Below are 45,344 nucleotides of genomic sequence, written 5' to 3'. Positions count from 1 at the left end.
GAGCCGACCTGGCCGTCGCCGCCTCTACCGCCTTCGCCGCCGCGGCCTGCGAACCCCGCGCCGCTGGCATCGCCGCCGTTGCCCCCTCGACCGCCGGCCCCGCCGTTGCCTGAGGCGCCGGCGACACCGAACAACGACGCGCCGCCGGCCCCGCCGTTTCCACCCCATCCGCCCCATAAGCCGTCGTCCCCGGCATAACCATTGGCACCTGCGCCGCCTTTCCCGCCGGCGCCACCGATGCCGCCGTCACCGAAGATCGCAGTCGTGCTGCCGCCATGGCCGCCCCAGCCGCCGTCGCCCCCACCGTCCGCGCCGGCTCCGCCAGCCCCGCCGGCCCCGCCGTTGCCGAACAACCAGCTGGACGCGTTCCCTCCGCTTCCGCCATGTCCCAACCAGGAGCTGCCGCCGATTCCGCCGGTACCGCCGTTGCCCATGAAGATGCCGCCGTCCCCACCGTTACCACCGACATGGCTGTCCCACGCGACACCTCCGGTTCCGCCGTCGCCGAAGTACCCGGCGCTCCCGCCGTTGCCGCCGTTGCCGTCGAGATCGGTGCCGCCGTCGCCGCCGTCGCCGAACCACAGTCCGCCGTTGCCGCCCATGGCCTGTTCGTTGGTGCCGCCGTCGATGCCGTCGGCGCCGTTGCCGATCAGAAGCTGGCCGTTGCCGAAGGTGTCGTTGATCCAGGTGCTGATCGCGATGCCGGTTGTGGTGGCCAGCACGTCCTGGCCGGCGTCGTGGATCGGGGTGTAGATCCAGGTGTCGAATAATTCGGCCAGGGTGGGGTTGGGGTCGGCGGCAGCCGGCGAGAGCGCGAGGTCCGTCGGATCGCCGAGTCGGGACAGCCAACTGGTCCAGTCGGCGAGGTCGAGGTCAGTGGTGTTCTCGACGTTCAGCCATGACCAGCTGGCCGGATCGAACAGGTCGACGATCCAGTCGAACGGATCGGCTTGGGCCGGTGCGCTGCCTACCGGTCCCAGGCCGAATGCCAGGACCGCGCCGGCTGCGCTACCCAGCCCGGTCAGCCGGATGCCGCGGTGTTGTTTGCTGTTGCGTCGACCGGACATGATTGCTCCTTCGAGATGGGGAAGTTGTTGTCGGATTGGGCGGTTCATGTCAGTGCGTCATCCGGGTGCCCCGGATGTGCCGGGTGTGCCGTCGAGACCGCCGTCGCCGCCGTCGCCGCCGCTGTACGCATAGCTGCCCGTGGTGTCCGCTCCCTTGCCGCCGACCCCGCCGCTGCCGTCGCCGTTGGGACCGGGAGATCCGCCGTTCCCGCCGTTGCCTCCGATGCCGCCCTGGCCAAGCTGGGAGGAGCTGCTGTAGGTCGCGTGGGCGTAGCCCCCGGCGCCTCCGTCGCCGCCCGGGCTGCCGGTGCCGCCGGCGGGGCTGGTTCCGCCGTCGCCGCCGTTACCGCCGATACCCCCGACCATGTAGTTCCCCGAGGTGTCGTCGAATGCGTCGCCGCCCCGGCCGCCGTTACCGCCTTTGCCGCCTATTCCGCCGTCCACGCCAGTCCCACCGTCGCCGCCGTCGCCGCCGGTTCCGCCTATCGCCTGTTCCAGTCCGTCACCGCCGGCGCCGCCATTGCCGCCGTCGCCGCCGGTGCTTCCGATGCCCACACCGGTTCCGCCGGTGCCACCGGTGCCTCCGCGTCCGCCGGTGCCGGTACCGGTAGCGGTACCGGTTGCGCCGCCGTTACCGCCGGCACCGCCGGTCCCGCCGAGGTGGCCGACACCGCCGCCGCCACCACCGCCCGCCCCCATGCGGGAATCGGCACCGGCGGGTGCGCCGATACCGCCGGCACCGCCGATACCGCCGCCGTCGGAGCCTCCGGCGCCGCCGTTGCCGCCCGCGCCCCCGCCGAGGGTTCCTTCGCCGCCGGTCCCACCGCTGCCGCCGGCGTTGCCGCTGGCACCGTTGATGCCGTTCCCGCCGGCACCGCCGTCGCCGCCCGTGCCGCCGAGGGTTCCTGCGTTGAAGGAGGAGCCCCAGCCACCCTGGCCGCCGGACCCGCCGCGACCGGCGGTGTGGCCGGCTCCGTTACCGTCGCCGCCGTTGCCGCCGCGCCCGCCCGCCCCGGCTCTGGAGGACGGCAGACCGGACCCCATCGGACCGCCGTCGCCGCCGCGGCCGCCGGTGCCGCCGTCCCCGGAGGTGGGGCCGCCGGCACCGCCGTTGCCGCCGTCGCCGCCGTCGCCACCGCGCCCTGCCACGCCGAACACCGAATTGCCGCCGTACCCGCCGCGGCCGCCTTCTCCGCCTTCGCCGCCATCGCCGGTGCCTTCGCCGGCCCAGCCGTCGCCACCGTTCCCGCCGCGACCGCCGACTCCACCATCGCCGATCAACGCGGTGCTGTTGCCACCGTTACCGCCCATCGGGCCGTGGTAGCCCGCGGGGCCGTCTCCGTAGGTCCAGGCGTCGCCGCCGCCGCCGCCTGCTCCGCCATTGCCGAACAACCAAGTCACGGCGTCGCCGCCGTTGCCGCCTGGCCCGCCGAGACCACCGTCCCCACCGTCACCGCCATTACCCAGGAAGGCGCCGCCGGCACCCCCGTCGCCGCCGCTGTTCCCAATGCCCCCGTCGCCGCCGTCGCCGCCGTCGCCGAAGAGTCCGGCGTTACCGCCGTTTCCGCCCCAGCCGCCGGCAGCGGTGCCGCCGTCGCCGCCGTCGCCGAACCACAGTCCGCCGTTGCCGCCCATGGCCTGTTCGTTGGTGCCGCCGTCGATGCCGTCGGCGCCGTTGCCGATCAGCAGTTGGCCGTTGCCGAAGCTGTCATTGATCCGGGTGCTGATCGCGATGCCGGACGGGGTGGCCAGCCAGTCCTGGCCGGCGTCGTGGATCGGGGTGTAGATCCAGGTGTCGAACAGTTCGGCCAGGGTGGGATCGGGGTCGGCGGCGGCCGGCGAGAGCCCGAGATCCGTCGGGCCGAGGTCGGTGGGGTTCTCGACGTTCAGCCATAACCAGCTGGCCGGATCGAACAGGTCGACGATCCAGTCGAACGGATCGGCTTGGGCCGGTGCGCTGCCCACCGGTCCCAGGCCGAATGCCAGGACCGCCCCTGCTGCGCTGCCCAGCCCGGTCAGTCGGATGACGTGGCGCTGTTGTTTGCTGTTGCGCTGACCAGACATCACTGCTCCTTCGAGACGGGGCCGTTGCGGCAGATCATGTCGATGCGTCATCCGGGCGCCCCGGGTGTGCCGGGGGTGCCGTCGAAACCGCCGTCGCCGCCGTCGCCGGCGCGGGGCCCGTCGCCGTTCACCGACCCCTTGCCTCCGACCCCACCGTGACCGTCGCCGTTGGGGCCGGGAGATCCACCGTCGCCGCCGTGGCCGCCGGTGCCGCCTACGGCCCCCCCGCCGGAGTCGGTGGCGGGGTCGGCGGGACCTCCAGCGCCGCCGTCGCCGCCCCGGCTGCCGGTGCCACCAGCGGGGCTGGTTCCGCCATTGCCGCCGTCGCCACCGCGGCCGCCGGTTGGCCTGTCCCAGCCAGCGCCGGAGCTGCTGGCTCGACCGCCGCTTCCGCCCGTCCCGCCCGTGCCGCCTGTTCCGCCGTCCACGCCGGTCCCGCCGTTCCCGCCGTTGCCGCCGTTTCCGCCGACCCCGCGACGCAGTCCTTCACCGCCGGCGCCGCCGTTGCCGCCGTCGCCGCCGGTGCTTCCGATGCCCACACCGGTTCCGCCGGTGCCACCGGTGCCTCCGCGTCCGCCGTAGCCGGAACCGCTTGCACCGCCGTTGCCGCCGGCGCCGCCGGTACCGCCGAGGTGGCCCACACCGCCGCCGCCACCACCGCCCGCGCCCCAGAGCTCGCTTTCGGCGGCGGCAGGGGCGCCGATGCCGCCGGCGCCTCCGATGCCGCCGCCGTCGGCCCCGCCGTGACCGCCGTTGCCTCCCGCACCGCTACCGAGGGATCCCTGGCCGCCGGTCCCACCGATGCCACCGGGGCTGCCGCTCGCACCGTTGATGCCGTTCCCCCCGGCGCCGCCGTTGCCGCCGTCGCCACCGGTTCCTCGGGAGTAAGCCGTGCCGCCCTGGCCACCGGACCCGCCGAGGCCGGCGGTATGGCCCGCCCCGTTCCCGTCGCCGCCGTCGCCGCCGCGACCGCCCGCGCCGGCGCTGCTGGAGGGCAGCAGGCCGTACCCCATATCACCACCGGGGCCGCCGCGGCCGCCGTTGCCGCCATCCTCGGAGGTGGCACCGCCGTTCCGGCCCTTCCCGCCGTCACCGCCGTCGCCGCCGCGGCCGGCCACTCCGAACCACGAGCCGCCGCCCCATCCTCCGGCGCCGCCTTCTCCGCCGTGGCCGCCGTAGCCGGTGCCTTCGCCGTCGGGGCCGTTCCCGCCGCGACCGCCGGGTCCGCCATCGCCCAACAATGCAGTGGTGTCGCCACCATCACCGCCGGCCCGCACCCAGGTGCCCGCCGCCCAGCCATCGGAGGTCCAGGCATCGCCGCCGCGACCGCCGGCTCCGCCATTGCCAAACAACCAGCTCACCGCGTCGCCGCCGTTGCCGCCATGACCGCCGATTCCGCCGTCCCCGCCGTCCCCGCCGTCGCCGCCCGTGCCCAGGAAGACGCCGCCGAGGCCGCCGTCGCCGCCGCTGTTGCCGTCCCCGCCGTCCCCGCCGTCCCCGCCGTCTCCGCCATTACCGAAGAATCCGGCGTTGCCGCCGTTGCCGGCGAGACCGTCCATGCTGGTTCCGCCGTCGCCTCCGTCGCCGAACAACAGTCCGCCGACGCCGCCCATAGCCTGCTCGTAGGTGCCGCCGTCGATGCCGTCGGCGCCGTTGCCGATCAGCAGGTGGCCGTTGGCGAAGGTGTCGTTGATCCAGGCGCTGATCGCGATGCCGGATGGGGTGGCCAGCCAGTCCTGGCCGGCGTCGTGGATCGGGGTGTAGATCCAGGTGTCGAATAACTGGGCCAAGCTGGGGGTGGCGTCAGCGGCGGCCGGCAACAGCGCATCAGGGTCGGCTGGAACGCCCAGTCGGGACAGCCAACCGCTCCAGTCGGCCAGGTCGAGGTCGGTGGGGTTCTCGACGTTCAGCCATGACCAGCCGGCCGGATCGAACAGGTCGACGATCCAGTCGAACGGATCGGCTTGGGCCGGTGCGCTGCCTACCGGTCCCAGGCCGAATGTCAGGACCGCGCCGGCTGCGCTGCCCAGCCCCGCCAGCCGGATGCCGTGGCGTTGTTTGCGGTTGCGCTGACCAGACATGATGCATTCCCTTTGCGAAGCCTGTTGATCCGATAAGCGCAGACGCTAAGACGGCGGACAGGCAGCGCATGCAGTAGTCGACTACTGCATTTTTGGGACACGGGCAGGCGGCGGGCGCAGTGCTACGTGCCGGGGGAGGAGTCAGGCCCCTGGGTTGGACGGAAATTCGGCGTCGGCAAGTGACCAATCCCGGCCAGGCGATCACCCCGTGCGGCGTAGTCGTCGTCAAGGTCGTCGTCAACGGCGTCCCAGCGCATCGCCTTGCGTGACTCCCGACTCCGTTTGCTGTAGCTGTGATGGCGCGTCATCGAGATTTCCCCACGTATCACGATATTAATGACCATCTGATTTTTTACAAGTATTTTTTGGGTATAACGCCGCGTCGCTGAACCGCTCCGAAGAAGGCGCAGTCATCCAGTGGCCAGCGCGGCGAGCCCTATCGCGACAAGCGTTGTCGTCCACTCGATGACGGCCCCGAGCACATCACCGGTGATGCCACCGAGGCGTCGCACACAGCGATGTACCAGCGCAGCGCCGCAAGCCAGGGCCAAGGCGACGGCCACCGGACCCTGCCACGGCGCCGAGCCGGCGGGAACCGCCGCGGCGACCAGTGCCAGCACCCAGGCGACCGCGACCGGCAGCGGCTGACTCCCGGCCACCGTGGCGCCCAGCATGCTTCCGGCTGCCGCCGGCACCGAGCGACGGCAGGCCCACACCGCCGCGACCCGCCCCGCGCAGACCGCGAGCACGATCTGCCCGGCGCCCAGCAGCGGGAAGGTCGTCGCCTGCAGGCCGATCACCAGCACCACCGCGACCACCCCGAACGGGCCGGTCGATCCCTCGCGCATCACCTGCAGTGCCTGGGGGGCGGGCCGGGAGCACCCCAAGCCGTCAGCGGTGTCGGCGACCCCATCGATGTGCAGTCCACGGGTGGCGGCCAGCAACACCGCCACGGCCAGTAGCCCGGACACCGGGCTGCCCGGGCCGAAGGCGTATCCGGCCGCCCACACCACGGCGGCCGCCAGCGCGCCCAGCGCGGCGCCGACCACCGGCAGCGCGGTCATTGCCCCGCGACCTGGCGGGTGGGCGACAGCTCCGGGCAGGCGCACGGCCGTTGCGAACCCCACCGCCGCGGCCAGAGAACGGATCACCCCGGGATCCCCTCGGCCGGCCCGGAAACCCCGGCATCGGCGAAAGTCGACATCGATGACAACGCCGCGACCGCTGCGCGCAGCACGGGCAGCGCAACCGCAGCGCCGGTACCCTCGCCCAACCGCATCTGCAGGTCCAGGATCGGCTCGAGGCCCAGCGCCGCGCAGGCCAGCGCGTGCGCCGGTTCCGGCGAGCGATGACCGGCCTGCCACCAGGCCCGGGCCCCCGGTGCCAGGCGGTCGGCCACCAGCGCGGCAGCCGTCGAGGCCAGGCCGTCGAGCAGCACCGGCGTGCGCCGCACAGCGGCCTGGGCGCAGAACCCCGCCAGCGCCGCGAAGTCGGCACCACCGCAGCAGCGCAGCAGCGCAACAGGATCGGCACGGTGTGGCCGGGAGCGGAACAGGGCGTCGCGCACCGCCGCGGTCTTGCGGGCCCAGCCGGCGTCATCGATGCCCGTCCCGTGGCCCACCACGTCGGCGGGCTCGGCGCCGGTGAGCGCGGCGATCAAAGTCGTTGCGACCGTGGTGTTCCCAATCCCCATATCGCCGGGAATAAGCAGATCTGCGCCGCTGTCGACCTCCTCGTCGGCGATGCGCCGACCTGCCTCGAGCGCGGCCACCGTCTCCTCAGCGGTCAGCGCGTCCTCGCTCGTGATGTCCCCGCTGCCGCGGCGCACCTTGTAGGCGCCCTTCGCGGACAGATCCGAGTCGACGGCGATGTCCACGACCCGCACCCCGGCCCCGCCGATCGCGGCCAGCGCGTTGATGGCCGCCCCGCCGCGGTCGATGTTGGCGACCATCTGCGCGGTCACCTCCGCGGGGTAGGCAGACACCCGGCTCCGGGTCACGCCGTGATCGCCGGCGAACACCACAATGCGGACGCGCTCGAATTGTCTTGGCGGACACTGTCCTTGGCAGGCCGCCGCCCACACCGACAGGGCTTCCAGGCGGCCCAGCGAACCCGCGGGTTTGGTCAGCGAGTCCTGCCGGGCCCGGGCCGCGGCGGCCACCGCGGCATCGGGCGGGCTGACCGGTGGGAATTCCATCGCTGGGCCGAGTGGGAACTCAGTCGAGGCGTTCACCGCGCCGCACCTGCGGCCGCGGGGCCCGCATGCGGCGCAGCGTGGACGCGCGGCTGGCGGCGTACAGCCCCAGCTTCCAACGGCTTTCGACATTGTTCGGGAATTTGGCGTCGACCATCCGGGTGGCCTTGCGGGCCACCAGCACCCCGTCGACGCCCATCGAGACCATCAGCAGCATCATCGCCGGCGAAATGTAGAACTGGACCTGCGGGGCGGCCATCATGAGGAGCATCAGACCCAGCGCCACCGGCATGAACAGGCCTAGCAGGTTGTACCGGGCATCGACGATGTCGCGGACGTAACGGCGCACCGGCCCGCGATCGCGTTCCAGCAGCGCTGACTCGTCGCCGGCCAGCATTCGTTCGCGGCGGTCGGCCATCCGCTCACGGCGCTCCGCCTTCGCGATGCGGCGTTCCTCCTTGGACAGCTTCTGCCCGGCCAGCGCCTTACGGCGGGCCCGCGCCTCCGCCGCGGTCATCGGAGCCGGCGCCACCGGGCCGCGCCGCTTGGCCGCGGCGCTGCGCTTCGGGGTGGGCCGTCCTTTGGGAGCGGTTCCGCGGGCGGCGGCACCCTCCGACTGGTCGCCGTCGACAGAGACGGCGGAGACCACGGACTCAGCGGACTGAGTCTCGTCTTTTCTGCGCCCCGGCAACTTCACGCCCGCCAGATTACTTGCCCGGTCCGCCCGGTCTGCTTCGCCGTCCGCGCGGCTCTATACCCTGCAGAGATGGCGGATAATCCGTTTGTCGGCAGCTCGGCCGGTTCACGGGTGCGGCCGCTTCGGGTCCTGATCGCGCCGGACTGTTTCGGCGAAACGCTGACCGCGGTGCAGGCCGCCACCGCCATCTCGACGGGCTGGCATCGCAGCCGCCCCCATGACCGCCTGACCATCGCGCCGCAGTCCGACGGCGGCCCGGGCTTTGCTGCAGTGCTGGCCAGCACGCTGGGTACGCTGCGGCGGGCGCGGGTCAGCGGGCCGCTGGACGACCCGGTGGACGCCGAATGGGTCTTCGACGCCGCGGCCGAGACGGCCTATCTGGAATGCGCCCAGGCGTGCGGGTTGGGGGTGCTCGGCGAACCGCCGTCGCCGCGGACGGCGCTGCTCGCCCACAGCATGGGGGTGGGCCACCTCGTCGCCGCGGCGCTGGACGCCGGGGCGCAGCGGATCGTCATCGGGCTCGGCGGCAGTGCCTGCACCGACGGTGGCCGCGGCATGGTCAATGAGCTGGGCGGCCTGGCCGCCGCACGCCGGCGGCTCGCGGACGTCGAATTGATCGCAGCCTGCGACGTCGAATACCCGTTGCTGGGCCCCTGGGGTTCGGCTCGCGTGTTCGGACCGCAGAAGGGCGCCGACCCGGCCACGGTCGCGGTGCTCGAGAGCCGGCTGGCCGCCTGGGCGGTGGATCTGGACGCCGCCGCCGGCTGGCAGGCCAGCGCCGCGTCGGGCGCCGGGGCGGCCGGGGGAATCGGGGCAGCTGTGCTGGCGCTGGGCGGCACCGTCGAATCCGGGTCCGAGATCGTGGCCCGCCACACCGGTCTGGAGGCCGCCCTGGCAGACGCCGACGTCCTGGTCACCGGCGAGGGTCACTTCGATCAGCAGTCACTGCACGGAAAAGTGATCGGCTCACTGGCAGCGCAGGCCCGGGCGCGGGAGATACCGGTGCTGGTACTGGCCGGGCAGGTCAGCCTGGACGAACCCGCATTGCGCTCGGCCGGCGTGCTGGCCGCCCGGGCGATGGCCGACTACGCCGGCTCGGTGCGGCTGGCCATGATCGATGCCGCCAACCAGCTGATCGGGCTCAGCACCATCCTGGCGGCGCAGATCAAGGGCACTCCCACCGCGGATCCGCCCGATTCGCCGCGTCGGTAGGGAACACGTTGGCGCAGGGTATCGTTGTTGTCGTGGGTTCGAACGCCTCCAGTTGAGGCCGGACCCGCCCCATGATCAACCGCAATAGGGAGACGCAATGACTGTTCAGGATCAGTCGACCACCGAGTCTCACGGCGTGGTCTTGACCGACGAGGCTGCGGCCAAGGTGAAGGCGCTGCTGGAACAGGAGGGTCGTGACGACCTGACCCTGCGGATCTCGGTCCAGCCGGGTGGCTGCGCGGGCCTGCGCTACAACCTGTTCTTCGACGACCGCAGCCTCGACGGTGACATGGTCGCGGAGTTCAACGGTGTGACGCTGACCGTCGACCGGATGAGCGCGCCGTACCTGCAGGGCGCCGAGATCGGCTACGCCGACCAGATCGACAAGCAGGGTTTCACCATCGAGAACCCCAACGCCGGCGGCTCGTGCTCGTGCGGCGACTCGTTCAACTGAGCGCCTGACATCACCTCGCGGCCGGGATTATTGTGCTGCCCGGCGGCGGACCGCTGGTAGCGGGCCGCTACCGTGGGTACCCACATCAAGGCCCATGGTGACGTACGAGGGGATTTTTCAGTGACGATTGCGGTGACCGGTTCGATCGCGACCGACCATCTGATGCGCTTTCCGGGTCGGTTCTCCGAACAACTGCTGGCCGATCACCTGCAGAAGGTTTCGCTGAGCTTCCTGGTCGATGACCTGGTGGTGCACCGCGGTGGCGTGGCGGGCAACATCGCCTTCGCCATCGGTGTGCTCGGCGGTGACGCCGCCCTGGTGGGTGCCGCCGGTGCTGACTTCGCCGACTACCGGCAGTGGCTGGTCTCCCACGGCGTCAACTGCGACCACGTGCTCACGTCGACGACCTCGCACACGGCCCGGTTCGTCTGCACCACCGACCAGGACATGGCCCAGATCGCGTCGTTCTACCCGGGCGCGATGTCGGAGGCCCGCAACATCTCGCTGGCCAAGCTGGTCGAGGGCGTCGGGAAGCCGGAACTGGTGATCGTCGGTGCCAACGACCCCGAGGCGATGTTCCTGCACACCGAGGAGTGCCGCAAGCTGGGGCTGGCGTTCGCCGCCGACCCCTCGCAGCAGCTGGCCCGGCTCACCGGTGAGGAGATCCGCAAGCTCATCGACGGTGCCACCTACCTGTTCACCAACGACTACGAGTGGGACCTGCTGCTGTCCAAGACCGGCTGGACCGAGGCCGACGTGGCGAAGCAGGTCGGGCTGCGGGTGACCACCTTGGGCGGCGACGGCGTCGACATCGTCTCTCCGGACGGTTCCCGCATCCACGTCGGCGTGGTTCCGGAGAAGTCTCAAACCGACCCGACCGGGGTCGGCGACGCCTTCCGCGCCGGCTTCCTCACCGGTCGCAGCGCCGGATTGGGCTTGGAGCGCTCCGCGCAGCTCGGCTCGCTGGTGGCGGTGCTGGTGCTGGAGTCCACCGGCACCCAGGAATGGGTGTGGGACCGTGCCACCGCGGTGAGCCGCCTGGCGGACGCCTACGGCGACGCCGCTGCGGCCCAGATCGACGCTGCGCTCGCCTGATTTTTTCGCTGGTTTTCTCTCCGGCGAGCAGACGCGAAAGCCCCCTTGTAACGGCGTTACAGGGGGCTTTCGCGTCTGCTCGCGGGGGTAGGGGCGCGCCGGGAAAGAACTAGAGCCGCACGGGGTAGTCGGGTTCCCGGATGGTCGGCACCACGCTGTGCTCGACGAAGATCGCGTGCCACAGCATGAAGATCAGCACGGTCCAGAGCCGACGGCTGTGATCGGCGGTGCCGAGGCGGTGCTCGTCGAGCATGGTGCGCACCGCGGCCACATCGACCAGGTGACCGGCGCCGGTGGCGTCCACCGTCGCATACGCCCACTCCAGCAGCTCACCGGCGCGCAGCCAGTGCCGCAACGGCACCGGGAAGCCGAGCTTGGGGCGGTGCAGCACGTGCGCGGGGATGATCGGCTCCAGTGCACGGCGCAGCGCGTACTTGGTGGTGGTGCGGGTGATCTTGGCCGACACCGGCAGGCGCGATGCCACCGCGAACACCTCGGGGTCCAGGAACGGCACCCGCAGCTCGAGCGAGTTGGCCATGGTCATCTTGTCGGCTTTGACCAGGATGTCGCCGCGCAGCCAGGTGAACAGGTCGATGTGCTGCATCCGGGCCACCGGATCCCAGCCGACGGATTCGGCGTAGATCGGGGCGGTGACGTCGGTGTGGGTCCAGTCGGGGGAGAAGCCGGGCAGCACCGCACGCAGTTGTTCGTCGGAGAAGCTGCGGGCGTTGCCGTAGTAGCGCTCCTCCAGGCGAAGCGACCCGCGGTGCAGCAGGCTCTTGCCGCGCATGCCCTCGGGCAACGGCCGCGACACCTTGCCCAGGGATCGGCGCACCGGGGACGGCAGGTAGTCGAAGGGCCGCAGCGACAGCGGCTCACGGTAGATGGTGTAGCCGCCGAACAGCTCGTCGGCGCCCTCGCCGGAGAGCACCACCTTGACGTGCTTGCGGGCTTCGGCGGCGATGAAGTACAGCGGCACCAGGGCCGGGTCGGCGACCGGGTCGTCGAGGTACCAGACGATCTCGGGCAGGGCGGCGACGAACTCGGCCGGGCTGACGACCTTGACCACGTGCCGGGCACCGATCGCCTCGGCCGACGCAGCGGCGACGTCGATCTCGGAGAAGCCCTCCCGCTCGAACCCGGTGGTGAAGGTGATCAGCTTGGGGTTGTGGCGCATCGCCAGCGCGGCGATCGCGGTGGAGTCGATCCCTCCGGACAGGAACGCGCCGACGGTGACATCGGCCCGCATGTGCTTGGCGACGGAGTCCTCGAGGACCGCGGTGATCTCGTCGTAGCGCGCCTGCTCGGTGTCGCGGGTGATCGGGGTGGCGTCGAAGCGCGGCCGGAAGTAGCGGGTGGTCTCCGGCGCCTGGCCGGGCCGGATCCGGGCGTAACAGCCCGACTCCAACCGCCGTATGCCCCGATGCAGCGTCTCCGGTTCCGGCACGTACTGCAGCACCGTGTAGTGCTGGACGGCGCGGGTGTCGATGGCCGTGTCGAAGCCCACCACGTCGGCCAGATCCAGCAGGCATTTCTTCTCGCTGCCCACCACCGTGCCGCCCGGTCCCGACGCCATGAACAGCGGCTTGATCCCGAACGGGTCGCGTGCGCAGAACAGCTCGCCGGACACGGTGTCCCACACCGCGAAGGCGAACATGCCGCGCAGCCGCGACAGCACATCGGTGCCCCAGTAGTGGTAGCCCGCGACGATCGCCTCGCCGTCGCCGTCGGTGGCGAACACCGCGCCGTGCTCGGCGGCCAGCTCTGCGCGCAGTTCCAGGTAGTTGTAGATCTCGCCGTTGAACACCAGCTCATAGCGCTCCGGAGCCTCCGGTGGGCCCCAGCGCATGGGCTGGTGGGAATGGGCGATGTCGATGAACGACAGCCGGTTGAACCCGAACACCACTTGGTCGCCGGCCCAGATGCCTCCTGGCTCGTCCGGGCCGCGGTGACGCATCAGGTGGGTCGCCCGCGACACCGCGCCGGCGACTTCGGCCACATCAGCGCCCGGTGTCGTGCCGGCCGGGGCACACACGAAGGCCAGCAGTCCACACATCGGGTCCCAGTATGCCGCACCGGTATCGGCGTCGAACTGCGAAGGCCCATGTCGGCCTGCGCAGAAGCTGGGAGGCGGATGAGGCGGTCAACACACTGAGACGGCCAACCGGCAGGTACATCAAACCTCGGTGATCCGGGTGGTCTACGCTGCGTAGTATTCGACTGCTCCGCCGGGTCAGTCGGCCTGTTCTGTGACTCGAGGAGGCACCAACGTGACACGTCGCGGGCAGGGCGTTGCACATCGCCGTCTGCGTCGACCGCTGACCGCGGTCAGCGTGCTCGGACTGCTGGCGGTGACGCTCAGCGGTTGCAGCGTCGACTGGACCGATGTGGTCGGCTTCGGCTGGCCCAAGGGCATCACGCCTGAGGCTGAGGCCAACTACCAGCTGTGGATCGGCATGGTCATCGCTTCGGTGGTGATCGGTGGACTCGTCTGGGGAATGATCTTCTGGTCGATGTTCTTCCACCGCAAGAAGGCGACCGACACCGAGTTGCCGCGCCAGTTCGGCTACAACATGCCGCTGGAGCTGGGGCTCACCGTCCTGCCGTTCCTGGCCGTCGCGGTGATCTTCTACTTCACCGTCGTGGTGCAGGAGAAGATGCTGCACCAGGAGCCGGACCCCGAGGTGGTCGTCGACGTCACCGCCTTCCAGTGGAACTGGAAGTTCGGTTACCAGAAGGTCGACTTCCACGACCACACCCTCAGCTACGACGGCGTGGACCAGGCCCGCAAGGAGGCGATGACCTCTAAGCCCGAGGGTGTCGACCACCACGGTGAGGAACTGGTCGGCCCGGTGCAGGGCCTGAACACCGAGGACCGCACCTACCTGAACTTCGACAAGATCGAGACGGTGGGAACCACCGGCGAGATCCCGGTGCTGGTGCTGCCCAGCGGCAAGCGCATCGAGTTCGTGCTCAACTCGGCCGACGTCATCCACGCCTTCTGGGTGCCCGAGTTCCTGTTCAAGCGCGACGTCATCGCCTGGCCGGAGCGCAACAACCAGGTGAACACCTTCCAGGTCGCCGAGATCACCAAGGAGGGCGCGTTCGTCGGCCACTGCGCCGAGATGTGCGGCACCTACCACGCGATGATGAACTTCGAAGTCCGGGTGGTCTCGCCCAACGACTTCAAGGCCTACCTGGACCAGCGCAAGGCCGGCAAGACCAACGCCGAGGCGTTGGAGGCGATCAACCAGGAGCCGTTGGCCACCACCACGTTCCCGTTCGACAGCCGCCGTGGCCTGCTAGCCCCGCAAGCCAGCAACAAGTAGGGACAACCGCATGCGCATCGAATCCAGGCTGTTCGAGTTCGTCGCCACCTTCTTCCTGGTGGTCGGGGTGATCTACGCGGTGCTGACCGCGAAGTTCGCCACCGGCGGTGTGGAGTGGGCCGGCACCACCGCGCTGTTCCTGACCGGAACGATGGCCCTGATCGTGGCCACCTTCTTCAGGTTCGTGGCACGCCGACTGGACACCCGCCCCGAGGACTACGAGGCGGCCGAAGTCAGTGACGGCGCCGGCGAGCTGGGCTTCTTCAGCCCGCACAGCTGGTGGCCGATCCTGATCGCGCTGTCGGGCTCGGTGGCGGCCGTCGGTATCGCGTTCTGGCTGCCGTGGCTGATCGCCGCCGGTGTGGTGTTCGTGTTGTCGAGCGTGGCCGGCCTGGTCTTCGAGTACTACATCGGTCCCGAGAAACACTGACCACATCTCCGTCGCGGCCGCCGTGTCGACCCGCTTGGGTAGGGTTGCCGATGCACAATGACCAACGGTGGTTGATGTCGACCGCAATCGGTCAGGTCGTGACGTGGCGGTTTGAACAGGATAGGCGGGAATGAGCGGGCCGAATCCCCCAGAGACGGGCTCTGGAGACGAGGGCTCCGGCATTGGTCAGCCGGCTGACAAGGCTGCCGAAGCGGGCGCCGGCGGCGACATTTCGCCGCTGGACGATGTGACCGCCACGCCAGCCGCCGTGCCGACGGACACCGCGTATTCGCAGGCCTACTCGGCGCCCGAATCCGAGCAGTTTCTGAGCGGCCCCTACGTGCCGGTGGACCCGCGGCTCTACGACTTCGACAACTACGACGTGCCCGAGGAGCCCGAGCCGGGCGCCAAGACGCCCCGGTGGCCGTGGGTGGTCGGTGTCACCGTGATCATCGCCGCGGTCTCCCTGGTGGTGTCGGTGGCACTGTTGTTCGCCCGCACCGAGACTCGCGATGTGGCGACGCCCGCCACGACGAGCAGCACCGTGTCGGTGCCGCCCGTGCAGGACGAGATCACCCGGACCAGCACCACCCCACCCCCGCCTCCGCCGCCGCCGAGCGAGGAACCCTCACCGGAGCCGTCGACCACGACCCAGGAGAGCACCACGACCGCGCCGCCGAAGCCGCTGCAGGTGACCTACTCGGTGACGGGCACCAAGGCGCCGTTCGACCAGATCACGATCACCTACGTGGATGCTTCCGGGCAACGGCGTACGCAGCGCAACGCCTACATCCCGTGGTCGCTGACCCTGACGCCGATCTCCCAGTCGGAGATCGGTTCGGTGGAGGCCACCAGCATGTTGCGGTTGAGCAAACTCAACTGCTCGATCACCAGCAGTGACGGTAGGGTGTTGTTCTCCAACAGCAATGACGCACCGGCAACGAGCTGCGGATGACCGGCGGGAACATGGTGGATCGATTCATTCGGCCGGGGCAATCCCCGGAGGTCACCGATCGCATCCTGCTGGGTGCGTGCGCCGCGGTGTGGCTCACCTGGCTGGGTATGACTGTGGCGGCCGTGGTGGCGCTCGTGGATCTCGGGCGGGGCTATCACGAGCCGACCGAGAGTTCGCACAGCGGCCTGCTCTACATCGTGATCGGTGTGTCGGCGCTGGTCATCCTGGCGGCCATCCCGGTACTGCTGCGGGCACGCCAGCCCGGGCCCCCGCGGTCTCCCGGCTTCCCGCCCCAGGCTCCGGTGACGCCGCCGCGCCCGGCCACCCCCGGTGCCCCGCTTCAGCAGCCCGGCTTCGACGCTCCAGGCCGGCGGGCGGCCGGTGCCCGCCCGGTGCTGCCCAACCAGGCCGAGGTGGACCGGGTGCTGTTGCGTGGCATCACGGTGCTGGCCACCGCGGTGGGCGGTGCGCTGACCCTGGTCGGGCTGGCCACCTACCTGATGGCCGTCGGCAAGGACACCGGCTCCTGGGTCAGCTACGGAGTGGCCGGGGCGGTCACTGCCGCCATGCCGGTGATCCCGTGGCTGTACCTGCGTCGGCTGGGTGAAGTACTGGCACTGCCGTCTCGTCTCGGCTGAGCACGTCCTCGCGCCTGTCCCGCTACGGCCAGAGCAGCGTCGTCGACCAGCTCGATCCATCCCGCTCATAACGCAGCCTGCGGTGCCGGCGCGTCGAGTCCGCCTGCCAGAATTCGACGGCGTCGGCCCGTACCGCATAGGACACCCACTCGGCGGGCACCAGGGCGGGGGAGTGTTCGAGCTCCAGGTGAGCCTTGGCGAGTGCTTCGCCGATCTCTGCCGGGTCGGTATAGGGCTGGCTCTGGCGGCCGGTGAGCACCATTGCCCGGGCGCCTTCGGAGCGGGCCAGGAAGTCTTCGGCGATCACCGTTGGCGGGTCGGGGACCGCGATGCCGTCGACCCTGACCTGGCGGCCCAGCGTGGGCCAGTAAAACGTCAGGGAGACAGCGGGATTGCGGGCGAGATCGGCGCCCTTGCGACTGGCTGAACTGACGCCGAAATGCCAGCCGGCGACATCGATGTCCTTAAGGATCAGCACCCGCGCAGACGGCCGTGGCCCGCCTGTCCCGGCCGCCGCTCCGACCGTCGACAACGTCATGGCGTGCGGCTCCACCACGCCGCGCTCGATCGCGTGCCGCAACCACGAGATGAACAGTGCGACCGGATCGGACGGCGCCTGTGCGGGATCGAACTGCGGTGCCGCACCAACCAAAACGGGCAGCCCGCGCAAGAGATTGCGCAGGCTGCCCGCTTCTTCGGACCCTGTCGGTCTAGTGGTGACCGTTGGTGTTACCGCCTTGGTGCTCGGCCAGTGCGGTCAGCGCACGCCGTTCGCTGGCGTGTGCCGCCTCGGTGAGTGCGGCATCCTCTTCGACCGGGTCGGGTGTCAGGAAGCTGCCGGTACCGGGAGCACCGCCCGAGCCGAGCTTGTTCATCCGCTTGGGCAGCGGCGCACCGGCGTATTCCAGCGGAATCGGGTGGCCGTGCTCGTCGACCGGACCCAGCGGCTGGTGCAGCTCGATGTAGGCACCGTGCGGCAGCCGCTTGATGATGCCGGTCTCGATACCGTGCTCGAGCACGTCACGGTCACTGCGCTGCAGTCCGATGCACCACCGGTAGGTGATGAAGAAGACCAGCGGCGGCAGCACCACCATCCCGATACGGCCGATCCAGGTCGTCGCGTTCAGCGAGATGTGGAACTTCCACGCGATGATGTCGTTCATGGCCGCCAGGGTCAGCACCATGTAGAAGCTGATCGCCATGGCGCCGATCGCGGTGCGGACCGGAGCGTCCCGCGGACGCTGCAGCAGGTTGTGGTGTGCGTAGTCGCCGGTGAACTTCTTCTCCAGGAACGGGTAGACCATGAGCAGTCCGAAGACGGCGCCCATGCCCAACGCGACGCCGACGACCGCGGGAATGGTGTGGCCGAAGGGGTAGAACTCCCACGCCGGCCACAACCGGGCCAGGCCCTCGGTCCACATCATGTAGAAGTCCGGCTGGCTACCCGCCGAAACCTGCGAGGGCCGGTAGGGGCCCAGGTTCCAGATCGCGTTGATCTGCAGCAACCCGCCCATCAGGCCCAGGATGCCGGTGATCATCGCGAAGAACGCGCCCGACTTGATCGCGAAGACCGGCAGCACCCGCACGCCGACCACGTTGGTCTCGGTGCGGCCCGGTCCGGGGAACTGGGTGTGCTTCTGGAACCACACCAGCGCCATGTGGACGCCGATCAGGGCCAGAATGATGCCGGGGATCAGCAAAATGTGCAGGGCGTAGAGCCGGGGGATCAAGACGGTGCCCGGGAAGTCGCCGCCGAACAGCGCCCAGTGCAGCCAGGTGCCGATCACCGGCATGCCCAGCGTGATCGAGGACAGCGCGGCGCGCAGACCGATACCGGAGAGCAGGTCGTCGGGCAGCGAGTAACCGAAGTAGCCCTCGAACATGGCCAGGATCAGCAGCAGCGAGCCGATGACCCAGTTCGCCTCACGCGGCCGGCGGAACGCGCCGGTGAAGAAGATGCGCGCCAGGTGCACCATGATCGACGCGGCGAACAACAGCGCGGCCCAGTGGTGGAGCTGGCGGACGAACAGGCCGCCGCGGACCTCGAAGGAGATGTCCAGGGCCGATTCGTAGGCCCGCGACATCTGCACGCCGTTGAGCGGCTGGTAGACGCCGTGGTAGATGACCTCGGCCATCGACGGGTCGAAGAACAGCGTCAGGTAGACGCCGGACAGCAGCAGGATGATGAAGCTGTACAGCGCGATCTCGCCGAGCAGGAACGACCAGTGCGTCGGGAAGACCTTGTTGAACTGGCGGCGCAGCGCGGCGGCCGGGTGGTACCGCGTATCGATGTCGTCTGCTTGGCGGGCGAGCAGGTCGCCGATTGCAGGACTCATGAGGTGCGCTCCCAGAATGCCGGTCCGACAGGTTCCACGAAGTCGCCGTTGGCGACCAGATGCCCATTGGCGTCAATGGTGATCGGCAGCTGTGCCAGCGCGCGGGCGGCCGGGCCGAAGATCGGCTTGGCGTAGTGCAGCGCGTCGAACTGCGACTGGTGGCACGGGCACAGGATCCGATAGGTCTGCTGCTCGAACAGGGAAGACGGGCAACCCAGGTGCGAGCAGATCTTGGTGTAGGCGAAGAAGTCGCCGTAGTTGAAGCTCTCCTGGCCTTTACGCTTGACCACCTTGGGCCTGTCGTCGGGCCGGATACGGATCAGCATCACCGGGTTACGGACGCCCATCATGATCGCGGTGAGCTTCTCGTTCGACTCCTCGGTGGTGCCGTCACCGTCGGACTCCCGCCACGGGAACACGGTCTCCATGCCGCCCGCGTCCAGGTCTTCGGGCCGCATCTTGACCAGCGGGGAATTGGTGCTGTGACCGGTCGCGCGGGCCAGGTAGATGGTCTCCCCGGGGTAGCGCGGGGTCCATCCGGAAGTCCACAGGACGGCCTTCTTGCCTTCGGCGGTCTCGACGACCGGCTTCCAGGGGTTCTTGATCAGGCCGCCGAGGCCGGCGACCGCGGTGCCCAGACCGAAGGCGCCGAAGCCGACCCCCAGGGAGGCGCCCAGCAGCTTGCGCCGACCGATGGTCGAGCCCTCGAACGCGTCGGTCAGCTGGGCCGCCACGGTCTTGCGGTCGATCTCGGGGGAGGCGCCGTCGTGGCGCTCCTGGATGGTGATCTCTTCGGGGATGAACTTCTTGACGAACAGCACCGCACCGATCGCGATGCACAACACCGAGAGACCGAAGGTCAGCCCGTAGAGCGGGGTCGCCAGCGAGTAGGCCAGGCCGTCCGGGGACTCCAGCGGCGCGTACTCCCACGGCCAGAACAGGAAGACAAGCAGCAGGGCCAGCCCGAAGCCGCCACCCGCCAGGAACCAGGCGGCGATCCGGCGCTCGGCGCGCTTTTCGGCCCGGGTGCCCTCGACCGGCCAGCGCGGCTCTTTGTAGATGGTCGTGACACCGTCGATCTCGCCGCCGAGAGCGAGCAGCTCCTCGGTGGTCATCGTCGCCAGTGCGGCGTCGTCCGGGAGTTCAGTCTTGTCGTTGCTGCTCATGAGCGTGCCCCGATCCACATTGCAGCGGCGATGGCGGCGACCATGCCGATAATCCAAATCACCATGCCTTCGGGCGCGGGGCCGAAGCCGCCGAGTCCGTAGCCGCCCGGATCACGTTCCTCAGTAACGGATTTCACGTAGGCGATGATGTCCTTCTTCTCCTCCATGGAGATCTGCCGGTCGGAGAAGCGCGGCATGTTCTGCGGGCCCGACAGCATGGCGGTCAGGATCTGCTGCTCGTTGGCAGGCTCCAGGTCGGGCGCGTACTTACCGGAGGACAGCGCGCCGCCCCGGCCGGTGAAGTTGTGGCAGGAGGCGCAGTTCAGCCGGAAGAGGTCACCGCCACGGCCCAAGTCGTCGCCGCGCAGCGAGGCCTGCGCGATGCTGCCGTCGGCATTGCGCACCACGGTGGGGCCGCCGCCGTTGGCCTGCACGTAGGCGCCGAGGGCGTCGATCTGCTTGTCGTCGAACACCGGCTGCTTACGCGGCGCCTGGGCCTCACCACGAGCCGCGGGCATGCGGCCGCTGGAGACCTGGAAGTAGACGGCGGCTTCGCCGACGCCGATCAGGCTCGGCCCGCGGCCCGCCTCACCCTGCAGGTTGGCGCCGTGGCAGCTCACGCACGAGGTGTCGAAGAGCTGCTTACCGGTACGCAGCAGGGCCGAGGACGACTCATCGGCGACCGCGACCTGCGGGGTCGGGGTCAGCAGGGCAGCCGTTCCACCGGCCAGGGCCAATGCGACCAGCAGCAGCAGTCCGCCGGAGACCCGACGGCGCAGGCGCCGGCGGGCGACGGTGTCGTTGTTGCCAGGCCGGGCCCACTTCTTCAGTGTCTTCAACCGGACACTCCTGTTCATCGGGCGGTTGCTCATCGGATGAAGTAGATCGTGGCGAACAGTGCGATCCACACGATGTCGACGAAGTGCCAGTAGTAGGACACGACGATCGAGGCGGTGGCCTGAGCCGGGGTGAACTTGCTCATCGTGGTGCGCAGCATCAGGAAGATGAAGGCGACCAGCCCGCCGATGACGTGCAGGCCGTGGAACCCGGTGGTCAGGTAGAACACGGTGCCGTAGGCGCTCGATGAGATGGTGGTGCCGTGCGCGACCAGGTGCGAGTACTCGTAGCCCTGACCGCAGACGAAGAACAGTCCCATGAGGAAGGTCAGGAAGTACCACCGGCGCAGCCCGAACACGTCGCCGCGCTCGGCGGCGAACACGCCCATCTGGCAGGTGAACGATGACGCGATCAGCACCAGCGTCACCGGTACCGCCAGCGCGAGATTCAGCTCGGTCGGCGGCGGCGGCCAGGCGCCACCGGACTGTGCACGTGCCGTGAAGTACATCGCGAACAGACCGGCAAAGAACATCAATTCACTGGACAGCCACACGATGGTGCCAACGCTGACCATGTTGGGACGGTTCAGCGAATGCACACGAGAAGTAATGGCAGTACCCGAGGACCCCACAGCGCTCGTCACCCCGCAAGTATGACGCTATGTAGTTGAAGAACTCCACCCGGGGCTGGCAATTGGGGCCAACTGGTGTCGTCCGCGCCGTTACGCGCGCGTGAGCACGCTGTTAGCGCTTCGTTCCCGCCCTGATTCCGGTTGGCTTTGGTGCGGCGGAGGCCGCATGCGACGATCGGCGCGTGGTCGAGCCAGACGGTGCGGCGCAGCCGAAAGCGCAGACAGTGCAATGGCGGCAGGTCCTGGGTGCCCTGACGTCCGGTCGGGACCTGTCCCCGGGCCAGGCGGCCTGGGCGATGGAGCAGATCATGGCCGGTGCCGCCACGTCCGCGCAGATTGCGGCGTTCGGCGTGGCGATGCAGATGAAGGGTCCGACCGCCGCTGAGGTGGGTGAGCTGGCCGACGTCATGCTGGCCTTCGGGCGCAAGGTTCCCACCGACAGAATCGGAACCGACACCGTCGACGTGGTGGGCACCGGCGGGGACGGCGCCAACACGGTGAATCTGTCCACCATGGCGGCGATCGTGGTGGCCGCCGCCGGGGTGCCGGTGGTCAAACACGGCAACCGGTCGGCGGGCTCTTTGTCCGGGGGTGCCGACACCCTGGAGGCGCTGGGTGTGCGCATCGACCTTGGCCCCGACGAGGTGGCCCGCAGTGTCGAAGAGGTCGGCATCGGATTCTGCTTCGCCCCGAAGTTCCAGCCGTCGTATCGCAACGCCTCGGTGGCACGCCGCGAGATCGGTGTTCCGACGGTGTTCAACCTGCTGGGTCCGCTGACCAACCCGGCGCGGCCGCGGGCCGGGCTGATCGGGTGCGCGTTCGGGGAGTTGGCCGAGGTGATGGCCGGCGTGTTCGCCGCGCGGGGGTCCAGCGTGCTGGTGGTGCACGGTGACGACGGCCTCGACGAGCTGACCACGACCACGACCAGCACCATCTGGCGGGTGCAGGCGGGCACCATCGATCGGCTGACCTTCGACCCGGCCGGATTCGGGTTCGCCCGCGCCGAGGTGAGCGAGTTGCTCGGCGGCGACGCCCAGGCCAACGCCGAGGAGGCCCGCTCGGTGCTCGCCGGAACCAAGGGCGCGGTGCGTGACGCCGTGGTGCTCAACGCGGCCGGCGCGATAGTGGCCCATGCGGGGTTATCCAGCAGCGCTGAGTGGTTGCCGGCCTGGGAAGACGGGCTGGCGCGGGCGGTCGAGGCGATCGACAGCGGCGCGGCCGAACAGCTGCTGGCTCGCTGGGTCCGCTTCGGCGCTCAGCTCTGAGGCCAGCCGCGCCGAGCGGGCCAGCGCCGCCCACGGCATCCACGGCCCGGCCGACGCGAGCGGGGACACCCATCCGTGCTCCCCGTCGACACGCACGATGCGCACCCCCGGAGCTGCCAGCCAGCGGGCGATCAGCATGGTCTCCTCGACCAGCGCGCCGGCCAACGGCGCCGGCTCGGGCAGCACCGTCTCGGCGCCGAGCGTGATCGCGTCGACGACGGGCATCGGCGGGACGCCACGTGCGGCGCACCCTGCGGCAGCCAGCCGGCCGTGGCGGATCACCGCGAGATGCCAGCCGCCGGTGCCATCCGGCGCAGCGGCCACCAGCTCTGGCAGGGCCACCAGAGCACGTGCGCGCTGGCTGCGCCACAGTGCCTCGATGGCCGCCGCGGTGCGGTCGCGCAGCCGGGCGGCGCTCTCGTAGTGGCCGCGATCCGCCAGGGCGTTCACCTGCTGCACCGCGGCGGCCAGAGCGGTGTTGTCGGCACCGTCGAGCAACGCGGCCGCCCGTCGGACCGCTTCGGCGTATTCGTCTGCGCTCGCGTTCGCCGCCGCCGGGCAGGGGCTGACCTCGGCCGGCGGGCAGCAGTGCCGAGCGGTTCGGCTCAATCGTGTTGTACAGGTTCGGATTCCGGTGAACCGGGACAGCAGGGCGGCGGTCTCGGCGGCGTCGGCGCGGGAGCGGAACGGGCCGATGGCCCGGTCGTGCCGCGGAGTGCGCACCACCGTCAGACGCGGGAATGCCTCATTGGACAGGGTGATCCACCACCACCGCCGGGGAAACTTCGACCGTCGGTTGTAGGGCGGAGCATGGGCGGCCAGCAGCCGCAGTTCGCGCACGCCGGCCTCCAGCGGGTGCGCGCATTCGACGTGATCGATCCGGGTTGCCAAGGCCACCATCTCGGCGATGCGGCTACGGCGCTCGGAGCCGTTGAAGTACTGCGCCACCCGGCGCCGCAGGTTGCTGGAGGTGCCGATGTAGAGCACCTCCTCTGACGGTCCGCGGAACAGGTAGACCCCGGGCCGCTGCGGCAGCCCGACGGCCAGGCTGCGCTTGCGGCGCTGGTCCGGCGTGGTGTGAGACAGGTAGGCGCGCAGGTCGACGAAGGTGTTGACCTGCTGGTTGCCCAGGCGCTCGATCAGTGCGTGCAGGACATCGACGGTGGCACGGGCGTCGTCGAGCGCGCGGTGGTTGGGGGTGGTGCTCACCGCGAACAGTCGGGACAGCTCGGCCAGCCGGACACTGGGTGCCTCGTCGCGGCTGAGCACCCGGCGGGCCAGGCGCACCGTGCACAGCGCCGAGGGCCGCGGCCAGGCCAGATCGCAGCGGCGGGCGGCGGCCGTCAAGAACCCGACGTCGAACCCGGCGTTGTGGGCGACCAGCACCGAGCCGCGGTCGAAGCCGGCGAACTCGAGGAAGGACGGCAGCACGGCGTCGATCGTGGGCGCCTCATAGACCATGGCCGTGGTGATGCCGGTGAGCCGGACGATCTGCGGCGGAATGCCGCGCTGCGGGTTGATCAGGGTGGCGAACTCGCCCTCGACCACGCCGCCACGCACTTTGACCGCGCCGATCTCGGTGATGGCGTCCGGTTCGGCGTCCCCGCGGGGCGAGGCTCGGCCGCCGGTGGTCTCCAGGTCCACCACCACGAATGTGGTGTCGCGCAGGGTGGCCGGTGTGGCATCGAATTCGCCTTCGAGCTGGGCGTCGAATCGGGGGAAGCTCAGCTGCTCTGGGCCGGCGCCGGTGGTCATGGGCCGAACCTAGGCGCATGCACCGACACAGCCGTGAAGTCGGGTTGTCGGTGCCCGGAGTTAGCGTGCCGACAACTGATCGAGAGGAATCGTCATGGGACAGGTCTCGGGACACTCGGACGACCGCGGCGCGCGCCGGGCGGATTCGGATCCGATGGTGATCGACTGCGACGACTGTGCGGTGCGCGGACCGGCGTGCCGGGACTGCGTTGTCAGCGTGTTGCTGGGCGTGCCCAACGAGCTCCTCGAAGACGAGCGGGCGGCGCTGGATGTGCTCGCCGAGGCCGGAATGGCGCCGCGACTGAGGCTGGTCCCGATCCGCGGTGAGCGTGGCCCGGCGCGCCGCTCGGGCGTGGCCTGAACACGACAGAACCCCCGCAAACGGCCTTAGAGCTCTCACAATTCTGGCTGTTAGAGTCGGCAACTCGTGATGGACAACGGCGTTGCCATTCCGTAATCTAATCGAGACCTTACGTTTCGGCGGCGGTACACCCCCTGTGCCTCCCTGAGCAGTGTTAAGGATGCAATCTTGGAGCTCGAACGTATGCAGTGGCGTCTGCGTGCTTTGAGGCGCCCAGCGCTCGTTGCCGCAGCCGGTTTGGTGGTCAGTGTCACGACTCTGAGCAGCGTGTTGGTCGGAAATGTCTACGCCGACCCCGCTGACGACGCCCTGGCGAAGCTCGCCGAATTGTCCCGGCAGGCCGAGCAGACCACCGAGGCCATGCACACCGCGCAGCTCAATCTGGATGAGAAGCTCGCCGCGCAGCAGGCCGCGGACAACGCGCACGCCGCCGACCAAGCCGCCCTGGATGCGGCCCGCGACCAACTGTCCACCTATCGAGCGGCCGTCAATCGCTTCGCCGCCACCACGTACATGGGTGGCCGGATCGGCGGCGGGGAAGCCATCCTGACCGCCGAGTCGCCGCAACAACTGATCGACAAGCTTGACGTGCAGCGCGTGGTCTCCGGTGACCTGTCGGTGCAGATGGATCGTTTCCGTACCGCCAGCGAGCAGGCCGTTCAGGCTGAGCAGGCGTCGGCCAAGTCGGCTGACGAAGCCCGCACGGCAGCCGAGCAGGCCGCCGCGGTCCGCGCGGAGCTGCAGGCTCGTCAGAGCCGCCTGCAGCTGCAGATCTCGGTGGTGAAGTCCCAGTACTACGCACTGACGCCCGAGCAGCGCACGGCGATGGCCGCGCCCGGTCCGGCGCCCGAAGCTGTTCCGGGCGAGCCCGCCCCCGAGGGCATGCCGCCGGCTCCCGGCTTCCCGGGATTCCCGCTGCCCGGGTCCGACGCGCCGCCTCCGTTTGGTCTGCCGCTGGGCGCCCCCGGTGGTAGCGGAGCCGCCGCGACCGCCGTGCAGGCGGCGTTGACCCAGGTCGGCACGCCGTATGTCTGGGGCGGTGCCGCACCGGGTGGCTTCGACTGCTCCGGGCTGGTCATGTGGGCGTTCCACCAGGCCGGCATCAACCTGCCGCACTCCAGCCAGGCGCAGGCCAACGGTGGGCAGGAAGTGCCGCTGTCCGACCTGCAGCCCGGTGACGTGCTGACCTTCTATTCGGACGCGTCGCACTCGGGCATCTACGTCGGTGACGGCATGATGATCCACTCGTCCACCTACGGTCAGCCGGTCCGGGTGGTCCCGATGAACTCGTCCGGCCCGATCCACAACGCCCGTCGTTACTGAGCGCCGGGCACTCCGCCGCCTGCTTGCGGCGCTGCTGGTTGTCGAGCTGATCAGCGGTGTCGCGCTGCTGGGCACAACGGCGCGCCGGCCCGAGGCCGTGTCCCCGTCGCTGATCGTGGGCGATGACCGCAGCGTCGTTCTGGAGAATCTGGGCGGCCGGCCCGGCGCCGAACTGCTGTCGCGGGTGGCCGAAATCATCGGCGCGTCCGTCGACGCGGTCGAAGCGTTCTGGGGCACCGACTGGTCGCATCGCATTGTGGTGACGGCCACCGGGTCGGATCGGCAGTTCGTGGAGCTGGCGGGTCACGACAGCGCCGATGTCGCGCAGTGGGCGGACGTCGCGGCCGTCGCGGTCGCCGATCGAGTGGATCCCGAGCGTCGGACAGCAGTTGGTCAGCGCATCGTCTTCGCGCCCCGTGCGGATGCGATGAGCACAGCGGCGCTGCGAATCGTGTTGACTCACGAGCTTTTTCACTATGCGGCCCGCACCGACACCGCATTCGATGCACCGCGCTGGCTGACCGAGGGGGTGGCGGACTTCGTCGCACGGCCCGCCGGCGATCCGGCGGTCGCACCGGACGGGCCGGTGCCGGCGTTGCCCACCGATGCCGATCTGGACGCTCCCGGACCACGGCGGGCCCAGGCCTATGACCGGGCGTGGGAGTTCGCTCGTTTCGTGGCCGAGCGTTTCGGGACGGCCAAGCTGCGTGAGCTGTATCTGACCGCCTGCGGTCCCGGGCATGTGCCGCCGGCGGTGGCGGTGCCGCTGGTGCTCGGGGTGGACCTGCCCGAGTTGCTCGCCGGGTGGGGCGCTTGGCTAGCATCCCTGCAGTGAGCCGGGTCCTGCTGGTAACCAACGATTTTCCGCCGCGTCCCGGCGGCATCCAGTGCTACCTGGAAGAACTGGTGCGCCGCATCGCCGGTGGCGGCCGCCACGACGTGACGGTGTACGCGCCGAAGTGGAAGGGCGCGCAGGCCTTTGACGACGCCGCGAAGTCAGCCGGCTACCAGGTGGTGCGCCACGCCGGCACCCTGATGTTGCCGGGCCCGGCCGTCGACTCCCGGATGCGCCGGCTCATCGCCGAGGTGAGCGCTCAGACCGTGTGGTTCGGTGCGGCCGCGCCGCTGGCCCTGCTGGCCCAGCGTGCCCGCGCTGCCGGTGCCACCCGGGTGCTGGCCAGCACCCACGGCCACGAGGTGGGCTGGTCGATGCTGCCGGGGGCGCGTTCGGTGCTGCGCCGCATCGGTGACACCTGCGACACCGTCACCTTCGTCAGTCACTACACCCGTGGCCGGTTCGCCTCGGCGTTCGGTCCCGAGGCCGCACTGGAGCACCTGCCGCCCGGCGTGGACACCGACCGGTTCCGGCCCGACCCGCAGGCCCGAGCCGAACTACGGGCCCGGTATGGGCTGGGGGAGCGTCCCACCGTCGTGTGCGTATCGCGGCTGGTGCCCCGCAAGGGCCAGGACATGTTGATCAGGGCGCTGCCCGCGATCCGCAAACGCGTGGACGGGGCCGCCCTGGTGATCGTCGGCGGGGGGCCCTACGCCGAGACGCTGCACAAACTGGCCGACCAGTGCGGCGTGGCCGATGCGGTGACTTTCACCGGCGGTGTGCCCGCCGGCGAGCTGCCGGCCCACTACGTGCTGGGCGACGTGTTCGCGATGCCGTGCCGCACCCGCGGCGCCGGACTTGACGTCGAAGGTCTGGGCATCGTGTTCCTGGAGGCCTCGGCGGCCGGGGTCCCGGTGGTCGCCGGTGATTCCGGCGGTGCGCCCGAAACCGTCCTGCACAACCGGACCGGGCTGGTGGTCGACGGCCGGGCCGTGGACCAGATCGGTGACGCGGTCGCCGGATTGCTCGCCGACCCCGACCGGGCCGCCGCGATGGGTGCCGCCGGGCGCGAATGGGCGACGGGGCACTGGCGCTGGGACACCCTTGCCGCACGGATGGCCGACCTGCTGCAGGCCTGAGGCGGTTCCTGCGGCAGTCGAGCCTTAGCCCTTGGCGTAGATCGCCTCGATCGCGTCGGCGAACTTCTCGGCGACCACGTTGCGCTTGACCTTCATGGTGGGGGTCAGCTCGCCGGTGGCCTCGGTGAAGTCGACCGGCAGGATCTGGAACTTGCGGATCGACTCGGCGTGCGAGACAGCCAGATTCGCCTGCTTGACCGCCGCGTCCACCTCGGCGATCAGATCCGGGTCGGTCGCCAGGTCCGCCGGCGTCGCGCTGCTGGCCTTGCCGTTGCGCTGCTTCCAGCCCTCAATGGCCTCGGGATCGATGGTGATCAGCGCGCCGATGAACGGCTTGGCGTCTCCGACGACCATCGCCTGACTGATCAGCGGGTGCGACCGCAGCTGGTCCTCGAGCACCGCGGGGGCGACGTTCTTGCCGCCGGCGGTGACGATGATCTCCTTCTTGCGGCCGGTGATCTTGAGGAAGCCCTCGTCGTCGATGGAACCCAGGTCGCCGGTCCGGAACCAGCCGTCGGTGAACGCCTCGGCGGTGGCCTGCTCGTTCTGCCAGTAGCCGTTGAACACCACGCCGCCGCGAACCAGCAGCTCGCCGTCCTCGGCGATGCGCATGCTGTTGCCGGGCACCAGCTTTCCGACCGTCCCGACCTTCATGCCGGAGACGGGGTTGACGGTGATGGCGGCGGTGGTCTCGGTCAGCCCGTAGCCCTCGTAGATGGACAGGCCGACGCCGCGGTAGAAGTGGCCCAGCCGCTCGCCCAGCGGCGCCCCGCCGGAGACCGAGGCGCGGCAGTTGCCGCCCAGCGCGGTGCGCAGCTTGTGGTAGACCAGCTTGTCGAACAGGGCGTGCTTGAGGCGCAGCAGCAGGCCCGGGCCGCCGTGATCGAGGGCCTCGCTCCAGTCCACCGCGGTCTGAGCCGCGATCTCGAAGATGCGGCCCTTGCCGTCGTTGGCGGCGTTCTGGGCGGCGGTGTTGTACACCTTCTCGAACACCCGCGGCACCGACACCACCACCGTCGGCTTGAACACCGAGAACATCGGCACCAGGTTCTTGATGTCGCTGGTGAAGCCGACGGTCACCTTGTTGGAGAAGCCCGCGATGCTCAGCGCGCGAGCCAACACGTGGGCCAGTGGCAGAAAGACCAGCAGTCGCTGACCGGGAGCCATCAGGGTCGGCAATGCGGCCTGGGTGCCACGCACCTCGTGGATCAGGTTGGAGTGGGTGAGTTCGCAGCCCTTGGGGCGCCCGGTGGTGCCCGAGGTGTAGATCAGCGTGGCCGGGTCGGTGGCCCGCAGCGCGTCGAGGCGCGCGGTGAGTTGCGCCGGGTCTGCGCCGGCGCCGGCCTCGGCGAGCGCGTCGAGGGCGGGGGTGTCCGAACCGTCGATGGTCAGCACCCGCCGCAGCGACGGCAGGTCGTCGGCGAGTTCGTTGATGATCTGGGCGTGGGCGTCGGTTTCGGCGAACGCCACCACGGCGCTGGAGTCCTGCATGACCCAGCGGACCTGCTCGGCCGACGAGGTCTCGTAGATCGGCACGGTCACCGCGCCGATCGACAGGATCGCGTAGTCCAGGATGGGCCATTCGTAACGGGTCGCCGAGAAGATGACCACCCGGTCCCCGGGTGCGACGCCGAGGCTGATCAGGCCCAGTGCGGCCGAACGGATCTGTGCGGCGGCTTCTGCACAGGTGACATCCGTCCAGGCCCCGTCGACCAGCCGCTGGTAGATGACGAAGTCCGGATTGTCGCGCTCGTGCTCGTAGACAACCGCGGCCACGTTGTCGTGCTCCTCGACGGTGAACGGCGCGGGAACACTGAACTCACGCATTGCGACGACCTCTCTTGCCAACCTGGGTGTTTGTCCACTCAGCCTAGTCGGCACCTGATGAGGGGCGTGACGGTGTTCACGTTGCGCAAGCGTGTTCGATACGCTTTCGGGCCATGAACAGTATCCAGATCGCCGACGAGACGTTCGTCGCCGCTTCCGGCGAGCAGGTCGGCGCGGCTGTCGCCGATCGGTCGAGTTGGCAGCGGTGGTGGCCCGATCTGCAGCTGCAGGTGGTCGAGGATCGTGCCGACAAGGGCATGCGGTGGACGGTGAGCGGGCCGCTGACCGGCACCATGGAGATCTGGCTGGAGCCGATGCTCGACGGTGTGCTGCTGCACTACTTCCTGCATGCCGAACCCACCGGTGTCACCGGCCGGCAGTTGGCCCGGCTGAACTTGGCGAAACTCAATCACCGCCGCCGGGTCGCCGGCAAGCGGATGGCCTTCGAGATCAAGCACCGGCTCGAGAGTTCCCGGCCGGTAGGGGTGGCTCCGATCACTGTCAGTTGACCCGGCTTCGCCGGGGACGGCGAGGTACCGTCTGTGCCGAGGGCCCGTGTGGCAGGCGCGAGCGAGTTAGGGAATTGAATACGTGGCGGATAAGACAGCTCAGACGATCTACATCGCGGCGGATCCGGACACGGTGATGAAGGTGATCGCCGACATCGGCGCTTACCCTGACTGGGTTTCGGAGTACACCGAGGCCGAAGTGCTCGAAACCGATGCCGACGGTTACCCGAAGGTGGCGCGTCTGGTGCTCGACGCGGCCGTGCTCAAAGACACCATGGTGCTCAACTACGACTGGGCGCCCGACCGCCGTTCGGTGCGCTGGACATTGGCGTCGAGTTCGCTCCTGAAGGCCCTCAACGGCGAATATCGTTTGACGCCCAAGGGATCTGGAACCGAGGTCCGCTACGAATTGTCGGTGGATCTGCTCATTCCGATGATCGGTCTGCTCAAGCGCAAGGCGGAGCGCAGGCTGACCGACACCGCGCTGAAAGACCTGAAGAAGCGAGCAGAGGCTGAGTGAGGCCGCCTGAGGCAGGAACGCCGACTGCGCTTGCAGTGGCTGCGATCAGTTTGTTCGTCGGTAAGGGCGGCGTGGGCAAGTCCACGTGCGCGGCGGCGACCGCGGTCTCGTGGGCGTGCGCCGGCGACCGAGTGCTGCTGATCTCCACCGACCAGGCCCACTCGGTCGGGGATGTGCTCGGAATCCAGGTGCCCCCCAGCGGCGGCCGGGACCCCATCGCGGTGGAGATCGAGGACATCGGGGCGAGCGGCGGCTGCCTGGACGTGATGGCACTGGACACGCTGGCGCTGCTGGAGCGGCACTGGGCGGGCGTCGTCGACGTCCTGGCCGCGCGGTTCCCGGAGTCTGATCTGGGTAGCGTTGCCCCCGAAGAACTTTCGACGCTTCCCGGGGTTCAAGAGGTGCTGGGCCTGCATGAGGTCGGCGAACTCGCCGACAGTGGCCGGTGGGACCGGGTCGTCGTCGACTGTGCATCCACTGCCGATGCGATGCGGATGTTGACGCTGCCGGCGACGGCGGCGCTCTACGCCGAGCGGGCCTGGCCACGGCACCGCCGGCTCAGCGGGACCGAGGATCCCCGGTCGAATGCTCTGGTGGAGCTGATCGAGCGGATCAGCGGCGCCGCCGAGCAGCTCGCCGAGCGGCTGACCGATGAGACGACGGTCGCCGCGCACCTGGTGCTGACCGCCGAGCGCGTGGTGGCCGCCGAAGCCGTCCGAACCCTGGGGGCGCTGTCGCTGACCGGTGTCCGGGTGGCAGAACTGATCGTGAATCAGATTTTGCTGCAGGACGATTCGTATGCCTATACGAATCTGCCGGCCCACCCGGCGTTCGACTGGTACGCCGAACGGATCCGGGAGCAGAGCGGCGTCCTCGACGAAGTCGACCGCGCCATCGGCGACGTGGCGATGGTGCTGGTCCCGCACTTGGCGGGAGAGCCGATCGGCCCCAAAGCGCTGGGTGATCTGCTCGCCAACAGCCGTCGCCGCGACGGCTCGGCGCCGCCCGGTCCGGTGCGGCCGGTGGTCGATCGGGAGTCCGGTTCCGGGCTGGGAGCCGTGTATCGACTGCGGCTAGAGTTACCCCAGGTGGATTCCGGTGCGCTGAGCCTGGGGCGATCCGGAGATGATCTGATCATCAATGCAGGTGGCACCCGACGTCGGGTTCGGTTGGCGTCGGTACTGAGGCGATGCACGGTCATGGGCGCGACGCTGCGCGGCAATGAACTGACGGTGCGCTTTCGGCCGGATCCACAACTCTGGCCGGCGACTGGCGAGGAGGAGGTGCGACGTTGAACGCTGGCGCGCACCCCGACCTGGGCGACCTCGGGCCAGAGCTGCGCAAGCTCGCTCAAGCGATCCTGGACCGACTCGACCCGGCGGTGCGCGCCGCAGCGCTGCTGGCGGCCTCGTCCGGCGACGGTCCCGGCAAATGCCAACAGGTGTGGTGCCCGGTGTGCGCGCTGGCGGCACTGGTGACCGGGGAAGAACATCCGCTGCTCACCGTCGTCGCCGAGCACAGCGTGGCGCTGTATGAGGTGATCCGCGCCGTGGTCGGCGAGACCGGCCCGAGCGGCGGGGCGCCACCCGATCCCGGCTCGCCCGGGGGAGACGGGGGCGGCGACGGTCCGGCGGCCCGGCCCAGCTATGAGCCCATACCGGTCACCATCGAAACCGAAACCGAAACCCGGAACGGCAAAAGCTGAGGAATTCCAGGGAATTCGCGATCTGACGAAGCACCGTGTGGCTCCAGCCACGCCCGGTCGGTAAAGTTGGCGCGAACACGGCCGCCTAAGAGGGGCAGGAGGGAGGGGCCATGTGGTACTGGCTGTTCAAGTACGTACTCTTGGGGCCCCTGCTGCTCGTGATCGGCCGTCCGAAGGTCGAGGGTCTGGAGAACATCCCCGATCGAGGCGCGGCGATCCTGGCCAGTAATCACCTGGCTGTGATGGACAGCTTCTACCTCCCCCTGGTGGTCCGTCGGCGGATCACCTTCCTGGCCAAGTCGGAGTACTTCACCGGTACCGGCCTCAAGGGCTGGTTCACCCGCTGGTTCTACACCGCGGTCGGACAGGTCCCCATCGACCGCAACGACGCTGACGCCGCGCAGGCCGCGCTGACCACCGCGCAGCGAATCCTCGCGCAGGGCAAGCTGCTCGGCATCTACCCCGAGGGCACGCGTTCGCCCGACGGCCGGCTGTACAAGGGCAAGACCGGACTGGCGCGGCTCGCGCTGCACACCGGTGTCCCGGTGATCCCGGTCGTCATGGTCGGGACCGACGTCGTCAACCCGCCCGGCACCAAGATGCTGAGGTTCGGGCGGGTCACGGTCCGCATCGGCGAGCCGATGGACTTCTCCCGTTTCGACGGGATGGCCGACAACCGCTTCATCGAACGTGCCGTCACCGACGAGGTGATCTACGAGCTGATGCGGTTGTCCGGCCAGGAGTACGTCGACATCTACGCGGCGAGCGTGAAAAACGGTGCCCCGCAACAGAACGGGGCAACGGCTCAGCCGGTCGCCCGGTTTCCGGAGACTGCGGCGGGCTGATCCGGATTCGTCCGGTTGCCGGGCCGCAGCGTGGCGCCGGCCGTGATGATGATCGCCAGCGCCCACCACACGTAGGACGTGCCGGCCAGTTGACGCCACCACACCGCGCCGGCCTCGTGATGCTCGGGCAGCAACTCGATAGGACTGCGCATCATCAGCGCCACCCCGGCCGCACTGAGCCCGCCCAGCACCACCGCACGGTGCCGATAGGCCACCACCGCCGTGACCACCACGGTGGGCAGCATCCACACCCAGTGGTGTGACCACGAGACGGGGGAGACCACCAGCCCGAACAGTGCCACGCAGACCAGCGCCAGGATCGGCTCACCGGCGGCGAGCACCCGGCGGGCCGCCCACCACATCAACGCCAGTACCAGCAGACAGCCGGCTAGCCACAGCACCGAGCGCACCTGGTCGCCCAGCGGCAGCCGGGCCAGCGCACCGGCCAGGTTCTGGTTGGTGTTCAGGCTGGCCCCGCCGATGCGGTCGGTGTCGCGAACGGTGTGCGTCCAGTACTGCCAGGAATCACTCCAGGCCATCACGAAGCCCACCAGGGTCGCCGCCAGGAACGACGCGACGGTGGTGAGCGCGGCACGCCGGTCGCGGCGTAACAGGAAGTAGAGCAAGAACACCGCCGGCGTCAGCTTCAGCGCCACCGCGACACCCAGCAGCGCGCCCCGGGGCCAATAGGTACGCCGCGGCACACAGTCGGCGATCACCAGCGTCATCAGCACCGCATTGACCTGGCCGAAGTCGAAGTTGGCCCAGATCGGTTCGGCGTCAAGCCAGATGGACGCCGCGACAATCGCCGTCGCCACCACAGCGCGGTGCCACCAGGCCGGCCCGCAGTCGGGCACATTGTCGAAGCGGACCCCCAGGCCGGTGAGCACGATCGTGATCGACACCACCAGCAGCAGCGTCGAGATGATGGTCAGCGCGGCGGTCGCGGCGCCCAGCGACACCCAGGTGAGGGGCGCGAACATCACCGCGGCGATCGGGGGATAGGTGAACGGCAGAACCGTTCCCTCGATCTTGGTCTGGAACCAGTCCTCGCCGTAGAGCGGCAGGCCCTCACGCCAGGCCTGGGCCGCCATCCGGTAGACGTCGACGTCGATGTGGTACGGCGTGCTGCCCAGTGCCCGCCACGTCGTGTAGCCCAGAGCCGCAACCGCCAGCAGCGTGAAGGTCCACCAAACGGCCCAACCGCTGATGCCCCCGTGCCGACGGCCCGGGTCGGGCGGCCGCGATGTAGTCATGTCGCACACAGCCTATCGGGTAGCGACGTTATGGCAGCTACACCTGTGGCGATCCCGGCGTGGTGTGCCGCGGGGGCGTACGTTGCATTAGGTGCTGGAATGGTTCCGCGACGACATCGTCGGCCGGGGCAGACTGCCGCTGCTGGGCTGTCTGCTGGCCTTCCTCGCGACGTTTCTGGTGACCCGGGCGGTGGTGCGCTACATCCGCAGCCAGGCCGGCAACCCCGCGCCGCCGCGGTGGTGGCAGCCCCGTAATCTGCACATCGGCTCCAAGCACATTCACCATGTGGTCTTCGGGGTGGTGTTGGTGATGGTGGCCGGGGTGACTCTGGTGGCCGCCGGGCCGAACTCGCACGAGCCGACATTCAGCCTGGCTGCGATAACGTTCGGGATCGGGGCGGCGCTGGTGCTCGACGAGTACGCGCTGATCCTGCACCTGTCCGACGTGTACTGGGAGGAAGACGGCCGTGCGTCGGTGGACGCCGTGTTCGCGGCCGCCGCGGTCGCCGGACTGTTGGTGCTGGGCTTTCATCCCCTGACGTTCGTTCTGGCGACGTGGCATGACACCTCGTCGCCGTTGATCCACGCCGGGGTGATCGCCGGGATGGTGATGGCGTTGCCGCTGGGCGTGGTGGTGTTGTTGAAAGGCAAGGTGTGGACCGGGTTGATCGGGATGTTCTTCTTTCCGCTGCTGCTGGTGGGTGCGGTGCGGCTGTCTCGGCCGCACGCTCCCTGGGCGCGGTGGCGCTACCTGCCTGATCAGGCCCGAATGCGCCGTGCGCTGGCGCGGGAGCGGCGGCTGCGCCGGCCGGCGATCGCGGCCAAGCTCTGGTTGCAGGATGCGATAGCGGGCCGGCCCCAGGTGCCCGACGAGCGGGCCGTCGACGCCGAACTCGACCGTGAGGTGCGGGCCGCATCGGCTCCGACGGTGCAGTTCATGGCTCCCCGGTTGCGGGGTCCGATCGGCAGGCCTCCCGTGCCGCCGGCACCCGCCGCGGGTTCGCCGGCCCGCTCGGGCCCCAACCGGTCGGTTTCGGAGGCGACGGCGCCGACCCGGCCTTTTTCGGCGCCGGTGTCCTCGCCTCGGATCCACCGGCCGGGCGGGCCGTGGCAGTGAAGTACTTCTACGACACCGAGTTCATCGAGGACGGCCGCACCATCGAGCTGATCTCGATCGGCGTGGTCGCCGAGGACGGCCGCGAATACTATGCGGTCTCCACCGAGTTCGACCCGGGCCGGGCCGGGCCCTGGGTGCGCTCCCACGTCTTGCCGAAGCTGCCGTCACCGGCTTCGCAGACGTGGCGGTCGCGCAGTCGGATCCGCGCGGACCTGGAGGAGTTCTTCGGCGTCGACCGTGGCGAGCAGATCGAGTTGTGGGCCTGGGTGGGTGCCTATGACCACGTGGTGCTCTGCCAGCTGTGGGGCACCATGCCTGAGCTGCCGGCCCCGATCCCGCGCTTCACCCACGAGCTTCGGCAGTTGTGGGAAGACCGGGACCGGCCGCGGCTGCCGCCGAGGTCGACGGGCAGTCACGATGCGCTGGTGGACGCCCGCGACACCCACCGCCGATTCCAGGTGATCACGGCCCTCGACGATGCGGGCCGCGCAGCGGACCGCTGAGGAGCGGGCCCATCAGCACGGCCCTCGACGATGCGGGCCGCGCAGCGGACCGTTGAGGAGCGGGCCCGTTCGCACCGGCAGCGAACTGGGCTGATTTAGCAGGGTCGGCACCCGGCTACCATGGTCGGGTGAACTGGACCGTTGACGTACCCATCGACCAGCTGCCGGCGTTGCCGCCGCTGCCCGCGGATCTGCGCGAGCGCCTCGACGCCGCACTGGCCCGACCTGCCGTCCAGCAGCCGAGCTGGCCCGCTGACCAGGCCAAGGCGATGCGTACCGTGTTGGAGAGCGTCCCGCCGATCACGGTGGCGTCGGAGATCGAGCGTCTCAAGGCCCTGCTGGCCCAGGTGGCCCGGGGCGAGGCCTTCCTGCTGCAGGGCGGCGACTGCGCGGAAACCTTTACCGACAACACCGAGCCGCACATCAAGGGCAACATCCGCACCCTGCTGCAGATGGCGGTGGTGCTGACCTACGGGGCCAGCATGCCGGTGGTCAAGGTCGCCCGTATCGCCGGTCAGTACGCCAAGCCGCGGTCGGCCGACATCGACGCGCTGGGGCTGAAGTCCTACCGCGGCGACATGGTCAACGGCCTGGCCCCGGATGCCGAAGTACGCGAACACGACCCGTCACGTTTGGTGCGGGCTTACGCCAACGCCAGCGCCGCTATGAATCTGGTGCGGGCGCTGACGTCGTCGGGATTGGCATCGCTGGAGCTGGTGCACGACTGGAACCGGGAGTTCGTCCGGACCTCGCCGGCGGGTGCCCGCTACGAGGCGCTGGCCGGTGAGATCGACCGCGGTCTGAAGTTCATGAGCGCGTGCGGCGTCGCCGACCGGGAGCTGCAGACCGCCGAGATCTACGCCAGCCACGAGGCCCTGGTGCTCGACTACGAGCGGGCCATGCTGCGGATGGCCGACGTCGCAGGCACGCCGCAGCTCTACGACCTGTCGGCGCACTACGTGTGGATCGGCGAGCGCACCCGCCAGCTCGAAGGGGCGCATGTGGGGCTGGCCGAGGTGATCGCCAACCCGATCGGCATCAAGCTGGGGCCGACCACCTCGCCGGAGCTTGCGGTCGAGTACGTCGAGCGCCTCGACCCGAACAATGTGCCGGGCCGACTGACCCTGGTCAGCCGGATGGGGAACAACAAGGTGCGCGACCTGCTGCCGGGCATCATCGAAAAGGTGCAGGCCACCGGTCACCAGGTGATCTGGCAGTGCGACCCGATGCACGGCAACACGCACGAGGCCTCCACCGGGCACAAGACCCGGCACTTCGATCGGATCGTCGACGAGGTGCAGGGCTTCTTCGAGGTGCATCGCGCGCTGGGCACGCACCCGGGCGGCATCCACCTGGAGTTCACCGGGGAAGACGTCACCGAGTGTCTTGGTGGCGCCCAGGACATTTCGGATGCGGACCTGGGTGGTCGCTACGAGACGGCCTGCGATCCGCGGCTCAACACCCAGCAGAGCCTGGAGCTGTCCTTCCTGGTCGCGGAGATGCTGCGCGGCTGACCTTTTCCCCCGCGGGACCTTTTCCCCGCGGGTCTCCTTTTCCCCGCGAGCAGACGTGAAAGCCCCCTGCCGGCCCGGTTTTAGGGGGCTTTCGCGTCTGCTCGGCGAGAAGAGGGGCTCGGCTAGAGCAGCGCGCCGACGTTGTTGCCCAGCGTCCACGCCAACGCGGCGACCAACGTGGTGACGGCGAACAGCACAGCCAGCCAGATGATCACCATCCGGCGCGCGTGCTGGCGCTCCAACACGAACCGGCTCAGTTCGACGCCGCCGAATTGCCCTGTCACCAACTCATAGTGGGTATCGGTGTCGTCCACCCAGTCGGCCGGACCGCGGGTCATGTGCAGTGTCTGGCGTGGTGGCGGCGCGGGACGTTCCGGGGCGCGGCGGGCTGGGGCGGCGGCGTTGTGCTGGGCGGAGTTTCGGGGGGCCGGCACCCGGAACGCCGGCAGCGCCAACCGCGCGGTGATCGCGTCCACCGCGTCGGCCATCTCGAGCCCGTCGGCATAGCGCTGCTCCGGTTCACGGGCCGTCGCTCGGGCAACCAGATCGTCGAATTCGCCTGGCACGCCGCCGATTGCGGCACTCGGCGGGGGGACATCGTGATCCAGCCGCTGGTAGGCCACCGTCAAAGGCGAATCACCGGAGAACGGGGTGTGTCCGGTCAACAGCTCGTAGGTCAGTATGCCGACGCCGTACACGTCGCTGGCGGGGACGGCGCTGCCGTCGCGGACCTGTTCCGGTGACAGATAGGCCGCGGTGCCCAAAATCACGTTGGTGGAAGTGATTCCAGCCGCCGCGATCGCGCGCACCAACCCGAAGTCGACCACCTTCACGTCGCCGTCGTCGGAGATCAGGATGTTCTCCGGTTTCACGTCACGGTGCACCAGTCCGGCCCGATGCGCGATCCCCAGGGCGCCCAGCACCGGACGTAGTACCGCGACGACAGCGTGCGGCGGCATCGGGCCGCGCTCGTTGAGCAGCTCCCGCAGCGTCCCGCCCTCGACGAGTTCCATCACCAGAAACGGCTGCCCCGGGTCGTGCGGGGTGCCGAAGCCCTGGTCGTACACCGCGACCAGCCCCGGGTCCTTGAGCCGGGCGACCGCGCGGGCTTCGAGCTGGAATCGGGTCAGGAACTGCTGGTCGCCGGCGTAGCGCAGGTCCATCACTTTGACCGCGACCGGGCGGTCCAGACGCTCGTCGACGCCGCGATAGACCGTCGAGGTGCCACCGGTGGCGATCCGGGTGCCGAGGCGGTACCGGCCGTCGAGCAGCGCGCCCTCCAATGCGTCGCCGCCCCACGCTCCAGTCACCTGGTCATGGTATGTGTGCAGGTGGCCGGTCCGGCGGCTTTAAACTTGTGTCGTGAGCAGCATTCCGGCCGCCGAAGACGTGCTTGAGCCCGACGAACCAATGTTTGACCTGCCGACGGTCGCCGAAATGCTCGGGGTGCCGGTCACCAAGGTGCACCAGTACCTGCGCGACAACCACCTGCTTGCGGTGCGCCGCGCCGGGGTGCTGGTGGTCCCGCAGGTGTTCTTCACCCCCGAGGGCGACGTCGTCAAGAGCCTGCCCGGCCTCCTGGCGGTGTTGCACGACGGTGGCTATCAGCAGACCGAGATCGTGCGGTGGCTGTTCACCCCGGATTCGTCGTTGTCGTTGACCCGCGACGGTGAGCGGGAGTCGATCGACAACGCTCGCCCGATCGATGCGCTGCACGCGCACGAGGCACGTGAGGTCATGCGCCGGGCGCAGGCCATGGCCTACTGAGCCTTAGGCGGCGTCGACTGCCGGCTTCGCCGTGGACAGCCGGTACCAGGCGTACACCGCGCATCCGGTCGCACCGATCACGTGGACCCAGTTGTACATGCCGTGCGAGCCGTCGGGCCGGAAGATCACCATGATCCAGCTCGACGCCGCGGCGATCGCGGCGATCGCGGTCGGCGAGCGGACCAGGGTGGCCGCCACCGCCAGCGGCCAGGTGTAGTACCAGGGCAGCGCGGCCGGCACGAACAGCACCACGACGAGCATGGCCCGGGCGATTCCCTCGACCGCCGCGCGATCGTCGCGCCGGGCCCGCCACCACAGCACCGGCAGCAGCAGCCCGATCACCACGACCCCGGTGATCCGGGTGACGTGCAGGACGGCGTAGAAGTTGACCGGGAAGACCAGCGAGCCGACGGCGTGGATCAGGTTGGCGGCCGCGGTCGGCACCGTGAGCCAGTTGATGATCTTGACGTTGCCGGCCAGTAGCGCGGTCAGCCAGCCCAGGCTCACGCCGGCCAGGGCCGACAGCACGGCGAACACCACGACGACGATCGCCGCCGACACCGCTGCCGCGATGGCGAACGCGACCACGGTCGGATAACCGCGCGAGGAACCCCGGGTCTCGCGCAGGCGGCGCATCCACACCCACACCAGGAACGGCAATGCGATTGCGGCGGTGGCCTTTACCGCCGCCGCCAGCGCCACCAGCGTGATCCCCGCCAGATGGCGGCGTTCCAGGGTCAGCGCTATCCCGGCGATCACCAGGCCGACCATCAGCATCTCGTTATGCACCCCGCCCATCAGGTGGATGATCACCAGCGGGTTGAGCACGGCCAGATACAGCGCCGCCGGCGCGCTGCCACCGACTCGGGCGGCCACCCGGGGTGCGGCCCAGATCAGCAGCGCCAGCCCGGGCAGCATGCACAGGCGCAGCAGCATGGTGCCGGCCACCACGTTGTTGCCCACCAGCATCGTGACCAGCTTGGCGATCATGATGAACGCCGGTCCGTACGGTGCCGTGGTCGCCGCCCAGATCGGGCTGACGTCGTCGAGTAGGGGATTGGGGTTGTCGACCGGCCCGACCACGTAGGGATCGAATCCATCCCGCAGCAGGGCGCCCTGGGCCAGGTAGGAGTAGGTGTCGCGGCTGAACACCGGGACCGACAGCAACAACGGTGCCAGCCAGAAGCCGGTGGTGGCGATCAGCGTGTAGGTGTTCACGGTGCCCTCGATCACCCGCCGGCCCAGGCCGAACCAGGCGATCAGCATCACTGCGACCCCGGTCCACAGCAGCGCCGACGACAGCACCAGGCCGTGGCCGAAGCGCAGCCAGGACAGGTGCAGGGAATCCAGCACCGGGTCCTGAATGCGGGTGCTGCCGGCGCCCAGGCCGCCGAGGGTGATCAGCAGCGCCCCCAGGCAGCCCAGCCAGGCGGCCCCGGCCTCCTCGCCGGCTGCGAACTGCCGCAGCCGGGAAAGTCCGCCGGCGGCGTCGCCGGAGGTACTCAAGGCCGGTGGGGTGGTGGGGTTCGACATCGGCGCTCCGGGCGATCAGGCGGACCGGTCGGCGACCCGGCTGGCCAGGTCGGTCAGTCCGGCTTTGGCGACTTCGTCGATGGGTGCTGCCGCCAGTGCGGCCATGGCGCGGTCGATCAGCAGATCCATGCGGTCCTCCACGGCCGCCAGCGCGCCGACCGACTCGATCATCTCGCACAGCTCGCGGACCTGCGCCTCGGTCAGCGGGCTGCCGATCGCGGTGCGTAACCGATTGGCCGCCAACGGATCCGATTTGTCCGCCAGCTCAACGGCTTCGGCCAGCAGCACGGTGCGCTTGCCGGAACGCAGGTCGTCGCCGGAGGGTTTGCCGGTCACCGCGGGATCGCCGAACACTCCCAGCACGTCGTCGCGCAGCTGGAATGCCACGCCCAGGTCGGTGCCGATCTCGTGGAACAGCGCCTGAATGTCGGGCCGGTCGTCGGCGGCGGCGGCGCCCAATTGCAGGGGACGCACCACCGTGTAGGAGGCGGTCTTGTAGGTGTTGACCCGCATCGCCGAGGCGATCGAGTCCACCCCGCTGGATTCGGCGACGATGTCGAGGTACTGGCCGCCCAACACCTCGGTACGGATGGCCGACCAGATCTCCCGCACCCGACGGCGCGCATCGGTCGGCAGATCAGCGCCGGCGACGATGTCGTCAGCCCACACCAGCGCCAGGTCCCCGAGCAGGATGGCCGCCGACAACCCGAACTGGTCGGCCGAGCCCCGCCACCCGCGGGACTGGTGCAGCTCGGCGAACTTGCGGTGGGTGGTGGGGTTGCCGCGGCGGGTGGCTGAGGCGTCGATCACGTCGTCGTGCACTAGGGCGCAGGCGTGCAGCAGTTCCAGTGCGGAGAACAGCAGCAACTCGGCGTCGTCGGCGTCGCGGCCGGTGATGGAGCGCCAGCCCCAGTAGGCGAACGCCGGACGCAGCCGTTTGCCGCCGACCAGCACGAATTCTTCGAGGCCGGTGATCAGGGCCTCGTAGTCGTCGCCGATATAGGCGGTCTCGCTGCGGCGGGTGCGCAGGTGGGAGCGCAGCTGTTCGGTGACGGCCACGGCCAGCTCGGCGGCCGACGGTGTAGTCGCTGCGGATGCCTTGAAACTCAGCTCGGCGCCCCTTTCTGTGCTGCCCGGCCGGGGACCCCCAGCGTGGGTCCAGCGTAGAGTGTGCCACCACACCCGGGGGGACTCAGGCCGGTAGCGGCGCGAGGCGGCCGACGCTGCCCGTTCCTGCCCTGTGGCACCGTTGACTGTCAGCTGACTGTCTTTCATGAGGAGCTGGTTCGTGACCTTTAACACCGTCGCACTCGAGCTTGTCCCACCGAACGTGGAAAAAGGCCCCGAGCAGACGATCGAGGAGGCCCACAAGGTTGTGCGGTTGGCCGCGGAGGTTGGTCTCGAAGGGCGGATCCGTCACATCCTGATGCCGGGGATGATCGACGAGGACGACGGCCGCCCGATCGAGATGAAGCCCAAGCTCGACGTGCTGGACTTCTGGAACGCCATTCGGCCCGAGCTGCCGGGCGTGGCCGGCTTGTGCACCCAGGTCACCTCGTTCTCCGACGAGGCGACGCTGCGCAGCCGCCTGGGCGAACTGACCGGCGCCGGTATCGAGGGCGTGGTCTTCGTCGGCGTGCCCCGCTCCATGGCCGACGGCGAGGGTGCGGGAGTGCCACCGACCGATGCGCTGGCGACGTTTCGCGCTGATGTGTCCAACCGCGGTGCCATCTTGATTCCCACCCGTGCCGACGAGATCGGCCGGTTCAACTTCAAATGCGAGCGCGGGGCGACGTTCGGATTGACTCAGTTGCTCTACTCCGACGCGATCGTGCCGTTTTTGACCGAGTTCGCCAAGCACAGCGACGCGCGCCCGGAGCTGTTGCTCTCGTTCGGCTTCGTGCCGTCGTTCGAGAACCGGATCGGCCTGATCAACTGGCTGATCCAGGATCCGGGCAACGCGGCGGTGGCCGCCGAACAGGACTTCGTCAGGACGCTCGCCGACAGCGAACCCGACCAGCGGAGCAAGTTGATGCTCGATCTGTACAAGCGGGTCATCGATGGCGTCGCTGACCTGGGTTTCCCGCTGAGCATCCACTTCGAGGCCACCTACGGGGTGTCCGCGGCGGCATTTCGCACCTTCGCGCAGATGCTCGAGTACTGGTCGCCGCAGGCTTCCTGATCCCGGGCGGGCGCTCAGCCGGCGTCGTCGTCGGGGGAGCTGAACCGCGGTGATTGGTCCCGGCCGTACCAGGCGATGGCGGCCACGGCCCCGGCTGCGGCGAACGTGGACAGCACCAGCCACAGGGCGGCATGGACAAAGGATCGGGTGCTGGGGTCGGTGTAGCGGGCCTGGGCGCTCATGGTGCTCACCACGCCCGGCTTGAGTCTCCACTGCACGATGTCGCCGCCGAGGCGTTCGCCGTTGGTGGACGTCACCTCACCGGGGAACGCGACGCTCAGCTGGACGTCGGCTTCCGGGTCGTTGAGTGAGGTGAGGTCCACTCGGCCCTCCAGGATCACCACATTGCCGGCCCGGCGCAGGGACAGGTCCACCCCGGCGGCATCGCGGTGCATCCCGGCCAGCTGCGGCAACTCGGCGAAGGTCAGGTCGGAGAACACCGCCTGGGAGCCGACGTAGCCGTCCCTGCTGTAGTGGGAGATCGCCACCTTCTGGGGGAATGGCACGTCGGCGCTGAGCTTGGGACCGGTGTCGTCGTCATTGCGCGGCTTGGCGGCGACGATGATCTGGCCGGAGACCTGATCGTTGGGGGAGACGGTGATATTGGCCCGGATGCGCACGCACCCGGCCAACGGCGCCGCGACCAACAACAGCGCGACCAGGGCCACCAGGCGCCGGTAGGTGCCGAACCGCCGGCGCGAAGCGGGCGCTGAAACGGGCTTCCCATCGGGCTGAAGCGAACGCCGAAGATGCACGAGGTCATCGTGCCAGACCTGCCGGCCGGTCCGGCGGCGACGCGGCGCTTGTCTCTACAGCGGCAGGGGCCGGCCCAGGATGGCGAACGGCCGGGGATCGCCGGCGAAGTGGTGGCCACGGACCACGTCGGTGAATCCCAGCCGGCGGTACAACCGCCACGCGCGGTTGTCTTCGCCATGGGTCTCCGGCGTGGACAGCAGCACGTTGGCCTCGGGCCGCCCGGCCAGCAGTCGGCGCGCCAAGGCCTCACCGAGGCCGCTGCCCTGCGCGCGTGGCGCGACGTGCAGCTCGGTCAGCTCGAAATAACTGGCCATCAGGCGCGCGATGTCGGGGCGGGGCAGACCGCGACGCTGCAGGCCCAGCACCACCTGCTGTTGCCACCACTGGTCGGGCGCCCCGCAGTAGCCGTAGGCCACGCCCAGCAGCTCGGCGCCGTTCGACCCGGCCGGCGCGGGGCCCGCCTGACGAATCTCACCCACCTCGCCGGTCTCGCTGTCTGTGAAAGCGGCCACCGCCGCCCAGCCGTTTCGGCGGGTGTGGTCGAGCCACATCCCGGCCCGTTGGCTCTCGGTGCCCGGCGGGTAGCCCATCGCGGTGACATAGACGCGCAGCGCCGCACTGAGGTGATCCCGCATTTCGCGTGGCGATATGTCGAGGAGGAAGGTCACCAACGTGCAGGTTCCTTTCCCGGAAGATGTGGGAGCGTGCCCGATGTCGAGAATCCATTATCCGGATTGGGTCCGGCGCTGTCGGCCGTTGTGGGTCGACATCGCCACAGCGCGGCTACAATCGGCTGGTGAAGTCTGTGGTACGGCGCAGGCTTACCTCGTAGTATCAGTGTTAGTTGCCCGCACAGTCCGTATTTGCGCCGTGGGCAGCGATTTGAGCGGCCGTCGGCAAGGAGGGACGAATGCCACTCTCCGATCATGAACAGCGCATGCTCGACGAGATCGAGAGCGCGCTGTACGCCGAGGACCCCAAGTTCGCTTCCAGCGTTCGCGGCGGTGCACTGCGTACCCCGACCACCCGCCGGCGGGTGCAGGGTATGACCTTGTTTGTGGTCGGGCTGGTGCTGCTGGTCTCGGGTATCCCGTTCTATGCGACCACTGTCAACCCGGCCTTCCTGATTCTGAGCGTGCTGGGATTCGTGGTCATGTTCGGCGGCGCGGTGTTCGCCGTCACCGGTAACCACGCCGCCGCCGGCCGCGACGGTGCGGCCCGGGCGGGCGGAAGCGCGCAACGGCGGGTCAAGGGCGGCGGTGGCACGTTCGCCAGCCGCATGGAAGACCGTTTCCGCCGCCGGTTCGAGCCCTAGGCCGATCCCGCGGCACACATGATGTGAAAAGGGCAGCCGACCGGCTGCCCTTTTTCTTTGCGCTCGCCTGGGCGCGGCCACGCCGGTGACACGCCCCCGCCGCAGTCTGGGGGGCCCCCCCCCCCCGGGCC

41 protein-coding genes and 2 pseudogenes are annotated in these 45,344 nt (G+C 69.6%); 23 read left to right on the top strand and 20 right to left on the bottom strand.

All coding sequences use genetic code 11. From position 1 onward, the window contains the following. The 6 genes and pseudogenes from AWC18_RS21200 to AWC18_RS15425 all read right to left on the bottom strand — a co-directional run. A pseudogene (locus AWC18_RS21200) lies at window positions 1–1,067 on the bottom strand (PGRS repeat-containing protein); the annotation flags it as partial. A 57-nt stretch (window positions 1,068–1,124) separates the two neighbouring features. After that, window positions 1,125–3,131, bottom strand: a complete 2,007-nt coding sequence (locus AWC18_RS22235) for a hypothetical protein (RefSeq protein ID WP_165758013.1) — start codon at window positions 3,129–3,131, stop codon at window positions 1,125–1,127. Window positions 3,132–3,178: 47 nt separating this feature from the next. Then, complete coding sequence (locus AWC18_RS21700) at window positions 3,179–5,212, bottom strand: hypothetical protein (RefSeq protein WP_165758012.1); 2,034 nt, start codon at window positions 5,210–5,212, stop codon at window positions 3,179–3,181. Between the two features lie 410 nt (window positions 5,213–5,622). Next, complete coding sequence (locus AWC18_RS15435; protein ID WP_085139288.1) at window positions 5,623–6,363, bottom strand: adenosylcobinamide-GDP ribazoletransferase; 741 nt, start codon at window positions 6,361–6,363, stop codon at window positions 5,623–5,625. After that, window positions 6,360–7,409, bottom strand: coding sequence for a nicotinate-nucleotide--dimethylbenzimidazole phosphoribosyltransferase (cobT, locus tag AWC18_RS15430; RefSeq protein WP_085139287.1), 1,050 nt, complete (start codon window positions 7,407–7,409; stop codon window positions 6,360–6,362). Before cobT ends, AWC18_RS15435 begins: the two co-directional genes overlap by 4 nt. A gap of 19 nt (window positions 7,410–7,428) precedes the next feature. Beyond that, window positions 7,429–8,103 carry a DUF3043 domain-containing protein gene (locus AWC18_RS15425; RefSeq protein WP_064999825.1) on the bottom strand — a complete coding sequence of 225 codons (675 nt, stop codon included), beginning with the start codon at window positions 8,101–8,103 and terminating at the stop codon, window positions 7,429–7,431. 69 nt (window positions 8,104–8,172) lie between these two features. Here AWC18_RS15425 and AWC18_RS15420 point away from each other — a divergent pair, with 69 nt between their 5' ends. From AWC18_RS15420 to AWC18_RS15410, 3 genes are all read left to right on the top strand, one after another. Further along, on the top strand, window positions 8,173–9,315 hold the full coding sequence (locus AWC18_RS15420; RefSeq protein WP_064999824.1) for a glycerate kinase family protein: 1,143 nt from the start codon (window positions 8,173–8,175) through the stop codon (window positions 9,313–9,315). Window positions 9,316–9,412: 97 nt separating this feature from the next. Further along, a complete protein-coding gene (locus tag AWC18_RS15415; protein ID WP_064999823.1) occupies window positions 9,413–9,769 on the top strand; it encodes a HesB/IscA family protein in 357 nt (118 codons plus the stop codon). Between the two features lie 120 nt (window positions 9,770–9,889). Then, a complete protein-coding gene (locus tag AWC18_RS15410) occupies window positions 9,890–10,864 on the top strand; it encodes a carbohydrate kinase family protein (protein WP_085139286.1) in 975 nt (324 codons plus the stop codon). Window positions 10,865–10,973: 109 nt separating this feature from the next. Here AWC18_RS15410 and asnB read toward each other — a convergent pair whose 3' ends face one another. Further along, window positions 10,974–12,920 (bottom strand): asparagine synthase (glutamine-hydrolyzing), encoded by a 1,947-nt coding sequence (gene asnB / locus AWC18_RS15405; protein ID WP_085139285.1) that lies wholly within the window; start codon window positions 12,918–12,920, stop codon window positions 10,974–10,976. A 193-nt stretch (window positions 12,921–13,113) separates the two neighbouring features. On the opposite strand from asnB, the gene ctaC reads away from it, so the two are divergent. The 4 genes from ctaC (at window position 13,114) to AWC18_RS15385 (ending at window position 16,216) form a co-directional block, all read left to right on the top strand. Next, window positions 13,114–14,193 (top strand): aa3-type cytochrome oxidase subunit II, encoded by a 1,080-nt coding sequence (ctaC, locus tag AWC18_RS15400; RefSeq protein WP_085139284.1) that lies wholly within the window; start codon window positions 13,114–13,116, stop codon window positions 14,191–14,193. Window positions 14,194–14,203: 10 nt separating this feature from the next. Further along, window positions 14,204–14,623 carry a cytochrome c oxidase subunit 4 gene (gene ctaF / locus AWC18_RS15395; RefSeq protein WP_064999819.1) on the top strand — a complete coding sequence of 140 codons (420 nt, stop codon included), beginning with the start codon at window positions 14,204–14,206 and terminating at the stop codon, window positions 14,621–14,623. 130 nt (window positions 14,624–14,753) lie between these two features. Continuing rightward, window positions 14,754–15,578 (top strand): MmpS family transport accessory protein, encoded by an 825-nt coding sequence (locus tag AWC18_RS15390; protein ID WP_085139283.1) that lies wholly within the window; start codon window positions 14,754–14,756, stop codon window positions 15,576–15,578. Beyond that, the gene (locus AWC18_RS15385; protein WP_420093349.1) at window positions 15,575–16,216 is read left to right on the top strand and encodes a DUF2561 family protein; all 642 of its coding nucleotides are present in this window, start codon (window positions 15,575–15,577) and stop codon (window positions 16,214–16,216) included. Before AWC18_RS15390 ends, AWC18_RS15385 begins: the two co-directional genes overlap by 4 nt. Before the next feature lie 22 nt (window positions 16,217–16,238). On the opposite strand, the gene AWC18_RS15380 is transcribed toward AWC18_RS15385, so the two are convergent. Genes AWC18_RS15380 through ctaE form a run of 5 tightly spaced genes read right to left on the bottom strand, consistent with a single transcriptional unit; the run spans window position 16,239 to window position 21,198 of the window. Then, window positions 16,239–16,886 carry a pyridoxine/pyridoxamine 5'-phosphate oxidase gene (locus AWC18_RS15380; RefSeq protein ID WP_234784335.1) on the bottom strand — a complete coding sequence of 216 codons (648 nt, stop codon included), beginning with the start codon at window positions 16,884–16,886 and terminating at the stop codon, window positions 16,239–16,241. A 40-nt stretch (window positions 16,887–16,926) separates the two neighbouring features. After that, window positions 16,927–18,552: a cytochrome bc1 complex cytochrome b subunit gene (gene qcrB, locus AWC18_RS15375; protein WP_064996334.1), complete on the bottom strand. Its 1,626-nt coding sequence runs from the start codon at window positions 18,550–18,552 to the stop codon at window positions 16,927–16,929. Next, window positions 18,549–19,718 carry a cytochrome bc1 complex Rieske iron-sulfur subunit gene (gene qcrA, locus AWC18_RS15370; protein WP_085139291.1) on the bottom strand — a complete coding sequence of 390 codons (1,170 nt, stop codon included), beginning with the start codon at window positions 19,716–19,718 and terminating at the stop codon, window positions 18,549–18,551. The genes qcrB and qcrA overlap by 4 nt, the downstream gene beginning before the upstream one ends. After that, a complete protein-coding gene (gene qcrC / locus AWC18_RS15365) occupies window positions 19,715–20,590 on the bottom strand; it encodes a cytochrome bc1 complex diheme cytochrome c subunit (protein ID WP_234784336.1) in 876 nt (291 codons plus the stop codon). Before qcrC ends, qcrA begins: the two co-directional genes overlap by 4 nt. Continuing rightward, window positions 20,587–21,198 (bottom strand): aa3-type cytochrome oxidase subunit III, encoded by a 612-nt coding sequence (gene ctaE, locus AWC18_RS15360; RefSeq protein ID WP_064996336.1) that lies wholly within the window; start codon window positions 21,196–21,198, stop codon window positions 20,587–20,589. Before ctaE ends, qcrC begins: the two co-directional genes overlap by 4 nt. Window positions 21,199–21,368: 170 nt before the next feature. Here ctaE and trpD point away from each other — a divergent pair, with 170 nt between their 5' ends. After that, window positions 21,369–22,451: an anthranilate phosphoribosyltransferase gene (gene trpD, locus AWC18_RS15355; protein WP_085139282.1), complete on the top strand. Its 1,083-nt coding sequence runs from the start codon at window positions 21,369–21,371 to the stop codon at window positions 22,449–22,451. On the opposite strand, the pseudogene AWC18_RS15350 reads toward trpD, so the two are convergent. Further along, window positions 22,389–24,206: pseudogene (locus AWC18_RS15350) on the bottom strand (DEDD exonuclease domain-containing protein); the annotation flags it as partial. The gene trpD and the pseudogene AWC18_RS15350 sit on opposite strands and share 63 nt — an antisense overlap. 94 nt (window positions 24,207–24,300) lie before the next feature. On the opposite strand from AWC18_RS15350, the gene AWC18_RS15345 reads away from it, so the two are divergent. The 4 genes from AWC18_RS15345 (at window position 24,301) to AWC18_RS15330 (ending at window position 27,864) form a co-directional block, all read left to right on the top strand. Then, window positions 24,301–24,567, top strand: a complete 267-nt coding sequence (locus tag AWC18_RS15345; RefSeq protein WP_234784391.1) for a hypothetical protein — start codon at window positions 24,301–24,303, stop codon at window positions 24,565–24,567. Window positions 24,568–24,750: 183 nt separating this feature from the next. After that, entirely contained in the window at window positions 24,751–25,890 is a 1,140-nt protein-coding gene (gene ripC / locus AWC18_RS15340; RefSeq protein ID WP_085139280.1) for a peptidoglycan hydrolase RipC, read from the top strand. Window positions 25,891–25,909: 19 nt separating this feature from the next. Further along, window positions 25,910–26,725 (top strand): DUF4157 domain-containing protein, encoded by an 816-nt coding sequence (locus tag AWC18_RS15335; RefSeq protein ID WP_082961002.1) that lies wholly within the window; start codon window positions 25,910–25,912, stop codon window positions 26,723–26,725. Next, window positions 26,722–27,864 carry a glycosyltransferase family 4 protein gene (locus AWC18_RS15330; protein ID WP_064997097.1) on the top strand — a complete coding sequence of 381 codons (1,143 nt, stop codon included), beginning with the start codon at window positions 26,722–26,724 and terminating at the stop codon, window positions 27,862–27,864. Before AWC18_RS15335 ends, AWC18_RS15330 begins: the two co-directional genes overlap by 4 nt. A 24-nt stretch (window positions 27,865–27,888) precedes the next feature. On the opposite strand, the gene AWC18_RS15325 is transcribed toward AWC18_RS15330, so the two are convergent. Beyond that, on the bottom strand, window positions 27,889–29,691 hold the full coding sequence (locus AWC18_RS15325; RefSeq protein ID WP_064997098.1) for an AMP-dependent synthetase/ligase: 1,803 nt from the start codon (window positions 29,689–29,691) through the stop codon (window positions 27,889–27,891). 113 nt (window positions 29,692–29,804) lie between these two features. Between AWC18_RS15325 and AWC18_RS15320 the strand changes: the two genes are divergently transcribed. The 5 genes from AWC18_RS15320 to AWC18_RS15300 all read left to right on the top strand — a co-directional run bounded on the left by AWC18_RS15320 (window position 29,805) and on the right by AWC18_RS15300 (window position 33,270). Further along, the gene (locus AWC18_RS15320; RefSeq protein WP_064997099.1) at window positions 29,805–30,200 is read left to right on the top strand and encodes a polyketide cyclase / dehydrase and lipid transport; all 396 of its coding nucleotides are present in this window, start codon (window positions 29,805–29,807) and stop codon (window positions 30,198–30,200) included. 82 nt (window positions 30,201–30,282) lie between these two features. Next, window positions 30,283–30,720 carry an SRPBCC family protein gene (locus tag AWC18_RS15315; protein ID WP_064997100.1) on the top strand — a complete coding sequence of 146 codons (438 nt, stop codon included), beginning with the start codon at window positions 30,283–30,285 and terminating at the stop codon, window positions 30,718–30,720. A 35-nt stretch (window positions 30,721–30,755) separates the two neighbouring features. Further along, window positions 30,756–32,015 (top strand): ArsA family ATPase, encoded by a 1,260-nt coding sequence (locus AWC18_RS15310; protein ID WP_234806545.1) that lies wholly within the window; start codon window positions 30,756–30,758, stop codon window positions 32,013–32,015. Next, entirely contained in the window at window positions 32,012–32,425 is a 414-nt protein-coding gene (locus AWC18_RS15305) for a hypothetical protein (RefSeq protein WP_085139278.1), read from the top strand. The genes AWC18_RS15310 and AWC18_RS15305 overlap by 4 nt, the downstream gene beginning before the upstream one ends. Before the next feature lie 110 nt (window positions 32,426–32,535). Beyond that, window positions 32,536–33,270: a lysophospholipid acyltransferase family protein gene (locus tag AWC18_RS15300; protein WP_064997103.1), complete on the top strand. Its 735-nt coding sequence runs from the start codon at window positions 32,536–32,538 to the stop codon at window positions 33,268–33,270. Here the strand turns inward: AWC18_RS15300 and AWC18_RS15295 are convergent. Then, window positions 33,231–34,526 (bottom strand): glycosyltransferase 87 family protein, encoded by a 1,296-nt coding sequence (locus AWC18_RS15295; RefSeq protein WP_085139277.1) that lies wholly within the window; start codon window positions 34,524–34,526, stop codon window positions 33,231–33,233. The two genes, AWC18_RS15300 and AWC18_RS15295, sit on opposite strands and share 40 nt — an antisense overlap. A gap of 91 nt (window positions 34,527–34,617) precedes the next feature. Between AWC18_RS15295 and AWC18_RS15290 the strand changes: the two genes are divergently transcribed. The 3 genes from AWC18_RS15290 to AWC18_RS15280 all read left to right on the top strand — a co-directional run bounded on the left by AWC18_RS15290 (window position 34,618) and on the right by AWC18_RS15280 (window position 37,660). Further along, complete coding sequence (locus AWC18_RS15290; protein ID WP_085139276.1) at window positions 34,618–35,643, top strand: hypothetical protein; 1,026 nt, start codon at window positions 34,618–34,620, stop codon at window positions 35,641–35,643. After that, a complete protein-coding gene (locus tag AWC18_RS15285; protein ID WP_064997106.1) occupies window positions 35,640–36,146 on the top strand; it encodes a polyadenylate-specific 3'-exoribonuclease AS in 507 nt (168 codons plus the stop codon). The genes AWC18_RS15290 and AWC18_RS15285 overlap by 4 nt, the downstream gene beginning before the upstream one ends. Before the next feature lie 128 nt (window positions 36,147–36,274). Beyond that, a complete protein-coding gene (locus AWC18_RS15280) occupies window positions 36,275–37,660 on the top strand; it encodes a class II 3-deoxy-7-phosphoheptulonate synthase (protein ID WP_085139275.1) in 1,386 nt (461 codons plus the stop codon). Between the two features lie 122 nt (window positions 37,661–37,782). On the opposite strand, the gene AWC18_RS15275 is transcribed toward AWC18_RS15280, so the two are convergent. Then, window positions 37,783–38,970, bottom strand: a complete 1,188-nt coding sequence (locus AWC18_RS15275; RefSeq protein WP_234806544.1) for a protein kinase domain-containing protein — start codon at window positions 38,968–38,970, stop codon at window positions 37,783–37,785. Window positions 38,971–39,022: 52 nt separating this feature from the next. On the opposite strand from AWC18_RS15275, the gene AWC18_RS15270 reads away from it, so the two are divergent. Further along, window positions 39,023–39,427: an Rv2175c family DNA-binding protein gene (locus AWC18_RS15270; RefSeq protein ID WP_064997332.1), complete on the top strand. Its 405-nt coding sequence runs from the start codon at window positions 39,023–39,025 to the stop codon at window positions 39,425–39,427. 3 nt (window positions 39,428–39,430) lie between these two features. On the opposite strand, the gene AWC18_RS15265 is transcribed toward AWC18_RS15270, so the two are convergent. Beyond that, window positions 39,431–40,960 (bottom strand): alpha-(1->6)-mannopyranosyltransferase A, encoded by a 1,530-nt coding sequence (locus AWC18_RS15265; RefSeq protein ID WP_085139274.1) that lies wholly within the window; start codon window positions 40,958–40,960, stop codon window positions 39,431–39,433. 15 nt (window positions 40,961–40,975) lie between these two features. Further along, window positions 40,976–42,025, bottom strand: coding sequence for a bifunctional (2E,6E)-farnesyl/geranyl diphosphate synthase (gene idsA2 / locus AWC18_RS15260; RefSeq protein ID WP_208858377.1), 1,050 nt, complete (start codon window positions 42,023–42,025; stop codon window positions 40,976–40,978). A gap of 223 nt (window positions 42,026–42,248) precedes the next feature. Here idsA2 and AWC18_RS15255 point away from each other — a divergent pair, with 223 nt between their 5' ends. Further along, on the top strand, window positions 42,249–43,142 hold the full coding sequence (locus AWC18_RS15255; RefSeq protein WP_085139273.1) for a mycobacterial-type methylenetetrahydrofolate reductase: 894 nt from the start codon (window positions 42,249–42,251) through the stop codon (window positions 43,140–43,142). 14 nt (window positions 43,143–43,156) lie between these two features. On the opposite strand, the gene AWC18_RS15250 is transcribed toward AWC18_RS15255, so the two are convergent. Further along, a complete protein-coding gene (locus AWC18_RS15250; protein ID WP_165758014.1) occupies window positions 43,157–43,813 on the bottom strand; it encodes an LppM family (lipo)protein in 657 nt (218 codons plus the stop codon). A gap of 138 nt (window positions 43,814–43,951) precedes the next feature. Further along, window positions 43,952–44,569 carry a GNAT family N-acetyltransferase gene (locus AWC18_RS15245; protein ID WP_085139271.1) on the bottom strand — a complete coding sequence of 206 codons (618 nt, stop codon included), beginning with the start codon at window positions 44,567–44,569 and terminating at the stop codon, window positions 43,952–43,954. Between the two features lie 239 nt (window positions 44,570–44,808). Between AWC18_RS15245 and AWC18_RS15240 the strand changes: the two genes are divergently transcribed. Then, window positions 44,809–45,213, top strand: coding sequence for an SCO2097 family morphological protein (locus tag AWC18_RS15240; RefSeq protein WP_064997335.1), 405 nt, complete (start codon window positions 44,809–44,811; stop codon window positions 45,211–45,213). Window positions 45,214–45,344: the final 131 nt, after the last annotated feature.

Origin of the sequence: Mycolicibacter nonchromogenicus (genome assembly GCF_002101775.1) — a bacterium.
In the GTDB taxonomy this organism is placed as follows: domain Bacteria; phylum Actinomycetota; class Actinomycetes; order Mycobacteriales; family Mycobacteriaceae; genus Mycobacterium; species Mycobacterium nonchromogenicum.
Note: the sequence above shows the minus strand (reverse complement) of the source record. Positions and strands in the feature narration are given on the sequence as shown.

Bases quoted from the DNA above. Each gene is read 5' to 3' on its own strand.
- AWC18_RS22235 (WP_165758013.1), bottom strand. From the start codon at position 3,131: ATGTCTGGTCAGCGCAACAGCAAACAACAGCGCCACGTCATCCGACTG.
- AWC18_RS15300 (WP_064997103.1), top strand. From the start codon at position 32,536: ATGTGGTACTGGCTGTTCAAGTACGTACTCTTGGGGCCCCTGCTGCTC.
- ctaF (WP_064999819.1), top strand. From the start codon at position 14,204: ATGCGCATCGAATCCAGGCTGTTCGAGTTCGTCGCCACCTTCTTCCTG.
- AWC18_RS15345 (WP_234784391.1), top strand. From the start codon at position 24,301: ATGGGACAGGTCTCGGGACACTCGGACGACCGCGGCGCGCGCCGGGCG.
- qcrA (WP_085139291.1), bottom strand. From the start codon at position 19,718: ATGAGCAGCAACGACAAGACTGAACTCCCGGACGACGCCGCACTGGCG.
- asnB (WP_085139285.1), bottom strand. From the start codon at position 12,920: ATGTGTGGACTGCTGGCCTTCGTGTGTGCCCCGGCCGGCACGACACCG.
- AWC18_RS15415 (WP_064999823.1), top strand. From the start codon at position 9,413: ATGACTGTTCAGGATCAGTCGACCACCGAGTCTCACGGCGTGGTCTTG.
- AWC18_RS15295 (WP_085139277.1), bottom strand. From the start codon at position 34,526: ATGACTACATCGCGGCCGCCCGACCCGGGCCGTCGGCACGGGGGCATC.
- AWC18_RS21700 (WP_165758012.1), bottom strand. From the start codon at position 5,212: ATGTCTGGTCAGCGCAACCGCAAACAACGCCACGGCATCCGGCTGGCG.
- qcrB (WP_064996334.1), bottom strand. From the start codon at position 18,552: ATGAGTCCTGCAATCGGCGACCTGCTCGCCCGCCAAGCAGACGACATC.
- AWC18_RS15385 (WP_420093349.1), top strand. From the start codon at position 15,575: ATGACCGGCGGGAACATGGTGGATCGATTCATTCGGCCGGGGCAATCC.
- AWC18_RS15325 (WP_064997098.1), bottom strand. From the start codon at position 29,691: ATGCGTGAGTTCAGTGTTCCCGCGCCGTTCACCGTCGAGGAGCACGAC.
- qcrC (WP_234784336.1), bottom strand. From the start codon at position 20,590: ATGAGCAACCGCCCGATGAACAGGAGTGTCCGGTTGAAGACACTGAAG.
- AWC18_RS15420 (WP_064999824.1), top strand. From the start codon at position 8,173: ATGGCGGATAATCCGTTTGTCGGCAGCTCGGCCGGTTCACGGGTGCGG.
- AWC18_RS15390 (WP_085139283.1), top strand. From the start codon at position 14,754: ATGAGCGGGCCGAATCCCCCAGAGACGGGCTCTGGAGACGAGGGCTCC.
- AWC18_RS15265 (WP_085139274.1), bottom strand. From the start codon at position 40,960: ATGTCGAACCCCACCACCCCACCGGCCTTGAGTACCTCCGGCGACGCC.
- AWC18_RS15240 (WP_064997335.1), top strand. From the start codon at position 44,809: ATGCCACTCTCCGATCATGAACAGCGCATGCTCGACGAGATCGAGAGC.
- cobT (WP_085139287.1), bottom strand. From the start codon at position 7,409: ATGGAATTCCCACCGGTCAGCCCGCCCGATGCCGCGGTGGCCGCCGCG.
- ripC (WP_085139280.1), top strand. From the start codon at position 24,751: ATGCAGTGGCGTCTGCGTGCTTTGAGGCGCCCAGCGCTCGTTGCCGCA.
- AWC18_RS15320 (WP_064997099.1), top strand. From the start codon at position 29,805: ATGAACAGTATCCAGATCGCCGACGAGACGTTCGTCGCCGCTTCCGGC.